At 64.1% G+C, this 54,414-nt stretch carries 52 protein-coding genes, 1 tRNA gene, 1 rRNA gene and 1 pseudogene; 32 read left to right on the top strand and 23 right to left on the bottom strand.

The window, feature by feature from the left end; genetic code table 11:
* The first annotated feature begins 41 nt into the window (after positions 1-41).
* Complete coding sequence (locus tag LJ754_RS16885) at positions 42-281, top strand: HNH endonuclease (RefSeq protein ID WP_227927415.1); 240 nt, start codon at positions 42-44, stop codon at positions 279-281.
* A 109-nt stretch (positions 282-390) separates the two neighbouring features.
* On the opposite strand, the gene LJ754_RS16490 is transcribed toward LJ754_RS16885, so the two are convergent.
* From LJ754_RS16490 to LJ754_RS16480, 3 genes are read right to left on the bottom strand one after another with little or no spacing between them, the layout of a single operon-like run.
* Positions 391-1,158, bottom strand: coding sequence for an SDR family NAD(P)-dependent oxidoreductase (locus LJ754_RS16490; protein ID WP_227913553.1), 768 nt, complete (start codon positions 1,156-1,158; stop codon positions 391-393).
* Positions 1,159-1,217: 59 nt separating this feature from the next.
* Complete coding sequence (locus tag LJ754_RS16485; RefSeq protein ID WP_227927413.1) at positions 1,218-2,459, bottom strand: MFS transporter; 1,242 nt, start codon at positions 2,457-2,459, stop codon at positions 1,218-1,220.
* Between the two features lie 20 nt (positions 2,460-2,479).
* Complete coding sequence (locus LJ754_RS16480; RefSeq protein WP_227927412.1) at positions 2,480-3,139, bottom strand: peptidyl-tRNA hydrolase; 660 nt, start codon at positions 3,137-3,139, stop codon at positions 2,480-2,482.
* A gap of 95 nt (positions 3,140-3,234) precedes the next feature.
* On the opposite strand from LJ754_RS16480, the gene LJ754_RS16475 reads away from it, so the two are divergent.
* Both LJ754_RS16475 and LJ754_RS16470 read left to right on the top strand, forming a co-directional pair.
* The gene (locus LJ754_RS16475; RefSeq protein ID WP_227927411.1) at positions 3,235-4,140 is read left to right on the top strand and encodes a DUF1684 domain-containing protein; all 906 of its coding nucleotides are present in this window, start codon (positions 3,235-3,237) and stop codon (positions 4,138-4,140) included.
* A gap of 78 nt (positions 4,141-4,218) precedes the next feature.
* Positions 4,219-4,695: a hypothetical protein gene (locus LJ754_RS16470; RefSeq protein ID WP_227913557.1), complete on the top strand. Its 477-nt coding sequence runs from the start codon at positions 4,219-4,221 to the stop codon at positions 4,693-4,695.
* Positions 4,696-4,705: 10 nt separating this feature from the next.
* On the opposite strand, the gene LJ754_RS16465 is transcribed toward LJ754_RS16470, so the two are convergent.
* The 5 genes from LJ754_RS16465 to LJ754_RS16445 form a co-directional block, all read right to left on the bottom strand.
* Positions 4,706-7,741 (bottom strand): alpha-mannosidase, encoded by a 3,036-nt coding sequence (locus tag LJ754_RS16465; protein WP_227927410.1) that lies wholly within the window; start codon positions 7,739-7,741, stop codon positions 4,706-4,708.
* Between the two features lie 92 nt (positions 7,742-7,833).
* The gene (locus LJ754_RS16460; RefSeq protein WP_227913559.1) at positions 7,834-8,253 is read right to left on the bottom strand and encodes a hypothetical protein; all 420 of its coding nucleotides are present in this window, start codon (positions 8,251-8,253) and stop codon (positions 7,834-7,836) included.
* Between the two features lie 102 nt (positions 8,254-8,355).
* Positions 8,356-8,898, bottom strand: coding sequence for a hypothetical protein (locus LJ754_RS16455; protein WP_227913560.1), 543 nt, complete (start codon positions 8,896-8,898; stop codon positions 8,356-8,358).
* Entirely contained in the window at positions 8,895-9,269 is a 375-nt protein-coding gene (locus LJ754_RS16450; RefSeq protein WP_227927409.1) for a hypothetical protein, read from the bottom strand. The genes LJ754_RS16455 and LJ754_RS16450 overlap by 4 nt, the downstream gene beginning before the upstream one ends.
* Positions 9,270-9,585: 316 nt before the next feature.
* Complete coding sequence (locus LJ754_RS16445; protein WP_227927408.1) at positions 9,586-10,584, bottom strand: patatin-like phospholipase family protein; 999 nt, start codon at positions 10,582-10,584, stop codon at positions 9,586-9,588.
* 134 nt (positions 10,585-10,718) lie between these two features.
* On the opposite strand from LJ754_RS16445, the gene LJ754_RS16440 reads away from it, so the two are divergent.
* Positions 10,719-11,321 (top strand): GNAT family N-acetyltransferase, encoded by a 603-nt coding sequence (locus tag LJ754_RS16440; protein WP_227927407.1) that lies wholly within the window; start codon positions 10,719-10,721, stop codon positions 11,319-11,321.
* A complete protein-coding gene (locus LJ754_RS16435; protein ID WP_227927406.1) occupies positions 11,242-11,916 on the top strand; it encodes a GNAT family N-acetyltransferase in 675 nt (224 codons plus the stop codon). The genes LJ754_RS16440 and LJ754_RS16435 overlap by 80 nt, the downstream gene beginning before the upstream one ends.
* Here the strand turns inward: LJ754_RS16435 and LJ754_RS16430 are convergent.
* Positions 11,913-12,995, bottom strand: coding sequence for a PLP-dependent cysteine synthase family protein (locus LJ754_RS16430; protein WP_227927405.1), 1,083 nt, complete (start codon positions 12,993-12,995; stop codon positions 11,913-11,915). The genes LJ754_RS16435 and LJ754_RS16430 overlap by 4 nt on opposite strands.
* Positions 12,996-13,005: 10 nt before the next feature.
* Positions 13,006-14,277 carry an MFS transporter gene (locus LJ754_RS16425; RefSeq protein ID WP_227927404.1) on the bottom strand — a complete coding sequence of 424 codons (1,272 nt, stop codon included), beginning with the start codon at positions 14,275-14,277 and terminating at the stop codon, positions 13,006-13,008.
* A gap of 201 nt (positions 14,278-14,478) precedes the next feature.
* On the opposite strand from LJ754_RS16425, the gene LJ754_RS16420 reads away from it, so the two are divergent.
* From LJ754_RS16420 to LJ754_RS16385, 8 genes are all read left to right on the top strand, one after another.
* The gene (locus tag LJ754_RS16420; RefSeq protein WP_227927403.1) at positions 14,479-15,651 is read left to right on the top strand and encodes an SDR family oxidoreductase; all 1,173 of its coding nucleotides are present in this window, start codon (positions 14,479-14,481) and stop codon (positions 15,649-15,651) included.
* Positions 15,652-15,692: 41 nt separating this feature from the next.
* Positions 15,693-16,622, top strand: a complete 930-nt coding sequence (locus LJ754_RS16415; RefSeq protein ID WP_227927402.1) for an NADP-dependent oxidoreductase — start codon at positions 15,693-15,695, stop codon at positions 16,620-16,622.
* A gap of 245 nt (positions 16,623-16,867) precedes the next feature.
* Positions 16,868-17,119 (top strand): hypothetical protein, encoded by a 252-nt coding sequence (locus LJ754_RS16410; protein ID WP_227927401.1) that lies wholly within the window; start codon positions 16,868-16,870, stop codon positions 17,117-17,119.
* Between the two features lie 369 nt (positions 17,120-17,488).
* The gene (uriH, locus tag LJ754_RS16405; RefSeq protein WP_227927400.1) at positions 17,489-18,436 is read left to right on the top strand and encodes a uridine-preferring nucleoside hydrolase UriH; all 948 of its coding nucleotides are present in this window, start codon (positions 17,489-17,491) and stop codon (positions 18,434-18,436) included.
* The gene (gene uriT, locus LJ754_RS16400) at positions 18,433-19,857 is read left to right on the top strand and encodes a uridine transporter UriT (protein WP_442860348.1); all 1,425 of its coding nucleotides are present in this window, start codon (positions 18,433-18,435) and stop codon (positions 19,855-19,857) included. Before uriH ends, uriT begins: the two co-directional genes overlap by 4 nt.
* Positions 19,858-19,891: 34 nt before the next feature.
* Positions 19,892-20,806, top strand: a complete 915-nt coding sequence (locus tag LJ754_RS16395) for a PfkB family carbohydrate kinase (RefSeq protein ID WP_227927399.1) — start codon at positions 19,892-19,894, stop codon at positions 20,804-20,806.
* 181 nt (positions 20,807-20,987) lie between these two features.
* On the top strand, positions 20,988-21,554 hold the full coding sequence (locus LJ754_RS16390; RefSeq protein WP_227927398.1) for a DUF4352 domain-containing protein: 567 nt from the start codon (positions 20,988-20,990) through the stop codon (positions 21,552-21,554).
* A gap of 287 nt (positions 21,555-21,841) precedes the next feature.
* Positions 21,842-22,273 (top strand): hypothetical protein, encoded by a 432-nt coding sequence (locus LJ754_RS16385; RefSeq protein WP_227927397.1) that lies wholly within the window; start codon positions 21,842-21,844, stop codon positions 22,271-22,273.
* Between the two features lie 129 nt (positions 22,274-22,402).
* On the opposite strand, the gene LJ754_RS16380 is transcribed toward LJ754_RS16385, so the two are convergent.
* Positions 22,403-23,227, bottom strand: coding sequence for a histidine phosphatase family protein (locus tag LJ754_RS16380; RefSeq protein ID WP_227913574.1), 825 nt, complete (start codon positions 23,225-23,227; stop codon positions 22,403-22,405).
* Between the two features lie 190 nt (positions 23,228-23,417).
* On the opposite strand from LJ754_RS16380, the gene LJ754_RS16375 reads away from it, so the two are divergent.
* The 3 genes from LJ754_RS16375 to LJ754_RS16365 all read left to right on the top strand — a co-directional run bounded on the left by LJ754_RS16375 (position 23,418) and on the right by LJ754_RS16365 (position 29,251).
* Positions 23,418-24,974: an LTA synthase family protein gene (locus LJ754_RS16375; protein WP_227927396.1), complete on the top strand. Its 1,557-nt coding sequence runs from the start codon at positions 23,418-23,420 to the stop codon at positions 24,972-24,974.
* A 406-nt stretch (positions 24,975-25,380) separates the two neighbouring features.
* Positions 25,381-26,229 (top strand): BRCT domain-containing protein, encoded by an 849-nt coding sequence (locus LJ754_RS16370; protein ID WP_227927395.1) that lies wholly within the window; start codon positions 25,381-25,383, stop codon positions 26,227-26,229.
* Positions 26,230-26,731: 502 nt separating this feature from the next.
* Positions 26,732-29,251: an N-6 DNA methylase gene (locus tag LJ754_RS16365; protein WP_227927394.1), complete on the top strand. Its 2,520-nt coding sequence runs from the start codon at positions 26,732-26,734 to the stop codon at positions 29,249-29,251.
* A 6-nt stretch (positions 29,252-29,257) separates the two neighbouring features.
* Here LJ754_RS16365 and LJ754_RS16360 read toward each other — a convergent pair whose 3' ends face one another.
* Positions 29,258-29,446, bottom strand: coding sequence for a hypothetical protein (locus tag LJ754_RS16360; RefSeq protein ID WP_227927393.1), 189 nt, complete (start codon positions 29,444-29,446; stop codon positions 29,258-29,260).
* 612 nt (positions 29,447-30,058) lie between these two features.
* Between LJ754_RS16360 and LJ754_RS16355 the strand changes: the two genes are divergently transcribed.
* Together LJ754_RS16355 and LJ754_RS16350 are read left to right on the top strand one after the other, a co-directional pair.
* Positions 30,059-30,754 (top strand): 8-oxoguanine DNA glycosylase OGG fold protein, encoded by a 696-nt coding sequence (locus tag LJ754_RS16355; protein WP_227927392.1) that lies wholly within the window; start codon positions 30,059-30,061, stop codon positions 30,752-30,754.
* Between the two features lie 225 nt (positions 30,755-30,979).
* Entirely contained in the window at positions 30,980-31,915 is a 936-nt protein-coding gene (locus LJ754_RS16350; protein WP_227927391.1) for a DUF4429 domain-containing protein, read from the top strand.
* Between the two features lie 9 nt (positions 31,916-31,924).
* Here the strand turns inward: LJ754_RS16350 and LJ754_RS16345 are convergent, their stop codons facing one another.
* Positions 31,925-32,176, bottom strand: a complete 252-nt coding sequence (locus LJ754_RS16345) for a hypothetical protein (protein ID WP_227927390.1) — start codon at positions 32,174-32,176, stop codon at positions 31,925-31,927.
* 101 nt (positions 32,177-32,277) lie between these two features.
* On the opposite strand from LJ754_RS16345, the gene LJ754_RS16340 reads away from it, so the two are divergent.
* Complete coding sequence (locus LJ754_RS16340) at positions 32,278-32,514, top strand: DUF1040 family protein (protein ID WP_227927389.1); 237 nt, start codon at positions 32,278-32,280, stop codon at positions 32,512-32,514.
* Here the strand turns inward: LJ754_RS16340 and LJ754_RS16335 are convergent.
* Positions 32,511-32,750: a hypothetical protein gene (locus LJ754_RS16335; protein WP_227927388.1), complete on the bottom strand. Its 240-nt coding sequence runs from the start codon at positions 32,748-32,750 to the stop codon at positions 32,511-32,513. The two genes, LJ754_RS16340 and LJ754_RS16335, sit on opposite strands and share 4 nt — an antisense overlap.
* Positions 32,751-33,112: 362 nt before the next feature.
* On the opposite strand from LJ754_RS16335, the pseudogene LJ754_RS17075 reads away from it, so the two are divergent.
* Positions 33,113-33,691, top strand: a pseudogene (locus tag LJ754_RS17075) (metallophosphoesterase family protein); the annotation flags it as partial.
* 21 nt (positions 33,692-33,712) lie between these two features.
* Here the strand turns inward: LJ754_RS17075 and LJ754_RS16325 are convergent.
* Positions 33,713-33,904: a hypothetical protein gene (locus LJ754_RS16325; RefSeq protein WP_227927416.1), complete on the bottom strand. Its 192-nt coding sequence runs from the start codon at positions 33,902-33,904 to the stop codon at positions 33,713-33,715.
* 406 nt (positions 33,905-34,310) lie between these two features.
* Between LJ754_RS16325 and LJ754_RS16320 the strand changes: the two genes are divergently transcribed.
* From LJ754_RS16320 to LJ754_RS16295, 6 genes are all read left to right on the top strand, one after another.
* Complete coding sequence (locus LJ754_RS16320; protein WP_227927387.1) at positions 34,311-34,613, top strand: hypothetical protein; 303 nt, start codon at positions 34,311-34,313, stop codon at positions 34,611-34,613.
* Between the two features lie 420 nt (positions 34,614-35,033).
* Entirely contained in the window at positions 35,034-35,222 is a 189-nt protein-coding gene (locus LJ754_RS16315) for a hypothetical protein (RefSeq protein WP_227927386.1), read from the top strand.
* 753 nt (positions 35,223-35,975) lie between these two features.
* Complete coding sequence (locus LJ754_RS16310; protein ID WP_227927385.1) at positions 35,976-36,140, top strand: hypothetical protein; 165 nt, start codon at positions 35,976-35,978, stop codon at positions 36,138-36,140.
* A gap of 899 nt (positions 36,141-37,039) precedes the next feature.
* Positions 37,040-37,651, top strand: coding sequence for a hypothetical protein (locus LJ754_RS16305; protein ID WP_227927384.1), 612 nt, complete (start codon positions 37,040-37,042; stop codon positions 37,649-37,651).
* A gap of 2,322 nt (positions 37,652-39,973) precedes the next feature.
* Positions 39,974-40,474 carry a hypothetical protein gene (locus tag LJ754_RS16300; protein WP_227927383.1) on the top strand — a complete coding sequence of 167 codons (501 nt, stop codon included), beginning with the start codon at positions 39,974-39,976 and terminating at the stop codon, positions 40,472-40,474.
* A gap of 177 nt (positions 40,475-40,651) precedes the next feature.
* Positions 40,652-41,329, top strand: a complete 678-nt coding sequence (locus tag LJ754_RS16295) for a hypothetical protein (RefSeq protein WP_227927382.1) — start codon at positions 40,652-40,654, stop codon at positions 41,327-41,329.
* Between the two features lie 316 nt (positions 41,330-41,645).
* Here the strand turns inward: LJ754_RS16295 and LJ754_RS16290 are convergent, their stop codons facing one another.
* The 4 genes from LJ754_RS16290 to LJ754_RS16275 all read right to left on the bottom strand — a co-directional run bounded on the left by LJ754_RS16290 (position 41,646) and on the right by LJ754_RS16275 (position 44,349).
* On the bottom strand, positions 41,646-42,716 hold the full coding sequence (locus tag LJ754_RS16290; protein ID WP_227927381.1) for a tyrosine-type recombinase/integrase: 1,071 nt from the start codon (positions 42,714-42,716) through the stop codon (positions 41,646-41,648).
* A 167-nt stretch (positions 42,717-42,883) separates the two neighbouring features.
* Positions 42,884-43,111 (bottom strand): helix-turn-helix transcriptional regulator, encoded by a 228-nt coding sequence (locus LJ754_RS16285; RefSeq protein WP_227927380.1) that lies wholly within the window; start codon positions 43,109-43,111, stop codon positions 42,884-42,886.
* Positions 43,112-43,250: 139 nt separating this feature from the next.
* Positions 43,251-43,327: transfer RNA gene (locus tag LJ754_RS16280), tRNA-Thr, on the bottom strand.
* Positions 43,328-43,479: 152 nt separating this feature from the next.
* Positions 43,480-44,349, bottom strand: coding sequence for a DsbA family protein (locus LJ754_RS16275; RefSeq protein ID WP_227927379.1), 870 nt, complete (start codon positions 44,347-44,349; stop codon positions 43,480-43,482).
* A gap of 169 nt (positions 44,350-44,518) precedes the next feature.
* Here LJ754_RS16275 and LJ754_RS16270 point away from each other — a divergent pair, with 169 nt between their 5' ends.
* From LJ754_RS16270 to LJ754_RS16255, 4 genes are all read left to right on the top strand, one after another.
* A complete protein-coding gene (locus tag LJ754_RS16270; protein ID WP_227913577.1) occupies positions 44,519-45,979 on the top strand; it encodes an alpha,alpha-trehalose-phosphate synthase (UDP-forming) in 1,461 nt (486 codons plus the stop codon).
* Positions 45,979-46,755 carry a trehalose-phosphatase gene (otsB, locus tag LJ754_RS16265; RefSeq protein ID WP_227927378.1) on the top strand — a complete coding sequence of 259 codons (777 nt, stop codon included), beginning with the start codon at positions 45,979-45,981 and terminating at the stop codon, positions 46,753-46,755. The genes LJ754_RS16270 and otsB overlap by 1 nt, the downstream gene beginning before the upstream one ends.
* A gap of 167 nt (positions 46,756-46,922) precedes the next feature.
* Positions 46,923-48,011, top strand: coding sequence for an ABC transporter ATP-binding protein (locus LJ754_RS16260; protein ID WP_227927377.1), 1,089 nt, complete (start codon positions 46,923-46,925; stop codon positions 48,009-48,011).
* 106 nt (positions 48,012-48,117) lie between these two features.
* On the top strand, positions 48,118-49,479 hold the full coding sequence (locus tag LJ754_RS16255) for a DUF4032 domain-containing protein (RefSeq protein WP_227927376.1): 1,362 nt from the start codon (positions 48,118-48,120) through the stop codon (positions 49,477-49,479).
* 44 nt (positions 49,480-49,523) lie between these two features.
* Here the strand turns inward: LJ754_RS16255 and LJ754_RS16250 are convergent, their stop codons facing one another.
* Entirely contained in the window at positions 49,524-50,036 is a 513-nt protein-coding gene (locus LJ754_RS16250; protein WP_227927375.1) for a DUF4190 domain-containing protein, read from the bottom strand.
* Between the two features lie 226 nt (positions 50,037-50,262).
* On the opposite strand from LJ754_RS16250, the gene LJ754_RS16245 reads away from it, so the two are divergent.
* Entirely contained in the window at positions 50,263-51,981 is a 1,719-nt protein-coding gene (locus LJ754_RS16245; protein WP_227927374.1) for a glycoside hydrolase family 13 protein, read from the top strand.
* A gap of 62 nt (positions 51,982-52,043) precedes the next feature.
* On the opposite strand, the gene LJ754_RS16240 is transcribed toward LJ754_RS16245, so the two are convergent.
* The 3 genes from LJ754_RS16240 to rrf all read right to left on the bottom strand — a co-directional run bounded on the left by LJ754_RS16240 (position 52,044) and on the right by rrf (position 54,170).
* Positions 52,044-53,414, bottom strand: a complete 1,371-nt coding sequence (locus LJ754_RS16240) for an FAD-binding oxidoreductase (RefSeq protein ID WP_227927373.1) — start codon at positions 53,412-53,414, stop codon at positions 52,044-52,046.
* 9 nt (positions 53,415-53,423) lie between these two features.
* The gene (locus LJ754_RS16235) at positions 53,424-53,921 is read right to left on the bottom strand and encodes an SRPBCC domain-containing protein (protein ID WP_227927372.1); all 498 of its coding nucleotides are present in this window, start codon (positions 53,919-53,921) and stop codon (positions 53,424-53,426) included.
* Positions 53,922-54,053: 132 nt separating this feature from the next.
* Positions 54,054-54,170: ribosomal RNA gene (gene rrf / locus LJ754_RS16230) — 5S ribosomal RNA — on the bottom strand.
* 38 nt (positions 54,171-54,208) lie between these two features.
* Between rrf and LJ754_RS16225 the strand changes: the two genes are divergently transcribed.
* Positions 54,209-54,414, top strand: a 206-nt coding sequence (locus LJ754_RS16225; protein ID WP_227927371.1) for a hypothetical protein, incomplete at its 3' end; no start/stop codon positions are given.

The raw sequence follows: 54,414 nt of genomic DNA, 5'->3' as shown, positions 1-54,414 counted from the left end.
GCCGGTTCCCCGGCTGCCGGGTCAGCACTGCGGTCTCGGAAATTGACCACACCACGGACTGGGCCGACGGAGGTCCCACCGACCACGGCAACCTCGCCCACCTGTGCCGGCGACACCACCGGTTCAAAACACTGGGATTCTGGAAGGCCCGGCAACCGGAACCGGGCGTCATGGAGTGGACTTCGCCCACGGGGAGGGTTTACCGAACCGAACCGTTTCTGGAACTGGCGCCACCACGCCCTGTACCAGACCGCTTAGGGGAAACAGTTCCGCCGTTCTGAGCGGAGCACCGTCAGCGAGCGCCGCAGTGGGATGTAATTTGCGAGCCGGCCCGGCTCCCCCCAGCAAAGCTCGCCGCCAAAACCCCAGCCAAAACCCCCGCCAAAGCTCCTAGGCCTGCGGCGGCTGTCCGTTGCTGGCGGTCGTGCCGCCGTCTACGGGAAGGATCGCCCCGGTGATGAAGCGGGCGGCATCGGAGGCCAGGAACAGGATCGCGTCGGCTACTTCATCGGGCTGCCCGATGCGGCCCAGGGCAATCCGTTCCGCGAACTTGGCCTTCTGCTCCTCGTCGTCCTTCTTGTCCTCCACCAGATCGGTCCAGATCAGCCCGGGAGCCACGGCATTCACGCGTACCCCGTCCTTGCCGTGGTCCAGTGCCACTGCGCGGGTGAAGTTGGTGACCCCGCCCTTCGCAGCGTTGTAGGCGCTCATATTCCAGTCCGCGGCCATACCGGAAACGGATGACGTGTTCACAATGCAGCCGCGGCTTTCGATCAGGTGAGGCATGGCCGCCTTGGTGCCGTAGAACACTCCGGAAAGGTCGGTGTCCAGCACCCGGTGCCATTCCTCGACGTCGGTCTCCTCCACCGGCCCTTGGGAGAGCGTACCGGCGTTGTTCACGAGGATGTCCAGGTGCCCGTGCGCGGCGACGGTGTCTTCAACCAGCTTGCGGACATCGTCCCAGTTGCCCGAATCGGCGACGACGGCGGTGGCCCGGCCGCCCGGCAGATCGGCCAGGGTTTCATTGATTTTTTCGGCGACCGTGTCGGTCATGACCACGGTGGCTCCTTCGGCGGCGAACCCGCGGGCCGTAGCCTCGCCAATGCCCGATCCGGCGCCGGTGACGATTACGACCTTGCCCTCAAAACGGTTGTCCATGTGCAAGCCTTCCTCTCAATAAGCAGGTGCCAGCGGTAGTGCCAGTCCTTACGAACCTATCACCGGGCTTTTGGGGCCGTCTCCAGTTCGTCGTCCACATAGACCGGTGCAGCGGCCCGGATGCCCGCGCCCACCATCACCACGGCTGAGCCCAGCAGGATCGCCAACGGCAGGGTCCAACTGCCCGAAACATCGTGCAGCGCGCCAATGGCGAACGGCCCCAAAGCAGCCAGGAGGTACCCCACGGGCTGGATGAAGCCCGAAAGCCGGGCGGTGGTCCGAGGCTCCCGCGAACGGGCAGTGATCAGGGCCAGCGCGGTAGGGAAGGCAAACCCGGCCAGCCCCAGGCACAGCGCCCACAGCCACGGCAGGGTGGCCGGTGCCAGCAGCAGGCCCGAATACCCGGCCAGCATTAGAACGCCCAGGCCCGCAATGTAGAACCGCAGCCGCGAGGAGCGGGCCACCAGCGCCGGCATGATCAGCCCGCCGGGAATGCCGAGTGCTGCGATGATGGCCGCCATCAACCCCGCCTGCCCCTGCTCCAGGCCCGCGTCGCGGTAAATCTGCGCCGCCCAGCCGAATTGCACGTAGGCGTGCATGGACTGCACCCCGAAGAAAATACTCAGCGCGACGGCGGTGCGGGAGGAACGCATCTTCATTCCCCTGCGTTGCCGCTGTTCTCCCGCCACCACGTCGCGGCCGGTTTTAACCGCGACAAGGGTCCACGGGATAAAGGCGACCAGGGCCGCTGCACCCCAGATACCCAGGCTCAGCCGCCAGCCGTTGGGATCCCCTCCGGCCAGCACCCCGCCGAGCAGCAGCGGCAGGGTTGCTCCCAAAGCAAGGGTGGTTCCGTAGATCGAGTTCATCAGGGCCAGCCGCGCCCCTCCGTGGCGCTTGATGAACGCCGGAACCAGGATGTTGCCCACCGCCATGCCGGCGAAAGCCAGCACCGTCAGCAGCAGGAACAGGGCAGCGGAATTCACCAGGGACCGGAGCAGCAGCCCGGCAGCAATGGCGGCCAGAGCAAGGAGGATGGACCCGTTGATGCCTGCTTTGCGGGAAACCGCGACGGCGAGCGCCCCGACTACGGCGAAGGTCAACCCGGGCAGCGCAGTAAGCACTCCCGCTGCGGTGGCACCGATCCCCAGCCCGGCCTGCAGTTCTGCCAGCACCGGCCCCACGGACGAAGCACCGGGCCGCAGGTTCACCGCCACCAGGATGACGGCCAGCGCCGTCAGTAAGACGGGAAGGGAAGGCCGGGTTCCGTGTCCTGCAGGGGTCTTCCTCGTCTGGCTCATTCGAAACTTTCTACCACGCCCTAGGGGCGCGGTGCGGGTTCGTCCGCGGAGATTACGACAAAGGCCGTGGCGGTGTCCGGAGCGATTTCGGTCATTCCGGCGTCGACAATCAGCGGACCGGTTCCGTCGCTACCGGCCAGTGCAGTGAACCGCTCACCCGCAGTGAAGCGGACGCCGGCGGGCTCGCCGGCCTCGTGCCAGGCCAGTTGCTCGGCGAACGGCAGCTGCAGGAACCAGGACAGCAGGGCATGGGCGGCCTGGGCTGAAGCCTTCCCCGTGGACATCTCAAGGTCCGCGTTGAGGACGATCACCGGTGCGGACCGCGGCCAGGGCGCCGGTTCATCGTCGGGCAGCTGTGTGCCCGAGACCTGCAGCTTGGCCAGGTCCTTGGGCATCTGTTCGTAAGTGACCGGTTCAAAGGCAATGGCCTGCGCCCGGCCCACGGTGACAGCGCCCGACGGCGCGGCAGCGGCCAAGCGGGCAAAGGTGGTGGGATTGGCACGGCGCACGGTTTTCGTGAACCGGCCGTAGAGCCAGTTCTCCCAGGCCTCGCTGTCCCCGGTGGCGGCGTACGCGCGAACGCTGGCGACGGCGGCCGCCGCCACGGCGTCACGGTGCGCTGCCGGGTCGGTTTTGTCCACAAGCAGGACAATGGGCTGGACTTTGTCGAACGGCTGCATAACTCCAGTTTTCCATGACCGCCGGCGGGGAGGCGGACAACCGGGTTGCAGCGCTGCATTCCGGGGAAACGGACGGATCTGGGGATACTGGTTCCATGAGCATTGACGACACAGCCCGCACTGAGTGGCTCCGCTTCCGCGAACGGCGCAATGCGTCCCTGGCAGAGGAGCACGGATGGCTCAGCCTGTCCGGTTTTTACTGGCTGCCGGAGCACCCCGCCAAGATCGAGGGCCTGCCCGGGCTCTGGTCCGGGTCCGACGACGGCGCGGTGCTGGCCGCCGCTGCCGCTGACGGCCTGCGGGTGCTGGCCGCCGCTGCCGCTGACGGCCTGCGGGTGCTGGCCTCTGGTGAACCGGCACAGGGCCGGCTGACGGCGTCGTTGGCGGACGAGGAATCACTGAACTGGGTCGGATTCGGGGCCGGAAGCGGCGGGCAGGTTGTGCTGGAACTTGCCCGCAGGGCCGGGCGGTATGCGCTGCGTCCCCGTGACGCTGCCTCGCCCGTGCGGACGTCTTTTGGCGGCGTGCCCGTCTACGAATACGCGCCGGAGTGGGTTCTTTCCGGCCGGTTCGAACCGTACCGCCAGCCCGCGGAAGTGCCCATCCGGACGGCCCATCCGGAAGTTCCGGGGGTGCAGCGTTCCGTGGGCGAGGTTCTCTTGTTCCTGCCAGGGGATGCAGCCGAACACCGGTTGCAGGTCAGCGCCGCCGGTCCGGGCAGTCTTAACCTGACCTTCCACGACACGACCAACGGCAGATCAACGGCCGGGTGGCGCAGCCTGACGTTCCCCGCATCTGCACCCGGGGCTGAAGCCGGAACCGGAACCGGAGCACGAACAGGAACAGGAACAGCGGCGGGAGGCACCGTAGTCCTGGACTTCAACTTCGCCGTGAACTATCCCAGCGCCTTCACTGAATTCGGCACCTGCCCCATGCCCGTCGAAGGCAACCGGATTGGTGCAGCCGTGGAAGCCGGCGAGAAGCGCCCGGACGCCGTCTAACCTGCCTCTGGTGGTTGCAGGGCCCAAAGTGGGCACCACCCCTGCCCCTGTCTCCGCTGCGGCGGTAGCGTTGGCCGCATGAGCGATCGTCAGCCCCAGCGGCACAGCTCCGAGAAGGCCCCCGCCGGCTCTGCTCCGGCGGCGAAACGCGGCGCCGAAAAGGCCACTGCTGCTGACCGCGACGCGGAGAAACAGTGGCAGGTCATGGAACGGGACGGCGGGCTGTTCACCATCTCGCAGATAGCCCAGCGGCTGGGGTTCGGCGGCGGACAGAACGCCATGGCGCGCCAGCTCACCGGCAAGGGCCGGATACTGGCCGTCCAGCGCGGCGGGCATTTCCTGTATCCGGGGTTCCAGTTCGAGCCTGCCGGCGGGCGGGTCATCCCTGCAGTCAAGGATGTCATCCGGATGGGACGCTACGCCGGCTGGCCGGACGAGCAGATTGCCCTGTGGTTTTATACCCCCAACCGGCAGCTGTCCGGCAAACGCCCTGTCGACGTGCGGGAGAACGAGGAACAGCTGCTGAGGGTGGCGGAAGAGAACATCTCAAAGTAGAACCCCGGTGTCAGGCCCGGCGGAAACGCAGTGTGACCAGTTCAAAGGGCCGCAGCCGCAGCACCGGTCCGGCAGCTCCGGAGACCGCCCCGGATACCTCCCCGCCCAGCACATCCGATTCGACCGTACGTTCCAGCAGGTCGGTGGCCTCGACCGCCGTGTATGGGAAGTCAGTGCGCAGCTGGGCCTCCGCCCGGCTGCCGTGCGCTTCGTAGAGCCGCACCACCACGTCCCCGCTGCGGTCCTCGGCCAGTTTCACCGTTTCCACCACCACCGCAGGACTGCTGACCCTGATCAGCGGTGCCAGGTGGGTCCGGGCCGTTCCGGTCACGGTGCGCAGCGGCAGGTTCAGCCTGTAGCCCTCCGCCACGGCGTCAGGAATCCCGGAGGCGGGCCGAAGCGAATACCGGAACCGGTGCAACCCCTGGTCGGTGTCCGGATCCGGAAACAGCGGTGCCCGGAGCAGGGAAACCCGCACCATGGTGCAGGGCCGCCCGTCCACCACCTCGCGGAAAGTGTCATGTCCATAGGTTGAATCGTTGGCCACGGCGACGCCGAAGCCCGGCTCGCCCACATGGATCCACCGGTGCGCCACGGTTTCAAACCGGGCCGCATCCCAGGAGGTGTTGGCATGGGTGGGCCGGAAGATATGGCCGAACTGGATTTCCGACGCCGCCCGGTCGGCATGCACGTCCAGCGGGAAGGCCAGCTTGAGCAGTTTTTGCCGCTCGTGCCAGTCCACCTCCAGGTCCAGGTCCACCGCTGAACCGTCCGGGCTCAGCGACACCCGTTCGGTGATCCGGGTGTGCCCGAAGGAGCGTTCAATCCGCAGCACCCGTCCGCCTGCTTCCGGCACCATGGCCTCGGGCTGCATCAAATCCGTACTGCTGAAGCGGTAGTGCGCGTCCAGGTCCCACGCATCCCATTGGTTGGGAGTGTCGCGGAAGAGCTGGAACAGGTTCCCGGGCCGGCCGGCCGGGAACGCCTCCCGGCCGGAGCCGGACTCGATCAGGGAACTGAACAATCCGTCGGCAGTGACCTGCAGCCGCAGCCTGCCGCTGCTGATGCGCCAGCCGCCGCCGGACGGTTCCCACGTCCCCGTCCCCGGACCCGGCACTGGTCCCGCGCCCGACGCCGGCGTCCCCTCCAGCGGATACGGCCCCGCATTCAACACCGCCGATTCAGTGCCCTCCCCCAGCAGCGCCTGCGCCGCGTTGCCGATCAGCACTTCCAGTTCCGCGGCCACCCGGACATAGTTCCGCTCCGCCTCCTGATGGACCCATGCGATGGAGGTGCCGGGCAGGATGTCGTGGAACTGCTGCAGCAGCACCGTCTGCCAGGCCAGTTCCAGCTCCCGGTGGGGATAGGCGGCACCGGCACGGAGCGTGGCGGCAGCGGACCACAATTCGGCCTCGTGCAGCAGGGCCTCGCTGCGGCGGTTTCCTTTTTTGGTGTTGGCCTGGCTGGTGTAGGTGCCGCGGTGGAACTCCAGGTACAGCTCACCGGACCACACCGGCGGGTCCGCCAGTTCTGCCGCTGCCGCCGCGAAGAACTGTTCGGGAGTAGCGAGCCGGACAGTCGGGGAGCCTTCCAGGGACTGCGTCCGGTGCGCGGCGGCGAGCATTTCCCTGGTGGGTCCGCCGCCGCCGTCACCCCAGCCGAAGGGCACCAGCGAACTGTTGGCGAACCCCTTCTCCGCGAACTGCCGCTGCGCCCGTGCCAGTTCCTGCCCGGACAGCTCAGCGTTGTACGTGTCCACTGGCGGAAAGTGGGTAAACAGCTGCGTGCCGTCGATGCCTTCCCAGCGGAAGGTGGAGTGCGGCATGGTGTTGGTTTCGTTCCAGGAGATCTTCTGGGTCAGGAACCAGCGTGCTCCCGCAGCCCGCGCGATCTGGGGCAGCGCGGCTGAGTAGCCGAAGGAATCCGGCAACCACACCACTTCCGGCTCCACCCCCAGCTGCTCCCGGAAGAACCGTTTCCCGGCCACGAACTGGCGGGCCAGGGATTCCCCGGAGGGCATGTTGGTGTCCGATTCCACCCACATCCCGCCGGTCGGCACAAACCTGCCTTCACGCACCCGTTCCGCCACCCGGGCGAACAGCTCCGGGTAGTGCTCCTGCAGCCAGGCGTACTGCTGGGCGGAGGACGCCGTGAAAACGAACTCCGGTTCGGTGTCCATCAACTCCAGCACGTTGGCGAACGTCCGGGCCACCTTCCGGACGGTTTCGCGCACCGGCCACAGCCAGGCCGAGTCAATGTGGGCGTGCCCGACGGCGTATACCCGGTGCGCACCGGCATAGGCGGGTGAGAACAACACGGGCGCCAACTGCTGCCGCCCGGCCGCAGCAGTACCTGGCACATCCGCAGGGTCCACGGCAGTCACTGCCCGTTCCAGGGCCCGCAGGATCTCATACCGCCGCGGCAGGTCCATGGGCAGTTCGTGCATCAGCCCGTTGAGCGTCCAGAAGTCCCGGACCAAGTTCCACACGCCGGCATCGAACAGGGCAACATTGGCGGACCGGAACACATACAGCGGCGCCTCCCCCGCGGTGTTCCGGTCTCCCAGCGGCGTAGGGGCGAAGGTGAACCCTGCGGCGACATTCGGGTTCGACGCCGCCTCCACGTAAAACTCAAAGGCCTCGCCGGGTGCCTGGGGCAGGGGAACAAACATGTTCCGCGGCTCCACCGCCTTCACAATGCCGCCGTCCGGCGTGTAGACCAGCGCCTCGGCCCCGAATCCGGGACCGCCCCCGGGGAACCCCAGGTCGATCAACAGCTCTGCCCGGTTTCCGTTGCCCGGTTCCCAGCCTTCCGGCACGGTACCGGACACCCGGAACCAGGTAGTCCCCCACGGTGCCCCCCACGGCGAACCGGTGCTGAAGGGCCGGTAGTCCCGGCCCACCGCCAGGGAGAACGGCACCGGTTCCCCCGGCGCCTCCCAGACCGCGAGCGCCGCCGCCTGCCGCTCCCGCCATACCCGGCCCGGCAGACGTTCACGCAGGAAGCGGTTGATTCGGGCCTCGACCAGCTCACGGTTCTCGTGCATGCAGTGCCCCTTGGCTACTCCCGGCAGTGGGTTCGCCCGAGGCTAGTACATCCGGTGCCGTTTGAGCTATGCCCGGGAGGCTGCGGGGCCCCTTACAGGGCGATGGCCGCTTCCATCTCGCGCACGAAGTCTTCGGTCTCGGCGGCGTTGCGGAATCCGTAGGAGACCTCACGCACCGCTTCCTGCCGGGTGGACGGGACCGCGTAATACTTGGTCGCCGCGAAATTGCCGGGCTCTTCCACCGGCTCCACCAGGGGTTTGTGGTTCAGCTGCGCGAACTGGCGCAGGGTCGGGTCAATCCGCCACTGCCCGGTTTCCACCCAGAAATGGTCCCCCATCCCCGAGCTGCCGCTGGCTACCCGGATGCCTTCCATGCCGCTGCGCGCCAGAAGCCAGGCCAGCGTAAACGACGTCGGAGCACCCAGCCCGGAACCGTAGGGAATATGGTCTTCGGCCACAGCGGCTGCCCGTTCGGCGAGGCTGATGGCGTCCTGGAGGCTGAGAGTTTGCATACCTCCATGATCCCAGCCGGAACGGGGGTCCGTTGCCGGGGCGCCGGCCGAGACTCAGGCAGCCCGGCAACCCCGGCAGCGGGTGCAGTCACCCGTGTGCTGTCAGGACGCGGCCCGGCCGGGTTCCGGGCGCCGCATCCGGTCCGTGGCACGGCGCACGGACGGATCACGTTCGGCGTTCTGCAGCAGGCGGTCGAAGTCCGCCAAGCCCACGTCCCCGCACCGGTAGGACAGCCGGGCCTCAGGCCGGCTGCCTGCAGGAGTTGGCTTCCGCCTGCCGGTGAGGGCGATGCGCAGCTGCCCGCCGCCGTCGTCGTTAATCTGCAGCTGCCGTGTTGCCGCCAGCTCCCGCACGCCCCGGGTATCGACGGCGGGTGCGTTGTAGAAGTATTCGCGGACTACACGGGTCAGGGATTCGGCGTCGGTGCGGTCCTGGCGGGGCCAGCGGACCAGCTTGTCGGTGGCTGCCTGCACCGGGTGGAGGATGAAGCCGAACCCGATAAGCACCGTCACCAGGTCCCCGCCGCCCAGGAAGAGGAACAGCATGGCGGCCATGCTCAGTCCGGCGACCGTGCGCAGCGAATGGCTCCGCCGCGGGCTGAGCGGTATGGGGACCAAAACCGGACTGGTCTGTGCGGGCATCATGACCAGCCGCCCTTCAGTCCCGCCAGCGCCTCGGCTTCGTGGGCGAGCCGCGCAGCTTCGTGCAGCTCCCGGTCATATCTGCTTCGGCTGTGGATCAGGGGATCCTGTTCGGCCCCTGCTTCCAGCAGACGCAGCCGGTTCCGGTGGTTCTCCGCAGTCTGGGCCAGCTTCAGCTGGGATTTGGAACTTGTTAGCTTGTGCATCAATTCCTCCACACGGGATTCCTTGGTACGGACAACGTCAAAGTGGTGACGGGCCGTGGCTTCGATGCGCACCGCGAGGTCATACATGCGGCGCGCTGTTTGGGCGAGGCTGACAGCCTGGCCGCCGGCCAGATGCTCCTCGGCTATGACGGCTTCCAGGCTTTTCATGCGGGTTTCATAGGACCGCGTAACGGCACCGTAGTGCCGCACCACCTCCCATGCCGCCCGGGCCTGGTTCCGAAGCACCTCCTGACTCGCCGCCGTGGCGGCAATCGCCGCGTCAAGCCGGTCGCAGGTTTGGGTGTAATTGTCTGCGGGTTGCCCGGTCCCGAACTGCACATGCACTATTCGACGGACCCGCCTCAAGTTTTCGCCCACAGCTGCCTCTCTCATCGCCGGATCGGGAAGAGTTGCCGATACAGGGCGCTGCACAACAGCACTTTTCCCATAATTCTTCCGCTGATTACTTCCGCCGCCAAGGCCCTCACCCCTCCGGAAGCTGCCGGGCCAGCCGGTCCAGGTCCGCGGACGTGTCCTGCACCATCTTCTCGGCGGTCGCTATCAGGCCCTCCAAGTTGTCTTGGCTGGCATCGTCGGACGCATTGCTGGCCGCTGGCAGCAGGTCTGTCTGGATCCGGACATACCTGTCGCCCAGGATCAGCTGCAGGCAATCCCGGGCCAATTGTCCGGGCCCGCTCAACACCATGGCCAGGTCTTTTTCCAGGGCCTGCAGTTCGGGGGTCTGCTGGGTCTGTTCCGCGCCCAGCCGCAGCCCCGCGTTACGGGTCCCGGTGCTGGTCCCGGTGCCCAGGGAGACCAGCAGGACGCCGTCCACAGCCTGCGGCAATACCGAACCCAGCGAATATCCCAGCAGTGCGGGATCATCAGCAGCCAGCCCGCCGTCTGCCAGTTGCCGGGCCGTCCCCTCCGGATCGGTGTAGGGCACCGCCGGGAAGTACCGGGGCAGCGACGCCGTCGCCTGGGCCGCCAGCGCCATGGATGCGTCGCCCAGGACAGAGGGTTCCAGCCCGCCGCCGGCAAAGTACAGGGCTTCGGTGCGGGCGAGGTCGCAGGTGGTCACTGCTACCGGCCGGACCGCCCGGGACAGGGGCTCATCACCAAGTGCCTCCCCCAGATAATGCTGCAGGGGTTCAGCAGCGTAGCGCGGGGCACCGGCATACTGGTCCGCGGTTTGAGGGGAACCGGCCTGCGGATCTCCGGCGTGCGGATCTCCGGGATCCTGGGGGAAAATTTCCTCGGCGCTGTCCAGGTTCAACTGCCGCACCTCGTCGGCGCTGTACGGCGTTCCTCCGTTCCGCGGCGAGACCAGAGCGAGGGCAGCCATGCCGCCGGCCGAGGTGCCCACCACCAAGTCAAAGAGGTCAGCCGTCCGCCGTCCGGTCTGTTCCTCCAGCGCCATCAGCCAGGTGATTGGAATGATGCCGCGGATGCCACCACCGTCAATCGAAAGAATACGAAGCATAAACGGCTCCTGACGGCGGCAGCGGTGGTCCGGTCCCATTAACCCTGCCCGCCCCGGCATAGCCGGTCAATGGAGCGGGCCGTTTCCGGCACCTGCTCTCCGGCACTGCGGGACGGGTGTGGCAGACTGCGGGCATGCAAATCCATCCTGCCCCGCTGCTGGCCGGGTCCTTCCGCGTGCGCCGGGCCTGCCGGGCCGACGTCGGGCCGATCGCGGCGCTATTGGAGGCAGACGCGCTCGGGTCGCCGGAAGCACCGCACCCCGATCTGGACACCTACCGGCGCACCTTCGAAGCCATCGATGCGGACCCCGCCCATTTCCTCGCCGTCGTTGAGGACGGCGCCGGAACCATTGCGGCCACTGCCCAGCTGACTCTGCTCCCGTGCCTGGCGGCCGGAGCCGTAACCCGGCTGCAGGTGGAGGCGGTGCATGTTCGCGCCGATCTCCGGTCACGCGGTCTGGGAGCCGCGCTGATGGACTGGGCCCTTGTCCAAGGGCGGCAAAACGGTGCCGGACTGGCCCAGCTCACTTCCAATCTCAGGCGCCAAGACGCGCACCGGTTTTACCGAAGCCTTGGCTTCGAGCCCACACACATCGGGTTCAAGCACCACCTCACCGCGAACCCCAAGGAAACCGGCACCGAGGAGGAGGACCACAATGTCCCGCACAATCGGAACGGTGAGCCCGAACGGCGGGACACTGACAGTCCGGCCCGCCAACCAGGGCTCCCCGGCTGATCTGCAGGCCGTCTTCGCCGGGCGCGGGGACCCGCACCGCTGCCAGTGCCAGTGGTTCAAGGCCAGCCGGGAGCAGTGGCGGGCCATGCCGCAGGAAGAGCGGGCTTACCGGCTGCGGCAACAGGCCAACTGCGGCAGCCCTGACGCCGGATCAACCAGCGGGCTGCTGGCGTATCTGGACGCCGAACCGGTTGGCTGGTGCGCGGTGGAACCGCGCACCGCCTATCCCCGGCTGGAACGGTTGCGGGTTCCGTGGAGCGGGCGGACAGAAGACAAGGCCGACGACGGCGTCTGGGCCGTCACCTGCTTCGTCACCCGGACGGGCTACCGGCGTCAGGGGGTGAGCTATGCACTGGCACGGGGTGCCGTCGGATTCGCCCGGGAGCGGGGAGCCAGGGCCCTGGAGGGCTACCCCATGCTGACCGAGCCGGGAAAGGAGGTGGCCTGGGGCGAACTGTTCGTAGGCAGCCGCAGTGTTTTCGATGCCGCTGGGTTCACGGAGGTCAGCCATCCCACCCCGCGGCGGGTAGTAATGCGGATCGATTTTGAGGCTGCGGCGCCTTCGTTCCCGGACACCGCCGGCGTTTCCCCCTAGGGCGCGGGCCACTTTCCGGTGGCGAAGAGTTCCTGCAGCCGGGCCTCTGCGGGAGCCGGATCCAGGCCCCGGGAAGCCAGCCAGTCGTCGTCGCCGTAAGACGCCGCATAGCGGTCCCCCGAATCGCACATCAGCGACACGATGCTGCCGGCCTTTCCCTGTGCTTCCATCTCGGCGGCGAGCTGCCATACGCCCCAGAGGTTGGTGCCCGTGGACGGCCCCGCATGCAGCCCGGCCACACTCCGCAGGTGCCTTGCAGCGGCCACGGAGGCGGCGTCGGGCACCTGGATCATGTGGTCGATCACGGCCGGAATGAAGCTCGGTTCAGGGCGCGGCCGGCCGATCCCCTCGATCCGGGACGGTCCGCCCACGGCGGGCACATCGGGGCTATGCCAGGCGGGGAAGAAGGCCGAACGTTCCGGGTCCACTACCGCCAGCCGGGTGGGATAACGGTGGTAGCGGATGTACCGGCCCAGGGTCGCGCTGGTCCCTCCGGTGCCAGCGCCCACCACAATCCATTCGGGCACCGGATGCTGCTCCAGCGACAGCTGGGAAAAGATCGACTCGGCAATGTTGTTGTTGCCGCGCCAATCCGTGGCCCGCTCGGCGTAGGTGAACTGGTCCATGTAGTGGCCGCCGGTGCTGCGGGCAAGGTCCTCGGCTGCGGCGTAGACCTCGGAAGGATCGTCCACAAAGTGGCAGCTGCCGCCGTACTGCTGGATCAGCGCGATCTTCTCCGCACTGGTGGTCCTGGTCATCACGGCGATGAACGGCACGCCCAGCAGCTGCGCAAAGTAGGCTTCGGATACGGCCGTGGACCCGCTGGAAGCCTCCACCACGGTGGTGCCTTCCCGGATCCAGCCGTTCACCAGTCCAAAGAGGAACAGGGACCGGGCCAGCCGGTGCTTGAGGCTGCCGGTCCTGTGCGTCGACTCGTCCTTGAGGTACACCTTGACCGCCCAGCCCGTGGGCACCGGAATTTGGAACAGGTGTGTGTCGGCGGAACGTGCCGCCTCGGCTTCGATCCGGCGGATGGCGTCTTCGGCCCAGCTGCGGTCCCGACTGGTATGGCTATTCACCTTCCCCACCCTACGTGGCGGCAGCCACCTCATCCGGCAGCTCGGCAGGCGTCGGGCCGCCCCGGCGTGGAACCCCCATCCGCAACAGGAATACGCCCTGCAGCAGGGCAATGGCCACGGCCGCCCAGAGCGTCGGCACGGCACCGGCCACGGTCAGCAGCATCGCCCCCAAGAACCCGCCAACCACAAAACTGCCCTGGGTGATGGTTCGCCGGGTGGCCGAGAACCGGGAGAGCATGGCATCAGGCGTCAGCTGAGTGAACAGTGCCGTGCCGTTAACGCTCATGAACCCCAGCGCAAGTCCGAACAGCGTGAAGGAGACCCCTATGCTGGGCACCGCAAGCTGCGGCCACAGAGCGGTGAGCGGAATCAGGGCAAAGTTCAGCGGCATCATCAGGCCGGCAAGCAGCATGGCACGCAACGGCCCGATCGCCCGTCCTAGTCTCGGAGCGGCCACCGCGCCCAGGATCCCGCCGACGGCGCTGACGGACCAGACGGCACCGAAAACAGCCGGATCCAATGCCAGCTCCTCCAAGATGAACCAGGTTTCCGCGGCCTGGTACAGCCCCGCAGCAAAGTTGTTCGTAGCCGTGGTCAGGACCATGGCCAGCAGCAGCCGATGGCCGGTCATGAACCGCCAGCCGTCCGCGACGGCGGCTCGGACGGACGGGCGCTCAGTTTTCGCCGTGCCCGGTTCGTCGTCGGGCAGCCGGGACAGGCCGACGGCGGCCACCAGCTGGGCCAGGGCGCTCAGCCCCAGCGCGGCGGGTGCCGGCAGCAGCTTCACCAGCTGCCCGGTGGCTGCCGGACCGACCAAGGAGATCACCTGGTCGGTTGCCATCAGGGATGAGGCGGCCTCAGGGATCCGTGGCCTTCCCACCAGCATGGGCAGCAGCGATGTCTGGGCGGCCATGAAAAACGAGTCCGCAATACTCACTACCACCAGCACCGCCAGCAGCTGCCATGCAGCCAACCAGCCCAGGCAGAACAACGCCACGGCGCAGCCGTACGCAGCCGCCCGGATCCAGGTCATCGTGAACATGGTCCGGCGCCGGCCCCAGCGGTCCACCGCTACTCCGGCCACCAGCCCGAACAGCAGCGGCCCCGCGCTGCTCAGCGGCGCGACCAGGCCTACCTCGGCCTCGGTGGCGTCCAGGACGGTGATCATTGCTACCGAGACGGCGAACACGGCCACTGCATGCCCGGCATGCTCCACCGCGTTGGCCAGCCACAGCCCCCGGAAGGCACGCTTGGACCAGATGGAACCCGATGTGCTGCCCAATGCCGCTCCCCCGCTAGCCCGTCTGTTCACCCGGAGAGCGGATTGACCGGCACCAACGGGTCCAGTCACCCTAAGAGACCAGCGGCCGGGAAGTGCGCAAGACCACGGTGCGCCGCCCCGCAGGCATTTTCATAAGTACCCTGATAATCGTTATGGTCAAAGGGAACCATTCCGTACAGCAGGTCAGCACCAGGAGGACCGATGAATCAGGACAACGTCTCCGAAACCGCCGAATCGCACGCCGGCGCCAACCCGTTGCCCGGCATCATCGAGCAGGACCAGGCACGTTCGGCCGAGCAGGCAGCACCGGACCGGCCCTCATCCGGTGTGGTCCTCGTGGCGGGTGCCGGCGGCGTCATCGGACGGCATGCCGCGGACGAGTATGCCCGCCGCGGCTGGAGGGTCCGCGGTGCCAGCCGCCGCCCGGTCCCGGGCGCCGCATGGGAGCACCTCTCCGTGGACCTCCTCGACGCCGGCACGGCCCGCGACGGTCTTGCCGCGGCGTCGGACACCACACACCTGGTGTTCGGCGCCTACATTGAGCGCCCGACGTCGGCCGAACTATCCGAGGTCAACACAGCCCTGCTGCGCAACACCTTGGACGCGCTGCGCTCGGCCGGTGCTCCGCTGCGCCACGTGACGCTGTACCAGGGCGGCAAGGCCTATGGCGCGCATCTGGGCTATTTCAACGCTCCGGCGAAGGAACGCGACCCGCGGCTGATCCAGCCCAACTTCTATTACGACCAGGAAGACCTGCTCCGCCAGGCAGCCCGGGAGCGCAAATTCGAACTCACCGTGCTGCGCCCGGAAGGCGTGATCGGTTACGCCACCGGCAACCCCATGAACCTGCTGATGGCCATTGCCGTGTATGCCGCCGTCAGCCGGGAACTGGGCCAGCCGCTGCGCTTCCCCGGCACGGTGGCCGCCTACGACGCGCTCTACCAGGTCACCGATGCCGAGCTGCTGGCCCGGGCCGCGGTCTGGTCCGGGTCGGAGCCGGGGGCCGCCGGGGAAATCTTCAACATCACCAACGGTGACCAGTTCCGGTGGCGGCAGCTCTGGCCGGCATTCGCTAAGCATTTCGGCATGGACTACGCCGAACCGCAGCCCGTTCCCCTGGTGGACGCCATGCCGCAGTACGCCGAGCTGTGGGAGCAGATGACCGAGCGGTACGGCCTGCAGCAGACACCGTATGCGGATTTGGTGCGCTGGGAGTTCGCCGACTTCATTTTCCGCTCGGAGTTCGACAACGTTTCTTCCACCATCAAGGCACGGCAGGCCGGTTTCGGCGACTGCCTGGATTCGGAGGACCGCTTCCTGGAGCTCTTCGACGCCCTGGCAGCACAGAAAATCATTCCTGGCCCCGCCGCCTGACCTGTTCCGAAACCACCGGCACCACCCAAGAGGAGTTCCCCGTGAAGATTGTTGGCGTCCGCACCTTCGGCGGCCCCGAGGTCCTGGAGATCTTCGAGGCGCCCGAGCCGCATGCCGGCCCGGGCGAAATCCGCATCCGTGTCCGCGCGGCCGCGGTAAGCCCTACGGACACGGTGCTGCGCTCCGGCGCCCAGGATATGGGCAGGATGGAACCGCCCTACATTCCCGGCATGGACGCTGCCGGTGTGGTGGACGAGGTGGGCGACGGCGCCCGGTGGCGGATCGGTGACGAGGTCATGGCCCTGGCCCTGCCCCGGGAAGGACGCCGCGGCGCCTACGCCCAGTACCTGGTGGCCCCGGCAGACTCCGTTGCCCGCATTCCGGGCGGCATTGGCCTGGAGGCTGCCTCCACCCTGCCAATGAACGGCCTGACCGCCGTCCAGACCCTGGAAAAGCTGGCCCTGCCCGAAGGGAAGGTCCTGGCCGTCACGGGTGCGGCCGGAACACTGGGGAACTACCTGGTCCAGCTGGCCAAGGAGGCCGGGCTCACCGTGGTGGCCGACGCAGCGGACAAGGACGCCGATCTCGTCTCCGCCCTGGGTGCCGACTATGTGGTGGAGCGCGGCGACGACGTCGCGGAGCGGATCCTCGAACTCTTCCCCGAGGGTGTCGACGCCGTCGCTGACGCTGCCGTCATGAACGGGTTGGCTGCCCGGGCGGTGCGCGACGGCGGCGGGTTCGCCACCTACCGCGGATGGGCCGGTGATCCCGGCCGCGGCGTGAGGGTGCATCCGATCCGGGTGGTTCAGGAATACCATTCCGGCGCGAAACTGGACCGGCTGCGCGCCCTGGCCGAGGCTGACCTGCTGAGCCCGCGGATTGCCGACGTCATGCCGGCCGAGCGGGCCGCCGAAGCCCACCGGCGGCTGGAGGCCGGCGGGCTGCGCGGCCGGATTGTGCTCACCTTCTAACGGTTTTTACGGCAGGGGGTATCCCCGGCACGCGCGGCACTGCTATTGTCCGGGGCATGAAGATTCTGACTTTCGAGTAGCGCGCTGCTGCGCCCTCTCGAACTTTCGCAGACAACCATTCCCAGCTTGTTGAGGCGCGGCCTCCGAGTCCTTCCGTCTGCACTTCCCGCTTTCGGCCACGCTCTTTGGCCTGCCCGCGGAAGGCCCGTGCCGGCGTCTACGGCGCCAGTGACAGGAGTACCACCATGCGTGCACCAAAAAAGAAGGCAACCACCAGCCCGCTGCATGTTTCACCGGAATTATCCGGGCAGACAGCGGACCTGCACATCAACCTGGCCCCTTCGGCCGAAGCACAGCTCGGAGGAGACGGACGCGACCGTCCTGCTCCCCCGGCTGAAGCCGGCCTGCCCGGCTGGCAGAGCCTGGGCAAGGACACCAAGCCCACCCGGGCCCACACCACCCGGCAAGGCCCCCGCGAGCGCAAGGTCCGCTGGTAGGCGTAGCCGCTCCACGGTTGGAGCCACGGCCCGGCCGGCACCTTCGGGTGCCGGCCGGTTCCGTTGCGGCCGCGGGCAAGGATAGGCACCGGTCTGCAGCGAGGCAAATCCGTGCCGACAGCCGGCCGGCGGCCGCGGAGCACCACGGAGTTTAGGGCTCCGGGCGCCGATATCGTTAAATGCAGTGCCCGCCCCAACTGGGGTTCGGCGCTGTCCGGCACCCTCACCCCGGGGCCCTCCGGGCAGCGGCACGCCACTCCACTCCACTGACCGCCCGCAGCGCTGCGGGCCGGCCGGCGTGCCAGAGCGGGGCACTGCAACGCCGGGATTTCGGCCCCGGCGGGAGAACCCCAACGAAGCGGAGATGCAATGCCCCACAAAATCATCCTGGACTGCGATCCCGGCCATGATGATGCGGTCGCCCTGCTGCTGGCCCACGGCAGCCCGGAGATCGACCTCCTGGCGGTGACAACCGTCGTCGGAAACCAGACCTTGGAGAAGGTGACACGCAACGCGCTGGCGATTGCCCGTGTCGCAAATATCACAGGCGTCCCCTTCGCGGCAGGCTGTGACCGGCCCCTGGTCCGCACCATCGAAAACGCCCCCGACATCCACGGCGATTCCGGCATGGACGGACCCGTGCTGCCCGAGCCCACCCTCGAACTGGACCGCCGGCACGCCGTCGACCTGATCATCGATACCGTGATGGCGCACGAGCCGAACACTGTCACCCTGGTCCCCACCGCAGGCCTGACCAACATTGCCCTGGCCGTGCGCAAGGAACCCCGCCTGGCCGAACGCGTGAAGGAAGTTGTCCTGATGGGCGGCGGCTACCACGTGGGCAACTGGTCCGCCGTGGCTGAATTCAACATCAAAATCGACCCCGAAGCCGCCCACATAGTCTTCAACGAGAAGTGGCCGCTGACCATGGTCGGGCTGGACCTGACCCACCAGGCCCTGGCCACGGACGAGGTGGCTGCCCGTATCGCTGCCGTCGGCACCAAGCCCGCCAAGTTCGTCGGCGAACTGCTGGACTTCTTCGGCCACGCCTACAAGGACGCGCAGGGCTTCGATTTCCCGCCGGTGCACGATCCGTGCGCTGTCGCCTACGTCATCGACCCCTCGGTGATGACCACCCGGCGCGTGCCGCTCGATGTGGAGCTGACCGGCACCCTGACCCTGGGCATGACGGTGGCAGACTTCCGCGCGCCGGCCCCCGAAGACTGCAACACCTCAGTGGCCGTGGACCTGGACCACCAGAAGTTCTGGGACCTGGTTGTGGACGCCCTCGAGCGGATCGGCGAGGTCGACCTGTGAGTGAAATCGCCCGCCGCCGGGTCAACGTCGGCGCCCTCATGGCCGCACTGCTGGCCGCCTGCGTGGCGTTCCAGCTCAACGCTTCAATGCTCTCCCCGGCCCTGGTCACCATCGAAGAGGAACTGGACACCACCTCCGCCGCCGTCGGCCTGACCCAGACGGCGTTCTTCACCGCCGCCGCCCTCTTCTCCCTGTTCCTGCCTCGGCTCGGCGACATCATCGGGCGCAAGAAAGTCCTGTCCGGGATGCTGGTGGTCCTGACCATCGGTTCCGTGGTGGCTGCCCTGGCCCCGAACATTGAAGTCCTCTTCCTGGCCCGCCTGATCCAGGGCGTCTCCGGGCCCGTGGTGCCGCTGACGCTGATCATGCTTCGCGTGGAAATCCGCGGCGCGAAGCTGTACGGCACCCTGATGGGCGTCATCACCGCCGTAAACGGCGGCATTGCCGGCATCGACGCCGTGGCCGGCGGCTACCTGGCGCAAAACCACGGCTTCGCCTCGGTGTTCTGGGCCATGGCCGCCGTGGGCGCCGTCGCCACCGCCCTCCTGCTTTTCCTGGCACCGGAATCCCGGGCCGAGAAGAAGGAAAAGATGGACTGGGTCGGTGTGGTGCCCCTGGTCATCTCCGTGGGTACCCTGCTCACCGCATTCAACGAAGCGGGCAAGCTGGCCGCAGCCAACTGGCCGCTGGTAATCGGGCTGATTGTCGTTGCCGTCGTGGCCTTCGTAGTGTTCTGGAAGGTGGAAAACCGCACGGAACAGCCGCTGGTGGCCACCTACCTGCTGAAGCGGCGGTCCACCTGGGCGCTGCTGCTGACCACGCTGCTGACCATGACCGGCGTGTTTGCCATCATGAACGGCATCCTGCCTGCCCTGGCACAGGACGGCGCAATCGGGTTCGGCATGGGCGCCGAGGAGTCCGCTTGGTGGACCCTCACCCCGTACGCCATCGCCGGCCTGGTTCTCGGCCCCATTGCCGGCCGCCTGGCAGCCAGCTGGGGTTACGGCAAGGTCCTGCGGATCGGCATGATCGGCTCCGTGATCGCACTGGCGCTGGTGCTGCTGGTGGTCGGCAGCGACTCCAAGGCAGGCCTGCTCGGCGTCTCGGTACTGATCGGCATCACCTACGCGGGCATCGGCAACATCATGCTCAACGGCCTGGGCATTGTGCTCTCCCCAAAGGAAAACCCGGGCTTCCTGCCCGGCCTCAACGCCGGCGCCTTCAATCTGGGCGCGGGCCTGAGCTTCGCCGTGATCTACGCGGTGAAGACCGCCGCCACACCGGCCGACGGCGGGGCCGGCGGCTACTACGGCGGTATTGTTGCCGGTCTGGTCATCCTCGTCCTGGCCCTGGCTGCGTCCTTCCTTATCCCCAAGCCGGCCGCTGCCGAAGTGGCTGCCGCCGCGCCGGCCGCCCGCTGAACCCCGCCCGCCCTCGTCAAGGAGAATTCCCCGCATGCCTGCCGGAAGAGTTGTAGTTGTAGGGTCGCTGAACGCTGACCTGACCGTGCGTACTGACCGTTTTCCCTCCCCCGGGGAAACCCTCAACGGTTCGGAGCTGGTGATTGTGCCCGGCGGCAAGAGCGCCAACCAGGCCGCCGCCGCAGCGATCCTGGGCGCCGATGTCCGGCTGTTCGGCGCCGTCGGTGCCGACGGGCACGGGGACCTGCTGCTGAAGGCCGCCGCCGGTGCCGGTGTGGACGCTTCCCGCGTCCTGCGCCGCACCGGCACTGCGACGGGCACAGCCATGATCGTGGTGGACGCCGCCGGAGAGAACACCATCATCGTTTCCCCGGGTGCCAACGGCACGGTCACCGGCGCCGAGCTTCCGGCGGACCTGTTCGACGGTGCCGCGGTGCTGACCCTCAGCCTGGAGGTTCCGCTCGAAGCGGTTGCCGCTGCTGCCCGGGCCGGGCAGCAGGCCGGAGCGCAGGTGCTCCTGAACCTCTCCCCGTACCAGGAAGTTCCCGCGGAGCTGCTGGCCCTGACGGACGTACTGCTGCTCAACACCCATGAAGCGGCCCTCGTGACGGGCCTTGCCGATCCGGCCGCGGACTGGGAAGAGGTCATCGCCGCGCTGGGTGCGCTCGGCGTTCGGCGGACGATCATCACCCTGGGTGCGGACGGCGCCGTCGTGCTGGACGGGACGGCAGCCGAAAGCGAGCGGATACTCGCTGTGGCCCCTACCCGGGTCACTGCGGTGGACACGACCGGTTGCGGTGATGCCTTCACCGCAGCCACCGCCGCCCGGCTGGCAGCGGGCGATTCACTGGCGGAGGCGGCTACCTTCGCTGCCCGCGCCGGAGCGCTGGCAGCCACCCGGGAGGGAGCACAGTCCTCCTACTCCGCACTGCTGGAGCTGGCCGGCTGAGGCTGCTGCTGCCAACGGCCGGGTGCCGGGACGGGATGGCAATCCCCTTCCGGCGCCCGGCCGTTTTTGTGTGCGGTATTCTTCGTGGTTGAACCCGCCTTCTTGGGACAGGGTTCAGCTCTGCCGGGGGGAATGAGCACCAGGTACCCCCTGCGTAAATTCCTTACGAAAGAGGTTGCCGATGCCGTTGTTCCCCAAACGCCTGCTGCTGCCCGCAGCGGCCGTGGCCCTGGGCCTGTCCCTCGCCTCCTGCTCGGCCGGGGGTTCGGGCGGTCCGTCAGCCGAATCATCGGCGGGCGCCGGCGATACGGCACAAACGCCCTCACGGAACACCTCGACGCAGGCAGCCGACATTGACGTCAACAACATTGGCGACACCGTCACCGTGCCCATGAGCAAGGGCAACGTAGCGAGCGTCACGGTCGTCGCCGTCGAGGAAGCCGAATCCGTGGCAGCCCGGAGCAGCACCACCATGCCGGAAAAGGGCTTCCAAAGGGTTCAGGTCATCTGGAAAACGGAAGAAGGCGTTACTGACGCCCGTTCCACCAATTTCACCTTCATGGACTCGGAAGGCCGCTTCAATGCGGCCGAAGCTCTATACATTGACGAAGGCACCCTGTGGGCCGACGGCGTTGCCGCCGGGGAAGAGGTAACCGGTTACCTCACCTTCGACGTCGAGGACGGACCGCACACCCTGATCCTGTCCGACAGCGAGCGCGAGGACGTCGCGCATTTCAAGATGCCCTAGCAGGACCTCCCGGCCGGTGCCGGGTAGACATAATGCGGCGGTCCCGCCGCACGACCATCTCATATGGGGGAAAGATGCAAGGACAGCAGGAAAACAACAACGGCTTCAATGCCTATCCGCCGGCGCCGGAGCCGGCTTCGCCGCCGGTGCCGCCTGGACCAATGGGTGCTCCTCAGGGCATGCCGGGAGCCCCGGTCGCCTATGGTGCTCCCGGAGCCTATGGTGCCCCCGGAGCCTATGGTGCCCCCGGAGCCTATGGTGCCCCCGGTGCTCCGGGGACCCCGGTTATGCCGCAGCGGCCGAAGCAGGTGGACTCGTCCTTCTGGTTGCAGATCGTCGCTCTGGTGCTGACCGTGGTGGCCATTCCAGTCAACATTGCGGTGTTCTACGCAACGGTCAACGATGCCGGCGCCCGGGCAGATGACCCCGCCGTGGCGGTAGGCCTTGTCCTGCTGATCGCGATGGGCGTTATCTGCCTTGCCGTTAACGTACTCACTGCCGTTTTTGTCCGGAAGGGCCGCAACTGGGCCCGGATTGTGCTGACCATCTATGCCGCGCTCCATGTGGTGAGCCTCGTGACTCTGACAAACCTCCTGGCTTGGTGGGGAATCCTGGCGCTGGTTTTGGCCGCGGTGCAGCTCTACCTGACACCGGTTCCGGGGTACTTCAAGATGATGAAACAGTACCGGCTGCAGCAGAAGGCCGGTCTGGCTCCTTAGTCCGCGGCCAGCTCCGGAAATCCCAACGACGACGGCGCCCCCTTTCGGGAGGCGCCGTCGTTTTGTGCTGGCTGACTTTTGTGTGTCCGCACTGCACCCGCTGCCGGGAAGGGGACGTAGCCGGCTGGGTCAGTTCCCGAAGGAGCCCAGGAGGAAATGCCGGTTCGCTTCTGCGCGTTCCATCAGCTCCTCCCCCGTGAAGTACTTCCGGTCAAACTCCTCCCATTCGCCGACAAACATGGTCCACTCGCCGTCGACGCACACCGGCCAGCAGCGGCGGACCCAGTTGAGCTTTTCACGGACATTGTTGCGGTTGTCCGGTTCGGTGCTGGTGTACTGCAGGACAGTGCAGTTGTGGATCAGCTGCTCCTTGTCGGCATCCCGTTTCAGGAACTCTTCATCGCTCCAGCGTTCCAGGACCAAGCGCGTGGCCCACATGAATTCTCCGTGGGTCACCAGCAGGACATTGTCCCGGGCGTTTTCCCGGTGCAGGGTGCTGAGGATGTTCCGGACACGGTTCTCGGCGACGTTGGCAATGGATTCCCCCGCCGGAGGGGCCCAGTACAGCGGGTCGCTGTCGCGGTACGCAGCATTCTGCGAATACTTCTGCGCGAAATCCTGCTTCGACATGGACCCTATCTCGCCCCAGGAACGCTCACGGATCACCCGGTTCTCCTCCCAGCGCACATCCAGCCCCAGATGGGCGGCGGTCTCGCGGGTCCGGGTGTAGACCGAGACCATGGCGCGGTCGAACTGGACATTCTGTTCCGCGATCCATGCTCCGGCGACCTTTGCCTGCTGCACGCCGAGGTCCGTGAGCCGCCAGGAGCGGTCCGGGACGGTCATCGTCTCTTCGGTATACAGGCTCGGGTCCCCGGCCTTGGCTGCCCGCTGCATCACATTCGCTTCACTCTGTCCGTGGCGAACGAGGAAGAGGTTCCGGGGCATGACCATGGAGGGCTCCTGATAGGTGGGACGACTATTTTGCGCTAGTACATCCTAAAGGCCGGGGGTCGGTTGCCTAACCGCAACCGGGCAGGAGTTGAATGGGAACCGCCGTGGCAATAAGATTCAGTGTCCGGCAAAGGGTCGGGTGTCAAGGGTGGCCCGCGGAAAGCGGGCATCTGGAACGCGAGGTGTGGGCATGTCTGGCCGGATTCTCTATGTGACACGACGGGTTGGCCTCGTCGCGGCACATATCCTGGTTTATGCCCTGATCTGGCTTGGACTGGCGGCGCTCATCGCCGCCGTGGGCATCCGCTTCTTCTGGGGTGAAATCTCCGTCGGGCAGATGCTCATGAACCTCGTTTCCGTGGAGACCGACGGCGGCGGCGGGGCCATTGTATGGATCGGCATCCTGGGCATCGGTGTTGTCCCCCTCCTGATCACCGTCGCCATCGCCCTGTGGCGCTCCTCGAGGCGCCGCCGTCGCCTCCGCAACGGCAACCCGGACTCCCGTGGCACGCAGCCGTTCATGCGGCCCCTCTCCACGCTCCTGGTGGCCGCGGTGGTCCTTGCCGGTACCACCGCCTTCGCTACCACCGTGGGTTTGGGCGACTACATCAAGGCGGCGAACTCCAAGTACGACGTCGGTGACTACTACGTGGAGCCCACGGTCACCAGCGCGGATCAGAAGCGCAACCTTGTGGTCATCTACCTCGAGTCCGGTGAAGCGACGCTGGAGGACGACCAGCTTTTTGAAAAGGACGCGTTCGCGCCCCTGAAGGAAGCCACGAAGGCCGAAGAGGGCTGGCAGACCGTGGCCGATTTCCAGCAGTACGAAGGCGGCGGATGGACCATGGCCGGCCTCGCGTCCACCCAGTGCGGCATCCCCCTGAAGGGCAACGGGGCAGGCGGAGGAAGTGCCACCGACAACGGGATCGACGAGGGGGCCGAAACGTACCTGGGCGGTGCCACCTGCGTGGGCGACGTCCTGGACGAGCAGGGCTACACCAACGTCTTCCTGGGCGGCGCCAATCCTTCTTTCGCGGCCAAGGACACCTTCCTTTACAGCCACGGTTATTCCGCGGTCAAGGGCCTCTCCGATTGGCGGGCTGCCGGCGAACCGGAGGAAAACTTCCGCAAGGACTGGGGCTTGAGCGACCAACGCCTGATGGCCCATGCCAGGGACACCCTGGACGACCTCCACGCCGAAGCTGAGAAGACGGGCCGGCCGTTCAACCTCACCATGCTGACGCTGGACACGCACGAACCGGTGCACATCTACGACTACTGCGACGTGGACACGGACAGCGAGGTCACGTCGGTCTTCTCCTGCTCCATGACCCAGGTGGCCTCATTCATCGGGTACATGAAGGAGCAGGGCTACCTCGACGACACCGCAGTGGTGATCATGGGCGACCACCTCAAGCACATGAGTGCCGGGGACGCTTTCCACGAGCAGCTGGACGACCACGAGAACCGGACCATCTTCAACCGGATCTGGGTTCCGGGCGAGACGCCGGCGAACAGTACGCTGCGCGCCGGCTCTGACCAGCTGAACATGTACCCCACCATCCTGGAGGCAGCGGGCCTCACCCTCGAGGGCGGAGAGGCCGGACTGGGCGTATCGGCCTTCGCCTCGGAGGTTCCCGGAAGTTCGGCGCAGGCCATGGACCAGGAGGCCTACACGGAGCTGCTGGGGTCACTTTCCCCGCGGTTCTATGCCAAGGCCTGGGCCGGGGCTGGCACCCAGCAGTAGCTCCGGCCGAGCCCGAAACCGTTCCGGGTGGGGGTAGTCGTACCCGGGGTTGAGGAAGACGTCGTCTTCCGAACTGCCGCCGCCGGATTGAGGGCCGCAGACGCGCTGCGTCGTCAAAGAAAAACCCCTCCTGATCGGACGTTTTGCCTGATCAGAAGGGGTTTCGTGGAGCCCCCTGCCGGATTCGAACCGGCGACCCCCTGTTGTCGTGTCACCGTATCCCGGCAGCTCCCGGCAGCTCCCCGAAGGGCTGCTTGATCAGGGAAAACGCAGTTAATATTGCCTAGATCGTACCCGCGGTAGCCCGCATGTTCCCGCCGAAAGCGTGTCGTAAACGTGTTGTCGAACCGCAGTGCGCGCCCGCCACGAGCGCAGCTGCCCAGGACAAATCGAAGACGCACAACTGATGTCATTTGAAACCTGCCACGATGTGCCGTTTGATCACAACATGTCTAACGAATGGGTTTACGACCTAAAAGGTAAGGAAGTTGTCTTTACTGGGAAGATCAGGGGTCACGACGAGAAGGAGTTGATAGAGGCCGCATTGCGGCTTGGAGCCATCCAGGTAAAGGATTGGATCAACAAGTCCAGTACTGACGTGCTCATCCGCGGTCGGAGTGACCGATGGAAGTATGGCGATTTTGGAAAGAAGGAAAAACAGGCTGCCGATATGCAGTCAGCCGGTCATCACATCCAAATCATCGATGAGGAAGGCTTTCTCGGACTTTGGTCCCTAAACCCTGCGCCAGCCCTCACTCCCAACGTTCCCGATGCTCTAGCCCGTGCAGCTGCCCCGCAAGGCGGTCTCGTCGGTGCTCCGTATCGAGCCGGAAGATTCTTGGAATCGCTCCAAGGAGATGGCGGGTATTATCGTGACCCCGACGTAATGGAGAGGGGACTCCGCGCTCATTCAGCGACGCAGGACGCCCTGGCGAGTCTGCTGAGCACGCGCGGACTTAAGCCTCTGTCCTCTTTCGATAGACATTGCAATTATGACCTGGCATGGCAATGCTCAGACGGTTCAGTTAGCGTCGTAGAGGTGAAAAGCAACACAGACAGTAACGAGGCTTCCCAAATTAGACATGGGTTGGGCCAGGTGTTGGATTATGGTCACAGGATGAAGCAACGGGGATTCCCCCCACGCCTCTTTCTCGTCTTGGAACGAAAGCCAGCAAACGAGATTCATTGGATAGACCTTTGTTCAACCCACGCCGTTACGCTGACGTGGGCGCCAGCCTTTCATGGCGCCATCTGAACGATCCCCGAGAACGACCCATGCTGAGTCTTTCCCGGAGACGCTGGGCCAACACGGGGCTGAGGCCATTCGTCAACCACACGCGAGCCGCCAGGGTAGAAGCAACAGCACAAAGGTCAGGTGCCCTTCCGTAAACATGACAGATCGTTCTCGGACATCAAGATGCGGATACCAAGATATGTGGACTTCATCGGTCTTTGACCACCCAAGCAGGACGCGTGGCGCGTCCCCTGGTAGACTCTTGCGACACGAGATCCTGGTTGCACGTACCCTCTCAGGGGCGTCCAGCTACCTCCGGTGGCTCAGAACGTGTCAGGACCTGAGAAGACCAAACAGAGGCCCCCACCGGGCACTGCGGTCATCGGCCCAAATAGCCGACTGTCACCGCCCACTCCTACAGTGTGCTTAAACACGGCGACTGCAAACGGCTTCGCCTGCATGAATAGCCCCCGCCGACTCGGTAGGCTTGGGGCAGCATATCCTTGGAAGGACATCGAACAACATGGTAGGAATCTCGGAAACCGAGACCGTAGTCAAGCGCATTCTCCCGTATCTGGAGCGGCGCGGGTACTCCACGGAAACAGACTTGACCTTCGAGCTTCCTACCACGGATGGCGTGGCTAAAAAATACGTAGACATCACGGTGACGGCTGGCTCCCGCAATCCCTTCTTTCTGATCGAAGCGAAACGCCAGTCCCACAAGATCAACCAGACCGACCGAAAGCAGGCCATAAACTATGGCAAAACGGTCGGCGTCCCCTTCGTGGCTGTCACAAACGGACTCGATTTAGAACTATGGAACACCAGCACCGAAACTCTCATACAGCTTCGCTCAGCAAAAGGCGGGAGTACGATGCTCCCTCACAAGTCGACGCTGACTGCGCTGAGGCGTAAGTTCCAGGCAAACCCATCGCTTACCAATCTGGAGCAAGACGACACCTCTCTGCCATTTCGGCCTGCCCTGCCGCTAAAGCAACTGAACGCGCTCTTCGCGCGTTGCCACTCCAAGATCCGCACACTGGAGAAGGACGAAGACAATGCCTTCGCGGATTTTTCGAAGCTTCTATTTTTACGGTTACTGGAGGAAAAGGCCGATGATGCAGACCTGGTCGCATCGGCCGAAGGCAACGCCGTCCCCTTCGCGCTTCCGTACAGCACGAAGTTCCATGAGCTGGCTGCTATGCCCCGTAATAGCGCTGACCAGGTAAAGACACTGGTCGACAGTATGATCCGGATGTGTCGAGATCAGTATGGCGACGTGATAACCAGCGGACTGCACATTAGGCAACCAGCCACTTATGCCTACCTTGTGACCGAACTTTCAAAGGTGTCATTTAAAGACAGCGGACTCGACACAAAAGGCGCAGCATTCGAGTATTTTGTGCGAGCCACCCTAAAGGGAAAGAAGCTCGGACAGTACTTCACTCCTCGGCAGCTAGTGGAACTGATGCTGGAAATGGTGGGCCGGGATTACATTACAGGTACTGTGCTGTCTGGTGAATCTTTGAAGGTCCTCGACCCTGCATGCGGAACCGGCGGCTTTCTGGTTTTCTTGATGAAGGATGCTTTGTCGCGCATCGACGCAAAGCGACAAGAACGGAGCATCAGTAGTTCCGCTGCCGACGCCGCAGAAGTCCGCATCAAGCGCAATACATTCTTCGGGATCGACGCCAACGCGGGTGTAGCTTCGAGCGCCAAAATGAACATGATTATTTCTGGCGACGGTCACACAAACATTCTCCACTACAACAGCCTGAGCAAGGCCAATCCAACCTGGTCATTGGAATCCGCTGACTGTGATCTCATCGTAAGCAACCCACCCTTTGGAACCAGTGAGGCGGATCTTCCGGCAGATGATCTTGCCGAGTATCCCGTCAAAACGACTAAAGGCCAGTTGCTTTTTCTCCAGAAGATGGTTCTTGCGACCAAAGTTGGCGGCTTTATTTGCACTGTCATTGATGACGGAGCGCTTAATACAGACATGGCAGCAGAGACGCGCCGCTGGATGCTGGAAAACGTACGAGTTCGCGCTGTAGTCAGTCTCCCTCCGGAAACATTCAAACCAAATAAAATCAGCGTCAAGTCCAGCGTGCTGCTACTTGAGCGCTTTGACCCGGCACTCGAAGACGATGAAGCGGAGTACCAGATTCCGTTTATGTTCCTGAAATCCCTAGGCTTTAGTTCGTCCGGCGACATCGTGAGAGGGTTTGACTTCTCGAGGCTCAAGGATGAAATTGGCACCTTTTTCAGAACACGACCAACCGGAGAAAATAGCGGCTATCACTGGACATCCTTCACGATCTCAAGTCATGAGATCATGAACGATCCGAGAAAGCGCTTAGACGTTAAATATTGGGACACGGCAGTTCAAAAACGCGTGAACCTAATTGCGGCACAGGGAGGCAAATCAATTGCCGAACTGAATCTGATCGAAACCCTTAGAGGAAAGAGCCCTAGTGCTGCACTCTACGTAGACGCAAATGACGGTCATGCGATGGTGCTGAAAGCAGGTTCATCAGTCTCGTCAACTGGCGCCATCCTTGAAAACGGAGATTGGGTCGAAAAGGCCGTTTATGACGAGCTTCCGGATACCTGCAAGGTGAAAAAGTTCGATGTACTGCTCTCGTCAACTGGTGATGGCACTTTAGGTAAGTCTGCGGTCTATGACTTCGACATTCCGGCCATTGCGGATGGCCACATCACTATTATTCGCGTGGATGATTCTCTGGTTGATCCCTACTTCCTCTCGGACTATCTTCGCAAGGGGTTCGGCCGGGTGCAATCGAACCGGTTATTCGCCGGGTCCACCGGCCTCATCGAACTGACGCCTGAGGATGTTGAGTCTATTGTTGTACCTACGTACTTGGCGCTCGAAGATCAGAAATTGAAGTCAAAAGAGCTTCGTTCTGTAGAAAAGACTGCAGAAGTTGCAATTTCCAAAGCGCATGATTCGGTACACCAGAAGCAAACAGAGTTCGCTGGCTTCGATGTGGCTGAAGTCGTCGCGGATGAGGATTTGTAACAGGCACTACAGCTGACTCAGGCTGGTCGGGCCCTCCGCCGAACGCTCCTCGGCTGCCTTCCGCTCCGCGCGGGAAGCCCTTCGACGTTCGAGGGCGGGCTTCGCTGACTTCTCCCACACCACCACGCCGAGAATGGCTAACCAGGGCTGCGGCGGCCATCGCGGGCGCAGCCGAGGGGTCTGGGTTGAGACCATCCCTATCCTCGGTTTCGCCGTCGCAATCGGCGTCATACCCGTCCTGAGCATTGTCATCCGACTTATCCCGGACTGCCTGCGGTTGGGACGCGCGTTCGACGATGCCTGCCCGGTTCAGCAGGCCAAGATTGTCGTACAAGAACCGATGGGTCTGATTCTCGTCGGCGACATACTGAGTTCTGCGGCGGCTATCGGCCTACGAACTATTACTATTCGAAAGTATGTACAGCACGCCGCCACGGATCTCGTACCCGCGATGTTCGGAGTAGTTCGTGTCATTGTAGTTCGTCGTTGTGGTGAAGCCGTCGTTCTGTCCATCAGCTGCCGGCACACGTCCTTTGTCAGCCTCAGCGGTATCCCGTTGCTCCTCGCTTGTTAGACGTCGCTCGCCAGCCTAGGGGTTCGTTCGTGCCGCCGGCAAACATCGTCGACATAACGCATCGCCGTCCATGCTGGACGCCAGGAACCTTCCCCTGCATAGGAATTGAAGTTTAGGACCGACCAGATTGAGATGCTGGACGCCTACCACACCAAGGCCGCAGCACGATGGTAAGCCCAGCGCTGCGGCTCCCATCTCAGCTTCCGGTGTCTCAAGCTCTGTAGAGTGACGCCATGATCAACGTTGACGCGCCTCTGCCGAACGACCTTTTCGCTTCGCTGCCCGGGGCGAATGCCGTGATGGAACATCGGGTGACAGTCGATGGACTCAGGTGGCAGGAGGCACTCAACCACCGTGGTCTTCCGCCGCTGCAGGGTGTCCTTGCCGGTCCAGACATCACGCAGGTCTCCCGCGGGGACGTCTTCGACCTGGGCAGTCGCGAGGCTACCCCGGCTAATGCCGTCCAGCTTCTCTACTACTCGCTCGCCTGGGGCCTCGGAAGTAGGGCGCCGCGCCTTCAACGGCGCCTGGACAGCCTGGCCGCACACCTGGAAAAAGCCACCGAGCTGCTGGTCACCGCCTGGACTTCGGTCAGGGAAGGTTCGCCGGCTTTCGAAGTCTACGGCGTCCTGTCCACAAACAGGGGTGCTGGCCGTATCCCCTGGCTCGGTCCGGCCTTCTCAACCAAGTTCATCTACTTCGCCCAGGGTGCTGCCGTGCCACCCCGATACGTCATTCTGGACCAAGTGGTGTCGCGCAATCTGCGTGATGCCTGGCCCGGAGCTGCGAAAGCCGCATGGTACCCGGCAACCTACGAGCGCTACTGTGCCTTGGCCGGCCGGTGGGCCGCGGAGGCCACCGAACGCCTGGACGGGGCGCGCAAGGTTCGCGCTGACGAGATTGAGCTGGCCCTCTTCAGACGGAAGTAGGCACGCCCACTTTTACCAGCCCGCGATGGCAGGCACACGGCTGCCCTGACCTGGGTTTCACCCGAATCCGTTCCCGCGGACTCAAAACAGGCTACCGACGATAATTTCCATTATCGGCGGTGAAATTCCACCCCCTTGAAGTGAGACCTCTACGGCGGATAAAGGGAAGCGGATCGTCAGAACCCGGATTTATGCTTGGGTGACGATTCAACGAAGGAGCACATTTTGGGGAAGAAGAACGACCGCGAAGCCAAGGCGCGCAGTAAGCACGGCATCCTGGACGACACGAGGATCTGGACAGCCGAGAACGGCTGGGTCACCTACAAGGACGGCCTCATCACCGTGAAGATGCAGCTCACCCCTGCCACAGTGATCCCGCTGCAGGAGATCACCGAACTGGAGTTCAAGACGCCGTCGAGGCTTACCCGCGGCAATCTCCGCTTCACCCGCGCAGGAGACAAGTTCTCCAGCCGTCAGGAGATGATCTTCACCAAGGACGATGAGGTTGCCTTCACAGAACTGCGGGACGAGCTCGAGCGTGACCGCAAGCTGGGCGTTACGGGCACCCGCCCTGCAGCCGCGGCGGCCGCCGGCACGGACAGCCAGGATTCATCCGATGCCACCCAGGCCCCGGGTTCAGGCCAGGAGTTCCGCGCCAAATACAACATCCCCGCCGATGCCGTCCTCGCCCGCTCCCCCGGTGCGGGGTACGTGTCCTTCGACGGGCACTACGTGACGATTCAGCACCTGGGCCTGGGCCGGTTCACAGTCGGCAAGGGCGTCAAGCGGATCCCCATCACCTCGATTTCCAGCATTCAGGTCAAGCCGAGCGGGGCGCTGGTATCCGGCTTCATCCAGTTCTCGCTGCCCGGCGGAACGGAAATGCGCAGCCAGTTCGGCCGCCAGAGCACTGATGCCGCCGGCGACGAGAACTCGATGATGATCTACGGCAACGAGCCGGACTTCCTGGCGCTGCGGGACGCGATCGAAACGGCCCAGCGCGAGCTGCACCAGCCGAGGGTGGTCCAGACGGCGCCGGACGCCGCCCAGCCCGATGACGTCTTCGCCCAGCTGGAGAAGCTCGGGAAGCTCCGGGATGCCGGGATTCTGACGAATGAAGAGTTCGAGGCTAAGAAGGCTGACCTGCTGGCCAAGATGTAGCCAGGAGAGCTACGCGAAGGGCCCCGTACCGAATGTCGGTGCGGGGCCCTCGTTATCCGGCAGGCCGGCGGCAGCCGGGCGCCCGCGGCCCGCGGGCATCTGCAGGGGCTTGTCTTGGTGAGCATCGGGTGTTGGCCTGGTCCCGCCGAGGTTTCCGGTGACCAGTTCAGGACGGCCTGCCGCCGCGACCAGCTCGCGCGTCAGATGGGCCGCAGTAACCGTCGTGAAGCTCTCCCCCAGCAGCGCGCAGGTCACTTCCATGTTGATCCACAGCGCATCCAGGACAGTACCGACAGTCCGGGCGATGATCGCCTCGTGCCGAGGGGAGTTTAGTCGTTGAAGCCCCCGATAGACTCATCCCCATGACTGAACCGACGCCGGAAATAGACCTCTTCAAGGGACCGCCCCGCCCAGAGTCGCGCATCGACGAGCTTCTCGGACTGCTGGCAGCCGACTGGAAGCGTTCGGGTTCGGACCAGCGTTTCTTCCAATACGTCTTTAACCTGCAGCACCGCCTCGGGTTGCCCGAAGATCCCTACAACGTCGAGGACTCCACCCTCATCGCCCATCTGAAGAATGAGGGCACCTCCGGCGGTTAGTAGCCTGCCCTGTCCCAGTCATTGGTCTTGCCCAGGAGCGGGTCCGCGTCATCCAGATGGATGCGAACGTGCTGAGTGGCACTTGAAAGCGCACCGTGCTTTTCCTGGGCGGCGAGGATCGTCTCCCGTGCGCCCTTCACCGCTGCGATCCGATCCTCCCGCGAGCCGGCCTTCTCAATCTCCTCGGGAAGGTGCCTAATTGCATCCGTGGTGTCGGCGTTCGTGGAAGAGGCCACCGTTCCTGAGCATTTTCGCTCAGGAGGTCAGATCGCAGGTCGGCAATGGCGTTCGCCGCCATGGCGGCCGGTGCGTCTTCGGGGGAGTTAGCCCTGCTGAATCCGGGATTTGCCGTGTGGTTCTGCACGCTGAGCGAGCCGTGAGGGCAGACGCAGCCGTTGATGGCAAAGTGAGTCCATGAGATTTTGGCGGGCCGCCCAGAACAAGAATTACGAGGACACAATCAAAGAAGGCTCACTTGGGCAAAGGCCAGACGCCGGAAACCTCAGCCGTCGGATCGCTGTTTCCGCTCGGGTAAAAAGGGACTGTGCGGCCTTCAACTCCAGAACATCCGCCGTTTACAAAGAGATTGGTCATCTTCATGCCAATGCTTGACCGAGGTCCTGCTCAGCCCATCGTCATCGCCGGCGACTGGCACGGTGACCAGGGTTGGGCTTTGGCTGTAATTCGCTCTGCAGCCCGAAGCGGCGCGCAAACCATTCTGCACGTGGGAGACTTCGCGCTTGATTGGCCCGGGCTTAAGCGTGCAAGGTATGAAGACAGACTGAACAGACGGCTGATTGAATGCGACATCGAACTCATCGTCTCCGGAGGAAACCATGACAACTGGGACACTCTGATGAGCCTCAGCCCACAGGAAGACGGATTGGGGACGTTCAGATCCAATATCCGGGTCCTGCCCCGGGGAGGTAGAGCCCAGATAGGTGGATTGACAATTGGTGCCCTGGGCGGGGCCTACAGCGTTGACCAGGAGCACCGGACTGAGGGAAAAGACTGGTGGGCGAATGAGGAACCCAGCGAGTCCGAAGCCCAAAGGCTGGTGGATGGTGGCCCTGTGGATGTACTCCTTACCCATGATGCCCCCGCCGGCGTAGCTATCGCGGAAAAGTTTGATCTTCCAATCGATGTCCGTCGTCGTGCGGACCGCACCAGGACATTACTTCGCGAGGTCGTCGATTCCTTAGTTCCGCCACATGTGTTCTGCGGACATTGGCACCAGCGACGATCCCAGGAAATAATTCACCGGGACGGGCGAATAACCCGCGTAGATGTACTCGACAAAGAGAAGTCCCGTGTGGGCAACGCCGTACTTGTGTGGCCGGACGAAGTCCCGCTGCGTGTCGAACCATTGGTTGTCCGCGGCTGAGCGCACGTGCAGTGAAGAACCTCCGAGCAAAAATGCTGGAGCAAACACAAGAGCAGCGGCAGCCTACGCACTGAGGGGTCTTTACTTGAAGGGCTCCTCACCAGTGCGTTGTCCAGTCGAATCTCTAACAGTCGATGATGCGCTGCAGATTCCGCTGTGTCTCCTATCATCTCACCGCCTTGGTTCCTGCATCCAGCCCGGCAACTGCAGAGCCGGCCACAGTGTCGGTTTGGCAGCAACTACGCGATCGCCGGGCCAGGAATTTGGAGTTTGGGGTCCTGTCCCCTCCAAGGGGTGGAATCTTTCTAATCCACGGAAGCCACTGAAGCCGCGCTGACACTCTCACGTCTGTCCGCACACATAAATTGAGGAGCGGCCGAACGGGGCCAGCCACTACTGAATGGAGATGACTGTGAGAATTAGCGATACAAATAACGTCACTGCGGCCCACATAATCGAAGCCCTGAGAGCGCATGGAGTCGAGTCACTCGTCTACGCGATCGACAATGACACAGCAGCCATTTATGCCACATTTAGCACTCGCATAGTCATCGCTTGTCCCGGAGCATACATCCACAGCGACCCCAGTGCCGCCACTTTTAATACCGACGTTCTCTATGTCGGCACGACGGACGAGGGCGACCCCGGCATGATCTTCACCCCAGGTGCAACGATCGATCAGATCACAGAGGCCTTCATCACCGCTGGCCGTTAGGCCTGAGACCCAACCGATGTTCCGTCCACGAGGCTGCTTAGATCAGTTCGCGACGGAAAGTTGGCCCAGCGCCCCAGCACTGCCCGTCGCTGGGAACGAACCATGTGGACGGGAAAACCACTCAGTCGTCCTCCTGACTTTCGTTTGTCGATCTACTCGTAAATCTCTAGGTGGAAGTTTGTCAGCGCCATAAGTTGTCCACCGGGAGTCTAGGACCGCGACCCTGTCAGTACCGGAGTCCGCAGGTCTGTCGCTACCGGACCCTGTCAGTACCGGAGTCCGCAGGTCTGTCACTACCGGACCCTGTCAGTACCGGAGTCCGCAGGTCTGTCACTACCGGACCCTGTCAGTACCGGAGTCCGCAGGTCTGTCACTACCGGAGTCCGCAAGTTTGTCAGCAAGAACTAGTTTCGAGGGGGTGTGCGAGCGCCTCGGTGTGACTGGGTCGAACGCACCATCATCGCCTACGACAAGGCCGTGGTTTCCGGCACCGTCCTCATCGACGACAAGCCGAACGTCACCGGGTCCACGAAGCCCTCCTCGCAGCACCTTCTCTTCACCCGGCCGTACAACACCTACACCGAAGAGACCCCTGGGATCAGCAGCTGAGAGAACTGGAGGCGGTGCGTACTGCCCCTCCTGAACACCGAACGCGCCTGAAAAGCACAGTGCCGGGCCGCTTCCATCATCGGAGGCGGCCCTTTTCGGTTCCGGGTATCCGTCGAGGGGGGGGGTAGGAGACCACCGTTTCGTTGCGCCTGTTTTCCCGGAAGGACACGTTTTGGGCCAAAAACGGTCGAAAACGGGTCTCTGCCAACGCCCAGGAGCGGTTTCACCGGCTGCCTGCCAACTGCGAAAAATCCGTGCATACCCCGTTTTGCCGCGTGATTCCGGGGTCTTTGCGGACTCAGCCGACTAAACCAACCCTGGCGACAGGAGGGGGAGACCTCCATATAGAAGAGAGGATATATAAGAGAAAATCTGCGAAAGGCTTATATATAAGGGCCCCTTATATATATCTCTCTTAACAGGTTGGTTAAGTTGGTTATATATGGGGCCCCCTCTTTTGCCCCTAGATTCCGCGGATTTTTTTGCCGACCCTTAGGTTGGCGCCCAGGTGGTTCCGGTGGGCCGGCCGGTTGGCAGCCGTTTTCGGGCAAACCCGGATCCCGGGGCTGCAGTGTCTGTCCGTATGAGGCGTCAGCCGCACACAGATGGGCATGACTACCAACATCAATCGACAGCCCGAGGGCATCCCCTCCGGCGGACAGTTCGCCCCCCAGCAACCACTCCGAAGCCGCCGGCGTCGCACTTGCCGATTCCTCCGACCGTCCCATCGTCCTCGCGCAGGGTGAAGATGAGATGTACCCGGAGCTCGCAGAAGAGTCCGTCATGGACCGGCTCACCGTCAGCCGCGACGACGAAGACCCGGACAAGTACTTCGTCCATGCCGAACGCGAAGTGAACTTCCATGCCTTGGTCGAACATGAACAGCGGGAGCTGAGTGAAGAAGAACGCGAAGCCTAGCTGAACCGCCACCACCTGGTCATCGAAGACTTCACGACTGAGCGCTACGGCGCACAGCAATTAGCGGAGAAGGCTGGAGCTCCATCTCCGCCGAGTGCTCCACCGTCATTCGGGACGCCAACCCGACCGAAGGCAAGGGTTTGCGTTGCGGTCTGGAACGAGACGAAGATTGTCGCTCTGGCCGAGGATGAGGACTCCGGAATGTTCGGCAACGAGAACCTCTCACGCGTACTGTACGAGCGGGTGGAAGCATCTGGGATTTCTGGACTGCCAAGAGCGATGCCGGCCGCATGGGATCCGGTTCCCATCGACAGAAGCCCGTTCGGGTGAGCGCGGCCCCCGGATACTGCTCCGCCGATCGCTAATCCGATCGCTAATAAGGACATATTGAGGGCAACGGGCAACTTCCGAGATGCTCGACGGCTATTAAATGCCTTCAATAGGACCTGTGCGCGATTCTGGAGGCCTATGAGTCCCGATTGACCCATTTATCCACCCCCTTGGCCCAAAGGCGCTCTAAGGGGCAGCAGGTCCCCAGAAGAGTCGGGCGACGGCCCGCAAAAGATACGCTCCGGGGGGCGGAAGAATGTCGCGCGCTTCTCCTCTATCGACCTCGTCGAGGTCCTCTCGAGCCAAACCGGCAAGATATTGCCTGTTCGATGGTTTCTAGCCATAAACGGGGGACAGAACCTCTGAACCGGCAGGATATTGCCGCTAGAGAGGAACGTGGACGGGAACAAAGCGGTCAGTGCCGCAGTCCGTGAGGATGGTGGACCGCCAGGCGCTGCGCTTCGTTCCCACCACCACAATGTCCTACAGAGCTGAATACCCCGCCGGAGCCATCACCCGTACTAACGGGGGCGACACGGACCTGGCTATCTCGAAGCAGCAACGCCTCTATGTCACCACCCTCCCGCTCACCGGCCACCGGCCACCTCACAGCAGCGGCGACCGACTCCCTTCCACCGCTCTCCACCGTCTGGTCCCGAAGGGCGCCGTCTGACCGTGCTGCGGTCAAGACCAGCCTTGATAGCGAACTCGCCCTACTGCTCCCCGTCGGCGCCGATGCGCACGGCAATGTCCAGGTTGTTTCGACCGGTGAGAAACCAGCAAAACCGGCAGCACTCGTCGATACGACGACAACGGAAGAGCTGGACTTCGCTGCAGGGGCACTAGACCTTCAGGGTCTTCGCGGGGTGCAGGACAAGCCAAGTGCCTCCATGCTGATCTCTCCCCTAGCGTTGCGCCGGCGTCGCACATACTCAAGCTTGATCCCTCCCGAATATCTTCATCTAGGGCCCCACGTGGCCCTGCATCTCTCCGCAGCCAGGAACTTGAAGATCCCGGTCGCCAAGGCATCCGTCGGGATCGACAAGCGGGGCACCAGCGGGCTGCTCGTCGACCGCTTAAACCGCCAGAGCCCGGACGGGAAGACCAGGACAAGCCTGCCCTCGGAAGACGCCGCACAGGTGATGGGCATACCGCCAGCATCCAAATCCCAACCTCCATGAGTCGGAAGCCCACACCCGGGCGTAGATGTGCTCACTCACGGCATAGGTCTCAGCCGCCCCGGGAACTTCCCGGTCGAGTTCGACCGTTGTCTTGTTGACACGACTGTGGCACCAACGTTTTCATTGGGCTCCCTCACCAGGGCACGGAAGTCCCTACCGGTGGTGTCGTTGCAAATTCGGTCGCGCGAGGTCGTCTCCATACCGCTATGGTTGTGCGCCGCCATCACAGGGCAACGAGAAAGTAGCCGAAAGTCAGTGGCAGCAGGTTTTCTACAGAAACGGGCTGTTCAGACTGTCTCTTTTATAGGTTTTTATACCTTTTATACCTTTTATACCTTGCGTTTGTTACACCTGAATTCGAAGCTGTCCATACCTGAACAACGGGTCTACCCCAGACCATACTGTGTAGGCTGCGGCAGCATTGTCACTTGCCCTTCCCAACTCTGATTAATGAATCCCCGCACGAGTTCCTCGGTCACCATCACCGAGACGATATCGTCACGACTGGGCAGGTCGAGCATCAGGCGCATCAGCCGGTGACGAAGGGCGCTGCTGTGCGATGGGTTCGAGCATCCCTTTGTAGGCAACGCAGCGCCGCTCTCGCCACGCCGCCACTGTCCCGCTGGCGATTGATCATCGCACTGGAAGCACGCGACTGGGCTTATGGCCTGCACCTGAGCAGCCGCGTACGACCATCCGTACTGATGACGTCGATGACTGGCTCACCGTCATCGGAAGCGGTAACCCTGCTGGGATCACCACGGCATCAACAGTCCAGCACCAAACTGAGCCGTCCTGCTGCGCGGCGGCCCGAAGGGACGTCGTGTGTCTCTGCCGGGGCCGGCGGTAGCCGCGAAACGGTGAGAGGCGCCGGTTGGAGGGCATATAAAGAAGGTCGGGCCTGGCGGCCCTCCCCTCCGCTAATCTGTTCGGATTCCGGAGTGCTTTTCGTTTTGGTGCCTGGCATTTTGAAAGCCTTTCCGATTCCCTGCCATCGCTTGCGCTCTGCCGTCCGCGCTGCGCGCGTACGTGCGGCTTCGCCGCGCGTAGCGTCGGCGTGCAGCTGCCCGGTACGGGCGCTGCATCGCTGTGCTCTGCAGCTGCACGGGGACCGGTACGGGACCGTTGCGGTCTGCAGGTCGTGGACCTGGCGCGGAGCGCCGGTCCGCGGCTCGTCCGCGACCGGTCTTGGTTTCCGTCGCTGCGCTCCGCCGCTGCGCGGGCAGATGGCGGGGCCTCATCCTGGGCAGGATGGGTCGGGATGGTTTCTTGATGGGAAAGCATTAGGGGCTGCGCCCCGGTTGCGGGGGTCAAGACGGAAGCTTTTTGCTGAACGTTTTGGTGGCCGCTGCGCGGGGCGGTATGTGGGCTGCTCGTTGTTCTTGCTGGTGGCGGATGGGTGGGTGGCATTAGGGGCTTCGCCCCGGTTGGCCATGGGTTCTGTCGTTCTTGATGGTGGACGTCGTGTTGTCTTGATGGTGGTCGTAATGGTGCCGGGCGTGATGTTTGGCTGCCTGGTTGGCGGGATGTTTTTCGAATTGTTTGCGTGACCTTGATGCTTGGCGGGACGTTGGCGTGGAGAGAATCTTTATGGTCTGCGTGAACCATCATGAAGGGCGGCTCGATGTGCATCGTGATGGCGTTAAGACAACCGGACGTGAACAAGGCGGGAAGTATTGAGCTAACGGAGACCCGACCACCAAAACCGGAACCCCCTTCACCGGCCGAAGGCCTTCCTCCCAACCACACACTCACGGGACCAACCCACACACATGAGCGGCAACCCACCGGGGCGAAGCCCCTACAGCCACCTGTGAGAGTGACACCAACAATCATGAGCCGGGAGGCAACCAACCGCCGGCCGCAGGCCTCATCGTCCAAGTACCTCCACGCAGGGTGATGGATGAGAAGCCAACGCAGTTGATGACACGCAGTGGCAGCAACGGAACCACCCGTCCGAAGGACATTGAAGGCCCGCTGCAGGCGTGATCGAAGGTGGCCGGAGCCCGTCAAGGGGCAGCCGAGTCAGGGATTTCAGCAGGATTGGGGAAGGTCGAAGCCGTCAAGGGACCGCACACAAGCCAAATGGAAGCCATGGCCGGGACGAGACGGGAAAGTTTGAGGTGAAGGGTGCACTTTGGAGACGCACACAAACCGAGAACTTGTCACTGTGACACACGGAGAGAAGCGGCGGCACCGTTCGCTGGGCGAACATCGGGGATTCGCGCCCGGCACGGCGGTTGAATCCTGTGTAGCCGGCCGCAAATCCCTGGTGTGGGCGCGAAAACCGGCAGCGGGCTAAAACTACGCATGTCCCCTGGCATGGAACAGAGAATCTTCAGGCTCGCTCGCGCCGGCGGCATCGACACCAACCCCACAACCTTCACTCAGAGGGCCGGTACCTTCGCCTCCGCGGCAACGAACTCCGGATCCGCGACGCTGCTTACCCGGCGCGGGAAGACCGGGCTTCACGGTTACCTGATCCTTCCGGCCAAAGCTGTCGGTTCCAACGCAGCACTTCACCTGGCCCAGACCGTCGGTGCACGCGCCGAAGAGGTCGAACTGCCCACCGATCTGGGCGACACTGCGGCCATCGGAGAGCTCAGCTACCACCACTCCCCGGCGCTGCGCGAAACGCAGAACGGCATCGACCCCACCGAGCTGCCGCGGCTGCTGGCCACCGCCATGCCCGAGGGCACCTGGATCGCCGTGACGATGCAGTGCCGAACCTTCCACGAGGGAGCGGCCTTCGGGAATGACTGCGGCGGCTGCGGGAACAATGTCGGGGTCATCGAAGTCGTCGAGGCCGAAGCCGAAGTCTGAGAGGTCAAGTCCAACGGATGTCATATCTCCTATGTGCGCGGCACCTCCTGCACTCTCTCCCCCGAGGAATTCAACTGACACCCGTGGCAAAACCGCCGGAGGGACACCCTGCTGTGGCATTCTTGGGCGCGTCATCCGACGTCATCCGACACACGCCAAGGAACGGTCAGGAACCGCATGAAGAAGAACTTCCCGGCAGCACCCCTGCTACTAGCGGCGCTGTCAGTCACGGCCCTGGCCGGATGCTCCTCCTCGTCCAGCAGTTCGGACTCCCTAGAACCGTATTACCCCGAACCCCGTCCGCCCCAGGAGTGCCGGACGCTGCTGAACCAGACGATGGACCACGTCCGTGCCGGGGAGCGCTCCGACAGGGTCAACGATGAGGTTGCGCTGCTCTCGGAGGTTTGCCCGTCGGAAATGGATGTCTTTACCAGCTACGCCGCCTCATCCGATATGCCCTTTGACGTGTACTGCAACGAGATTGCCAGCAGTACCGACCCGGAAGCGCTGGTAATGCTTCGCCAGGACGGGCACTGCAAGGGCGGGACGGCACCCGGCGCGGTTCCAGCCGGGGGCTGGCCGCAAGGCGGCCTGGGGTGGGACAGTGCACGGGATTATGCCGGGACCTATCAGCGGATCTGCGGCCCGGTGACGAGCGTGCGCAACACCTACGACGGCGGCTTCGTTAACGTCGGCCTCGACTATCCCGACACCGGGCGGTTCACCTTCATCATGTGGGGCGTCCAGCTGGAGGCGATCGCGCCCGGCACGACCGTCTGTGCCGCCGGGAACATTTACCTGTACGAGGGAGGCGTGGCACAGATGGAGCCAGCTGAGCTTGAAACCTGGAAATAGCGCAGCCTGAGGCGGGGAGCGAGCCGGGCTGCCGCACACATAGAAGGTATGACAGCCACAGCTTCCGTCAAAGAGCTGCTAGCCTCTCACCGTACCGAAAAGCGGCTCGAAGCAGCGTCGCACAACGAGCCCCTGGACCGCTCCGTTTTCCCGGCTTGCGCTGCGAAGCCACCGGAATGATCCACTCCGGCCAAGTCCCTGACCGACCGTACCGCCCAGTCTCCGCGCACAGGCGCATTTACGTCCGCCACTGCCGAGAACGTGTGATTCGGCCTCCTCCGTCGCCGAGTCACATACCCATCTACCGCAGCTCAACTCAGTCGTGCCTCCCAGCCAACTGCTGCAGGGTGTCCCGGTAGTCGCCAACCTCCCGAAGCTTCTCGATGTAGTGCTTGTGCGTGACGTCCACATTCGAATGCCCGAGTAACTCCGCTGCGGCACCGTCGGTGATTTCCCGATCAATCAGCGTAGCTACTGTGCGCCGGAACGAGTGCGGTGTAATCGCCAGTGTCGGATCGATTCCGGCGGCTTTCAGCGCAGACCGCAACGACCTGCGGACACTGGAGCCCTGCATGTAGGTACCGCGCCGAGACCAGAAAACGGCGCCGACGCCGTTTGTCGTGGGCGATTCGATGCTCCGGCGCAGCAGCACGTCGACGACAAACCGCGGTACAGGAACAACTCGAACACCTGCGCTGGTCTTCGTGTACCCCTGCCGATATTTGGAACCTTTTCTCGGCTCAACGATGGTTCCGGTAATTGATACCTTTCCGACATCACCCGACATGTCGACATCCTGCCACCGCAAAGCCAGCACCTCGCCGATACGGGCTCCAGTGCCCAGCAGCACATCAATAATGTCCGAGAGAGTGCTTGTCGGACGCGGTCCAGACAACCCGGGTTCGGCCCGCCACATACTCACTGCCTCCCTGATAGCCTCCAAAGACGCTGTATCGAGTGCCCGTGGTTTCACCACCTTCCGGGGGATGCGATCCACCTCCGCCACAGGGTTACTCTCTACATATAGGTCGTGCCGGATCGCGTAGGACATCATCTGGCGCAGCACAGTCTTTCCAATACGCGCATTGGAGCTGCCCCTCCCATCGACCGTCAGTGACCGCAGAAATGCATCACAAGTAGAGGTGCGCACCTCCCGGATCGGCAGGGCACCAAGTGCCGGGCTGATGTGTAGACGGAGGATCGATTCGTACTGGTCCCAGGTCTGCCTCCGAATACGGCCGCTGCTACTGCCGGAAATCTGATCACCGCGATCGTCCACAACAACTTCGGCCGGCTCGATACTCGCGAGCCACATACCAGCGACCTCCCCGAGCGTGAGTTTCCGGTCCGGCTGTCGCCCCTGCCCCTGCCGCTCTTTCATCGCCATCAACAGGGAGTTTTCCGCTTTACCCCGCGTGGTCGCGTACTTGCTGTACGTTCTCGTAATCCCATCCATATCCCTGAAGCGACAGGACGCTCTCCATCGTCCGCTTGTCTCGTCCTTCTTGGCGGTGATCGTGCCCCAGGCTCCAACCGGCAACGCAGCCCTAGGCATTACGCGGCCCTCTGTGCGGTGTTGTCGATCCAGGCCTGAACGGTGCCGCGCTCGTAGCGGACAAAGCCGTGCAGCTTCAACGGCGTGGGGCCCAGGCCATTCGAACTCCAATTGGCCAGTGTTTTGGGAGAGATCTGGAGCCAGGCTGCAACCTCCCCCCGGGTCAGGAGATGCTCGGGCATGCCATGGTCCGTGCTCGGACCCATGGACTTTTCACTTTTCTGCATATCTGTCTCTATGCGGCCCGTGGGTTCGCGGGTGACAACTTTTTGCGTGAAAGCGTGTCGTAATCGTGTAGTGAGCCCTTGGCTACCCACAGAAAAACCCCTCCTGACCGGGCGTTATGCCTGATCAGGAGGGGTTTGGTGGAGCCCCCTGCCGGATTCGAACCGGCGACCCCCTGTTTACAAGACAGGTGCTCTGGCCAACTGAGCTAAGGGGGCGTGCTGGCGGTCGAACAGACCCGCCATTCACGCAGCCGTTGCCAGCCGGATATACCAACCGGACAAACGGCGCTAGACAAGATTAGCCCAGAGCGCCCGTCCCCGTGAAACCGGATGTGTTTCACGGGGAACGGACGCCCGGGTGGCTCCTGTTACTTGTTGGCGTCGATTGCCGCCTGGACCGTTTCCACGAAGGTGTTCAGGTCGGCTTCACTGCCGTTGACAAAGGCGGTAGGCGTGCCGGAAATGCCGTCGATCCGCGCCATCTGGTCCGCGTACTTCACGAAGGGACGGTAGGTGCCGTCGTCGATGCAGGATTCCACCGCGTCGGCGTCCGCGCCGGCAGCAGCGGCCATGTCCACCAGTCCGGCGTTATCCACCTCGCCGTTGGCGTGCTGGGCAAAGATGGCCTTCATGAAGTCCCAGTAGGACTCGGGGCTCTCGGAGGCAACACAGGCTGCGGCATTGGCACCGCGTGAGGAGTAGTTGGTGGGCGAGCCGCCGTCCAAAAACGCGACCGTGCGGTACTCGTACGTGATCTCGCCGGCGTCGAGCCACTTGGCGATCTGATCGTCGTAAGTTGCAGCGAAATCAGCGCAGTGCACGCAGTTGATGTCGACGTACTCCACCAGCGGGATGGGCTGGCCCGGCTCGCCCGCGGTGATGCCCGGCGGGACCGGTGCATTTTCATCCGCCTGGTCCGGAGCTTCGCCGAGGGAATCCACGTCGACGTCGAACGGCTCGGTGGGTTCCAGCGCGCTGGTCGAGGTCAGGGTGAAGCCGCCGTACTGGTTGGCGTTCGCCGGCGATTCCCCGCTGGAGGGAACCTTGCTGTTGACGTTGTTGACCACAATTGCCGCCACGAGGGCAACCACTGCAAGGATGGCTACCACCACGCCCCAGCGGATCAGGAGCCGGTTGCGGTGTTCCTTCTTCTGCTGCGCCTCGCGCATGGCGCGGGCCTGTTCGCGCGCAGCAGCAGTCCGCTCCGACTTGGTCGGCTTAAGATTCCGGTCAGTCATAGTTCCTCATGTCTCTCAACGCCGGCCGCGTTTCCGGGGCCTCTGGGCACATCTCCAAGTGTAGGCGGAACATACAACCCGCCCGTTGGCCAACGCCCGGGGACGGTACAAAGTTTCCGCGCTTCGATAGAGTGGCAATATACGACTAACCAACTAAGGGGTGCCATTCGTGAACGCTGAGGCCGATCCGAGCAGCAAGGGCGACGTGCCGGACGGGTATGGCGACTTCGATTTCATCGTGGTTTCCAACCGGCTCCCTGTGGACCGGGTAAGCACCGACGACGGCGAGGCGTGGCGCCGCTCCCCCGGAGGGCTGGTCACCGCACTTGCGCCGGTGATGGCCAAGGCGGACGGGGCCTGGGTGGGCTGGCCGGGTGCCCCCGACGAAACCGTGGAACCGTTTGACCACGACAACATGCACCTGAAGCCGGTCCCGCTGAGCACCGACGAGGTGGAGCTCTACTATGAGGGCTTCTCCAACGCCACGCTCTGGCCCCTCTACCACGACGTCATTGCCACACCGGAGTTCCACCGCACCTGGTGGGATGCCTACCGCACCGTGAACCGCCGGTTCGCCGACGCCGCCGCCTCCGTGGCAGCGGAGGGCGCCACCGTGTGGGTTCAGGATTACCAGCTGCAGCTTGTTCCGCAGCTGCTGCGCAAGGCACGGCCGGACCTGAAGATCGGCTTCTTCAACCACATTCCCTTCCCGCCGCTGGAAATCTTCGCCCAGCTGCCCTGGCGCCGGAACATTATTGAAGGCCTGCTCGGCGCTGACTTGATCGGCTTCCAGCGGCCCTCGGATGCCAGCAACTTCCTGCGCTGCGTCCGCCGCTTCGCGGGCTACACCATCCGCCAGCAGCAGGTGCACGTCACCACGGAGGACGGGCTGTCCTACGTTTCCCGCGCTGAAGCGTTCCCCATCTCCATTGACGCTGCGCAGATCGCGGAACTGGCCCAGCGCGAAGACATTATTGAACGCTCCAAGCAGATTCGCCGTGAACTGGGCAACCCGGACACCGTGATGCTGGGCGTGGACCGGCTGGACTACACCAAGGGCATCAGCCACCGGCTCAAGGCCTACGGGGAACTCCTGGAAGACGGCGAAATCACCGTCGAGAACGCTTCGATGATCCAGGTCGCCAGCCCCTCCCGCGAGCGCGTGGAACAGTACCGCCTGCTGCGCGAGGAGGTGGAGGGCACCGTGGGCCGGATCAGCGGCACCTACGACACCATCTCCAATACCGCGCTGCGCTACCTTCACCACAGCTATCCGGTGGAGGAAATGGTGGCGCTCTACCTGGCCGCCGACGTAATGCTGGTTACTGCCCTTCGGGACGGCATGAATCTGGTGGCCAAGGAGTACGTGGCCGCCCGCACGGGCAACACCGGTGCGCTGGTCCTCTCGGAGTTCACCGGTGCCGCCGATCAGCTGCGGCAGGCTGTGCTGGTCAATCCGCACGATATTGACGGCCTGAAGGCCTCCATTCTCACGGCCATGAACATGCCGGCCCGCGAGGCCAGCCGCCGGATGCGGCTGATGCGCCGGCAGGTACTGCAGAACGACGTCGAACGCTGGTCCCGGAACTTCCTGGACGCGCTCGAACAGGACCAGGACCGGGAGGACTAATGATCGATCCTGCCCTGCAGGAAGCATTGGAAGCGCTGGCACAGACCCAAAAGCTGCTGGTGGCGGTGGACTTCGACGGCACGCTTTCGCCGCTGGTGGAACGGGCAGAAGACGCCCGGCCGCTGGAAGGTTCCGCGGCTGCTGTACGGGCGCTGGCAGCCCTGCCCCGGACGGATACCGCGCTGATTTCCGGACGTGCCCTGGACAGCCTGCGCAGCGTGGCCTCCCCCGACCCGGAGACCCTGCTGATCGGCAGCCACGGCGCTGAGACCTGGACGGGGCCCAACGCCGAACCGCTGCAGTTGACCCCCGAGCAGGCGCAGCTGCTGGACCGCGCCCGCGCGGCCGTGGAATCCGTGGCCGCCCTGCACCCGGGTTCCCGGCTGGAAGACAAGCCGGCCGGGGTCGTCCTGCATACCCGCGGCATGGAAGCCGTGGTCGCTGCCGAGGCCACCGACGCGGTCCGGCGCGAATTGCAGCTGCTGGACGGAGTGCAGGTCACGGACGGCAAGTCGGTGCTGGAGGCTTCCGTGGTCCACACCAACAAAGGCGAAGGCATCACGGCGCTGCGGGAACTGACCGGTGCGACGGCGGTGCTCTTTGCCGGCGACGACGTCACGGACGAGCGCGGGTTCGAGGCGCTGGTGCCGGGTGATGTCGGCGTGAAGGTGGGCGAGGGTGCCACATCGGCCGCACACCGCGCAGCATCCCCTGAAGCCTTCACCGAGGTGCTGGAGGAACTGGTGCGGCTGCGCCGCGCCGCCGTCGGCGGATAACGCCCGCAGCTCCTGCGCCCAGCGGCACAGAACGTATGCAATACTAACCCTGTGAACCAGCTCACAGCATCGTTGTCGATGCCTGCCGCTGGTTCATGACCTCAACTACATAGCTCTCCATTCACAACGGATCGTCGGGCACGTACCTGCCCGTGAAGGGAAATACCATGGCAACGGTAACGTTTGACCAGGCCACACGCCTGTACCCGGGGACGGAACGCCCCGCGGTTGACAACCTCAGCCTAGAAATCGCCGACGGCGAGTTCCTGGTTCTCGTAGGCCCCTCGGGCTGCGGAAAATCCACCTCGCTGCGCATGCTCGCAGGGCTCGAAGACGTGAATTCCGGCCGGATCCTCATCGGTGACCGTGACGTCACCGATGTTCCGCCCAAGGACCGCGACATCGCCATGGTTTTCCAGAACTACGCGCTGTACCCGCACATGACCGTCGCGGACAACATGGGCTTCGCCCTGAAGATCGCAGGCATTGGCAAGGAAGAGCGGATGGAACGCGTCCGCGAGGCTGCGAAGCTGCTGGACCTCGAGGACTATCTGGACCGCAAGCCGAAGGCACTCTCCGGCGGCCAGCGCCAGCGGGTGGCCATGGGGCGAGCCATTGTGCGTAATCCGCAGGTCTTCCTGATGGATGAGCCGCTGTCCAACCTGGATGCCAAGCTGCGAGTGCAGACCCGCACCCAGATCGCTTCCCTGACCCGCCGCCTCGGGGTCACCACCGTCTACGTCACCCACGACCAGGTTGAGGCCATGACCATGGGCGACCGGGTAGCGGTGCTCAAGGACGGAATCCTGCAGCAGGTCGATACCCCGCGTAACCTGTACGACCACCCCAAGAACGTGTTCGTGGCCGGCTTCATCGGTTCCCCGGCCATGAACCTCCTCGAGCTGCCCGTGGTGGACCGCGGCGTCGCGTTCGGCGGCGCGGTGTACCCGGTGGAAAGTGCTGTCCTCGGCCAGGCTGCCGGCAACACGGTGACCCTGGGTGTGCGGCCCGAAGACCTGGAACTCGTCACCGAGGGCGAAGGCCTGCGGGTTGACGTGGACGTGGTCGAGGAACTCGGCGCGGACGCCTACGTGTACGGCCACACCACGCTGGACGGCAACGAGCACGTCATTGTGGTCCGCGTTGACGGACGCCGTCCTCCGATGAAGGGCGACACCCTCCACGTACGTCCGCAGAAGGGCCATGTGCACCTCTTCGACACTTCCAGCGGAGAACGGCTGGCCGAACAGGCATAAGCGTCCTCAGAAAAATATGCGGTGGCTCCCTTGCTCAACTAAACTTTTGGGTGGGGAGCCACCGCTTTTTCGTTACCGCTTGCACTAGACGTAAGGGCTTTCGCCTATGACAGATCCCGCTTCCGCCAACTGGCAGAACGAACCCACTGACTGGGACCAGGCCGGCAAGCTGCCTCGCACCACACGCGCCTCAACTGACCGGATCAATACCCTTGGTTCGCTGAACATCACGGCAGCCTCGATGGACCCCGCCCTGCTGGATCTGCCCTGGCACATCCCGCTGGAGGAATGGCCCAAGGAGAACCTTGCAGCCCTCCCCCGCGGCATCTCCCGCCACGTGGTGCGCTTTGCGCGGCTGGGCGACTCCCTCATCGCCATCAAGGAAACCAGCGAGCACGTGGCCCGGCAGGAGTACCACATGCTGCGCAAACTCCGCCGGCTCAATGTCCCGGCTGTGGCTCCGGTGGCAGTCATCACGGGGCGCTTGAACCCCAACGGCGAAGAGCTGCAGCCCGTCCTCGTGACCCGGCACCTGCGTTTTTCCCTGCCCTACCGTGCTGTCTTCTCCCAGACCCTCCGGGAAGTCACCCTGACCCGGCTGATCGATGCGCAGGCGCTGCTGCTGGTACGCCTGCATCTGGCGGGTTTCTACTGGGGCGACGTATCCCTGTCCAACACCCTGTTCCGGCGCGACGCCGGAGCGTTTGCCGCCTACCTGGTGGATGCAGAAACCGGGGAGCTATACCCCGAGCTCTCCAAAGGGCAGCGCGAATACGACCTTGAGATTGCCCGGGTCAACATTGCCGGGGAGCTAATGGACTTGGCCGAAGGCGGCCTGATCGAAGAGTCAGTGGACCCGCTGGCCACCAGCGAACGGATCATGGACTCCTACCGCGGACTCTGGGCAGAGCTGACCGAGCAGGAATCCTTCGGGCTGGCGGACCGCTGGCGGGTGGACGCCCGGATCCGGCGGCTGAACGATCTGGGCTTCGACGTCGACGAGCTCTCCATCAGCACGACGCCGGACGGCTCCCAGGTCCAACTGCAGCCCAAGGTGGTCGACGCCGGCCATCATCAGCGCCGGTTGCTGCAGCTGACGGGTATTGATGCCCAGGAAAACCAGGCCCGCCGGCTGCTCAATGACATGGATTCCTACCGGGCGACCAGCCACCCGGAGCTGGATGAGGAGCTGAGCGCCCACCTGTGGGTCACGCAGGTTTTTGAACCGATTGTCAAAGCTGTTCCCCGGGACCTGGGCAGCAAGCTGGAAGCGGCTGAAGTAGTCCATGAGGTGCTCGAACACCGCTGGTACATGTCCGAGAAAGCCAACCGGAATGTGCCCATGGCCGAGGCCGTGCAGTCCTATATGGACACCATCCTGCGTCACCGGCGCGATGAAGCGGCCATCCTGCTCAGCACCGATACCCGGACCATGGAGATCCTTGACGCGGGTGGAGCCCCTTCCTAGGTCGGGGCTCAGGCGACGGCGGAGGTCAGTGGCGACGGCGGAGGTCAGTAACCGTAGCTGGGCGCGGAGAGCGCAACAATGATGACGACAATGATGTAAATGATGAAAAGCGCGGTTAACAGGCTGCCAATCACGATGCCCGCCACGGCCATTCCGTTGCTCATACCCGCCTTTCGCGACTGCTTCAAGCCGATGATGCTCAAGATAAGCCCCACGAGCGGTGCGAAAAACGAGGTGATGAGCCCGGCCAGGCCCAGGGACTGACCCGGGTTGATTGGCGGCTGGCCGTATGAGGGGTAGGCGCCCTGCTGGCCGTAAGCGGGATAACCCGGCTGCTGGCCATAGCCGGGGTACGGCTGCTGCCCGTACCCGGACTGATCCTGCTCACCGTAGCCAGGATACGGCTGCTGCACGTAACCGGACTGGTCCTGCTCGCCGTAGCCGGGATACGGCTGCTGACCATACGGCTGCTGCCCGTAACCGTACTGATCTGCGTTGGCCGCTTTGCCGCCGTCCGGCGCGTTCCCCTGCTGCCACTCCGGCTTGTTCTCTGACACGAGGCTTTCCCCTTGGAATAGGTGTACGCAGCACAGGGCGAATAGTTCCTGCGCAGGACGTCAGTGTGACGTAGCCCAATCCTAGCCAGCACCCGCAAGCAGCCCTTAGCAGGGTGAGCTTAATCTCCTGTGACCTTCTACGCGCAGTCCGGACTAAAGCTGGCAGGAGTCGTTAAATGGAAATGTACCCCCTGCCCTTTCTCCGGACCCTAGAAGGAGCCGCCAGATGGAGAACCAATTGGCTGAAACCTTCAGCCGTCCCGACCTGCGCCTGGTCCCCGTCCACGAGGCGACAGCCTCCCGCGAATGGTGGCGCTCTTCGGTGATCTACCAGATCTACCCCCGCTCGTTCCGGGACCTGCGCGGCGACGGCGTGGGAGACCTGCAGGGCATCACCGCAGAACTCGGAACACTGGCAGAACTGGACATCGACGCCGTCTGGCTATCCCCGTTCTACCGCTCCCCGCAGAAGGACGCCGGCTACGATGTTGCCGATTACTGCTCCGTGGATCCCATGTTCGGCACGCTGGAGGACTTCGACGCCCTCGTCGCCGAAGCAGGCCGGCACGGCATCCGCGTCATCGTGGATCTGGTCCCCAACCACTGCTCCGACCAACATCCGCTCTTCCAAGCCGCCCTGGCCGCCGGCCCCGGTTCCCCCGAACGGGACATGTTTGTTTTCCGCGACGGCACCGGAGAGCGCGGCGAAAACCCGCCCAACAACTGGCAGTCCCACTTCGGCGGCCCCGCCTGGACCCGCGTCACCGAAGCGGACGGGATGCCCGGTCAGTGGTATCTGCACCTCTTTGATACCTCCCAGCCGGATTTCAACTGGGACTCGCCGGCCGTGCATGCCGAGTTTGAACGCATCCTGCGCTTCTGGCTGGATCGCGGCGTCGGCGGCTTCCGCGTGGACGTCGCCCATGCCCTGATCAAGAAATCCGGGCTGCCGGATTGGGGCGGCCGCGCCGACGGGTCCTCCTCCGAGGGCTACCCCGGGGCCGAGGCCCCCATGTTCGGCCAGCCCGGCATCCATGACATTTACCGGTCCTGGCGGAAAATCCTGGACTCTTACGACGGAGACCGGGTGCTGTGCGCCGAAGCGACCATCGACCCGATAGACCGGCTGACCGACTGGGTGCGGGCCGACGAAATGCACCAGACCTTCAATTTCGCCTACCTGCACCACCGGTGGGACGCACCGGACCTCCGGCATGTCATCGAGTCCTCGCTGCGCGCCTTCGACAAAGTGGGAGCCCCCACCACCTGGGTGCTCTCCAACCACGACGTCGTTCGGCACACCAGCCGCTTCGGCCTGACCGGAGCCGGACCGCGGACCGGCGACGGGCTTGGCCCCCTCGACGAACAGCCCAACATGGAACTCGGCCTGGCCCGGGCGCGGGCCGCTACGCTGCTGATGCTCGGACTGCCAGGCGGTGTATACCTGTATCAGGGCGAAGAACTGGGCCTGCCGGACCACACCCTGCTTCCCAACGAGTTCCGCCAGGATCCCACCTTCCACCGCACCGCCGGCGAACGGGTGGGTCGGGACGGAAACCGGGTGCCGCTGCCATGGAAGGCCAACCGGCCCAGCTACGGATTCAGCGATGCAGGAAAGACGTGGCTGCCGCAGCCGCCCATCTGGGGCAGGCATTCCCGGGACATCCAGCAGCACAACCCCGAATCCACGCTGCACATGTACCGCAGAGCTCTGTCTTTGCGCCGGGAGCTGCGTCTGGGCGACGGCTCGCTGGCGTGGTGGCCGGAGCACGACGCCGAGGGGCTGGTTGCCTTTGTTAACGGCGGCATCCTAGTGGCCATGAACATGGGTGAATTCCCCGTGCAACTGCCCCACCTTCCGCTGCTGCTGGGCAGCGCCGGCGACGCCCTGGAAGGCGACCGGCTGCGCCCGAACCGCACCGTATGGATGCGTCTGGATCCGTAGGCGGTTCCGTGCGGCGCTCCCTGCACCTCTGCCCACCGCTGGAGCGAAGCCCCCGCCTGCAACTAAACCCCCGGAACGGCTTTGCCCGGATTGAGAATTCCGGCCGGGTCGAACAGCGTTTTGACCCGGCGCTGGAGCTCGAGCAGCTCCGCTGCCTGTTCTTCCGGCAGCCAGCGCAGCTTGAACTGGCCTATCCCGTGTTCACCGGTGATAGTGCCGCCCAGCGCCAGCGCAACGCGGATGGACTCGTCCAACGCCGCGTCCAGGCGCTGTCGGCCGTCCGTATCGCCGTCCTGCACCCAGAAGGTCGGGTGCAGGTTTCCGTCTCCGGCATGCGCCACCACCTTCAGCTTCACCCGGTGGTCCGCTGCCATGCGCTCAAGCTCTGCCACGTACCGGACCAGGGATGAACGCGGGACGGCGACGTCCTCACCGACCCGCACGCGCCCGGTTACGGGGTCCCCTCGGCTGTGCCGGCGCAATTCGACCAGGTGCTCCGCTTCTTCCGAGCCTTCCATCGTGACGCTTCCGCCCAGTTCGGTGAGCACGGAACGCACCACCTGCGCCTCGGCGTCAGCGCCGAACCCATCCGTTTGAACCAGCAGAAGGGCATCACCCCGGTGCCGCAGGCTGCTGCCGTGCACCTCGTCCAGGGCCAGCAGCGTGGCGCCGTCCAGCAGTTCAAGGATGGCGGGCTGCACCCGTTGGGCGCCAATGGCTAGAACGCCTGCCGCCGCCGTCGGAAAGTCCGGGAAAAACGCAGCGATGGTGCAGGATTGGACCGGCATATACCGCAGCCGCACGGTGATGCCCACGATAACCCCCAAGGTGCCCTCCGAACCGGTGAACAGCCCCGTGAGGTCGTAGCCGGCCACGCCCTTAAAGGTCCGGTGTCCGGTGCTGATCAGCGTTCCGTCCGCGAGGACAACGTCCAGGCGGAGTACGGCATCGCGGGTTACTCCGTACTTCGCGCAGCGCAGTCCCCCGGCATTGGTTGCCACGTTGCCGCCGATGGTGGAAATCCGGTAGCTCGCCGGGTCCGGGGCATACATCAACCCGTGACCTGCGGCCGCGGTGCTCAGGTCCGCATTGATAACACCGGGTTCGACGACGGCGGTCTCGTCCTCAGCGTTTAGTTCCAGGATCCGGTTCATCCGCTCCAGGCTCAGGACGATGCACCCGGGCGTAGCGTGCGCCCCGCCGGACACTCCGGTGCCGGCTCCGCGGGTCACCACAGGCGTGCCGCTTTCCGTGGCCCAGCGCATCACCGCCTGGACATCCCGAACGCTTGTTGCCCACACAACGGCCAACGGCTCGATGTATTCCAGGACCGGGCCCTGATCCGTGGCATACATCGCCCGGATCTCCGGCGATGTATCTACGTGCAGCCCGGGGCCGGCGAGGGGCAGGTTCTGCAAGGCATCCAGGGACATGCCAGCAGACTACCGCGCGCCCATGAACCTCGCGTAGCGGTCCAGTATCTCTTCCCACTCGCCGTTGATCCGCTCGTATTCTTCGGCAGGTTCCGGCAGCCGCTCCAGTCCGCCGTGGCGGACGGTCACCTTGGTGCTTCCATCGGCATCCGGCGTGAACTCGACCCGTACGTCGGTAGGGATTCGGGGGCTATGGCCGGCCACCCAGTCCATTTCCAAGCTGTTGTCCGGCTCCTTGGTTCGCACCGTGGCCCACACCGCTGTTTCGCCGTCGGGTCCGGTTTCGGTCAGCACACCGCCCTCAAACTCGGGGTGGGTTCCCTCGCCAAACTCGGTCAGGTCTTCCGGCCACCACAGGTGCAGGTAGTCGGTGAAACCGTTAAAGGCCTCGTGCTGGTCCCGAGGCACCCGGCAGGAGGCAACTACCTCTGCAACGGCGGCCCGGGAAGCACCGTCGGCGGGGACAGAATCAGGTTCCTCCGCATGGGAAAACAAGGAAAAGCTCATGCCTTCCACCCTATCGCCACGGACGGCGGCGCTTCGAAGAGCCAGGGCACCGGAAGGCCGCCCAGGCTTAGATTGGCGGGTTAAACAGGTGAGGCCCGTACCAACACTGGTACGGGCCTCACCCCACAAATTGTCCGGCGGTGACCTACTCTCCCACACCCTCCCGGATGCAGTACCATCGGCGCTGTGGGTCTTAGCTTCCGGGTTCGGAATGGGACCGGGCGTTTCCCCCACGCTATGACCGCCGTAACCCTTCCACCCGCACCACACACCCAAAAACAGTGTGCGTGGGGAAAACAATGGTCACGAACATCAAAAAATCAGACGTAAGTAATATTCAGTTATTGTTCCCTGGGGAACAACCCTCACGGGTTGTTGTCCGGGAACCACATAGTGGACGCAAGCAGCATGATCACAACACCCTCTACATTGGGAAACCGTTTGAAGTCGTGTTTCCCCAGGTGTTGATGTGGTGTAAGTTATCGGCCTATTA

Source organism: Arthrobacter sp. zg-Y40, assembly GCF_020731535.1.
In the GTDB taxonomy this organism is placed as follows: Bacteria; Actinomycetota; Actinomycetes; order Actinomycetales; family Micrococcaceae; genus Arthrobacter_B.
The sequence above is the reverse complement of the archived record's forward strand: the minus strand, read 5'-3'. Positions and strand labels throughout refer to the sequence as shown.

What these genes read in the sequence shown, in the direction of transcription:
- LJ754_RS16490 (WP_227913553.1), bottom strand. Translation starts at nt 1,158, where the DNA reads ATGGACAACCGTTTTGAGGGCAAGGTCGTAATCGTCACCGGCGCCGGA.
- LJ754_RS16485 (WP_227927413.1), bottom strand. Translation starts at nt 2,459, where the DNA reads ATGAGCCAGACGAGGAAGACCCCTGCAGGACACGGAACCCGGCCTTCC.
- LJ754_RS16480 (WP_227927412.1), bottom strand. Translation starts at nt 3,139, where the DNA reads ATGCAGCCGTTCGACAAAGTCCAGCCCATTGTCCTGCTTGTGGACAAA.
- LJ754_RS16475 (WP_227927411.1), top strand. Translation starts at nt 3,235, where the DNA reads ATGAGCATTGACGACACAGCCCGCACTGAGTGGCTCCGCTTCCGCGAA.
- LJ754_RS16470 (WP_227913557.1), top strand. Translation starts at nt 4,219, where the DNA reads ATGAGCGATCGTCAGCCCCAGCGGCACAGCTCCGAGAAGGCCCCCGCC.
- LJ754_RS16465 (WP_227927410.1), bottom strand. Translation starts at nt 7,741, where the DNA reads ATGCACGAGAACCGTGAGCTGGTCGAGGCCCGAATCAACCGCTTCCTG.
- LJ754_RS16460 (WP_227913559.1), bottom strand. Translation starts at nt 8,253, where the DNA reads ATGCAAACTCTCAGCCTCCAGGACGCCATCAGCCTCGCCGAACGGGCA.
- LJ754_RS16455 (WP_227913560.1), bottom strand. Translation starts at nt 8,898, where the DNA reads ATGATGCCCGCACAGACCAGTCCGGTTTTGGTCCCCATACCGCTCAGC.
- LJ754_RS16450 (WP_227927409.1), bottom strand. Translation starts at nt 9,269, where the DNA reads ATGAAAAGCCTGGAAGCCGTCATAGCCGAGGAGCATCTGGCCGGCGGC.
- LJ754_RS16445 (WP_227927408.1), bottom strand. Translation starts at nt 10,584, where the DNA reads ATGCTTCGTATTCTTTCGATTGACGGTGGTGGCATCCGCGGCATCATT.
- LJ754_RS16440 (WP_227927407.1), top strand. Translation starts at nt 10,719, where the DNA reads ATGCAAATCCATCCTGCCCCGCTGCTGGCCGGGTCCTTCCGCGTGCGC.
- LJ754_RS16435 (WP_227927406.1), top strand. Translation starts at nt 11,242, where the DNA reads ATGTCCCGCACAATCGGAACGGTGAGCCCGAACGGCGGGACACTGACA.
- LJ754_RS16420 (WP_227927403.1), top strand. Translation starts at nt 14,479, where the DNA reads ATGAATCAGGACAACGTCTCCGAAACCGCCGAATCGCACGCCGGCGCC.
- LJ754_RS16410 (WP_227927401.1), top strand. Translation starts at nt 16,868, where the DNA reads ATGCGTGCACCAAAAAAGAAGGCAACCACCAGCCCGCTGCATGTTTCA.
- uriH (WP_227927400.1), top strand. Translation starts at nt 17,489, where the DNA reads ATGCCCCACAAAATCATCCTGGACTGCGATCCCGGCCATGATGATGCG.
- LJ754_RS16395 (WP_227927399.1), top strand. Translation starts at nt 19,892, where the DNA reads ATGCCTGCCGGAAGAGTTGTAGTTGTAGGGTCGCTGAACGCTGACCTG.
- LJ754_RS16390 (WP_227927398.1), top strand. Translation starts at nt 20,988, where the DNA reads ATGCCGTTGTTCCCCAAACGCCTGCTGCTGCCCGCAGCGGCCGTGGCC.
- LJ754_RS16385 (WP_227927397.1), top strand. Translation starts at nt 21,842, where the DNA reads ATGCCGCAGCGGCCGAAGCAGGTGGACTCGTCCTTCTGGTTGCAGATC.
- LJ754_RS16380 (WP_227913574.1), bottom strand. Translation starts at nt 23,227, where the DNA reads ATGGTCATGCCCCGGAACCTCTTCCTCGTTCGCCACGGACAGAGTGAA.
- LJ754_RS16375 (WP_227927396.1), top strand. Translation starts at nt 23,418, where the DNA reads ATGTCTGGCCGGATTCTCTATGTGACACGACGGGTTGGCCTCGTCGCG.
- LJ754_RS16370 (WP_227927395.1), top strand. Translation starts at nt 25,381, where the DNA reads ATGTCATTTGAAACCTGCCACGATGTGCCGTTTGATCACAACATGTCT.
- LJ754_RS16365 (WP_227927394.1), top strand. Translation starts at nt 26,732, where the DNA reads ATGGTAGGAATCTCGGAAACCGAGACCGTAGTCAAGCGCATTCTCCCG.
- LJ754_RS16360 (WP_227927393.1), bottom strand. Translation starts at nt 29,446, where the DNA reads ATGGTCTCAACCCAGACCCCTCGGCTGCGCCCGCGATGGCCGCCGCAG.
- LJ754_RS16355 (WP_227927392.1), top strand. Translation starts at nt 30,059, where the DNA reads ATGATCAACGTTGACGCGCCTCTGCCGAACGACCTTTTCGCTTCGCTG.
- LJ754_RS16345 (WP_227927390.1), bottom strand. Translation starts at nt 32,176, where the DNA reads ATGGAAGTGACCTGCGCGCTGCTGGGGGAGAGCTTCACGACGGTTACT.
- LJ754_RS16340 (WP_227927389.1), top strand. Translation starts at nt 32,278, where the DNA reads ATGACTGAACCGACGCCGGAAATAGACCTCTTCAAGGGACCGCCCCGC.
- LJ754_RS16310 (WP_227927385.1), top strand. Translation starts at nt 35,976, where the DNA reads ATGTACCCGGAGCTCGCAGAAGAGTCCGTCATGGACCGGCTCACCGTC.
- LJ754_RS16305 (WP_227927384.1), top strand. Translation starts at nt 37,040, where the DNA reads ATGTCACCACCCTCCCGCTCACCGGCCACCGGCCACCTCACAGCAGCG.
- LJ754_RS16300 (WP_227927383.1), top strand. Translation starts at nt 39,974, where the DNA reads ATGGAACAGAGAATCTTCAGGCTCGCTCGCGCCGGCGGCATCGACACC.
- LJ754_RS16295 (WP_227927382.1), top strand. Translation starts at nt 40,652, where the DNA reads ATGAAGAAGAACTTCCCGGCAGCACCCCTGCTACTAGCGGCGCTGTCA.
- LJ754_RS16290 (WP_227927381.1), bottom strand. Translation starts at nt 42,716, where the DNA reads ATGGCGATGAAAGAGCGGCAGGGGCAGGGGCGACAGCCGGACCGGAAA.
- LJ754_RS16285 (WP_227927380.1), bottom strand. Translation starts at nt 43,111, where the DNA reads ATGCAGAAAAGTGAAAAGTCCATGGGTCCGAGCACGGACCATGGCATG.
- LJ754_RS16275 (WP_227927379.1), bottom strand. Translation starts at nt 44,349, where the DNA reads ATGACTGACCGGAATCTTAAGCCGACCAAGTCGGAGCGGACTGCTGCT.
- otsB (WP_227927378.1), top strand. Translation starts at nt 45,979, where the DNA reads ATGATCGATCCTGCCCTGCAGGAAGCATTGGAAGCGCTGGCACAGACC.
- LJ754_RS16260 (WP_227927377.1), top strand. Translation starts at nt 46,923, where the DNA reads ATGGCAACGGTAACGTTTGACCAGGCCACACGCCTGTACCCGGGGACG.
- LJ754_RS16255 (WP_227927376.1), top strand. Translation starts at nt 48,118, where the DNA reads ATGACAGATCCCGCTTCCGCCAACTGGCAGAACGAACCCACTGACTGG.
- LJ754_RS16245 (WP_227927374.1), top strand. Translation starts at nt 50,263, where the DNA reads ATGGAGAACCAATTGGCTGAAACCTTCAGCCGTCCCGACCTGCGCCTG.
- LJ754_RS16240 (WP_227927373.1), bottom strand. Translation starts at nt 53,414, where the DNA reads ATGTCCCTGGATGCCTTGCAGAACCTGCCCCTCGCCGGCCCCGGGCTG.
- LJ754_RS16235 (WP_227927372.1), bottom strand. Translation starts at nt 53,921, where the DNA reads ATGAGCTTTTCCTTGTTTTCCCATGCGGAGGAACCTGATTCTGTCCCC.